Source organism: Magnetospirillum sp. UT-4, from assembly GCF_902729435.1.
Taxonomy (GTDB): domain Bacteria; phylum Pseudomonadota; class Alphaproteobacteria; order Rhodospirillales; family Magnetospirillaceae; genus Magnetospirillum.
Map to the genome: position 1 here is coordinate 55,262 of NZ_CACVCG010000024.1, position 56,380 is coordinate 111,641.

The 56,380-nt window shown below is 69.6% G+C and carries 50 protein-coding genes and 1 tRNA gene (2 of these 51 cut by a window edge); 31 read left to right on the forward strand and 20 right to left on the reverse strand.

Features of this window, described 5'->3' with window-relative positions; all coding sequences use genetic code 11:
* The 3 genes from MTBUT4_RS01570 to MTBUT4_RS01580 all read right to left on the reverse strand — a co-directional run.
* A protein-coding gene (locus tag MTBUT4_RS01570; protein WP_173977907.1) for a hypothetical protein crosses the window boundary here: on the reverse strand, positions 1-326 show its 5' portion. It extends 265 nt beyond the left edge of the window; 326 of the gene's 591 nt are visible here — the first part of the coding sequence; its start codon is at positions 324-326; the stop codon falls past the left edge of the window.
* Between the two features lie 86 nt (positions 327-412).
* Positions 413-1,249 carry a CDP-diacylglycerol--serine O-phosphatidyltransferase gene (gene pssA, locus MTBUT4_RS01575; protein ID WP_173977908.1) on the reverse strand — a complete coding sequence of 279 codons (837 nt, stop codon included), beginning with the start codon at positions 1,247-1,249 and terminating at the stop codon, positions 413-415.
* Positions 1,249-1,956: a phosphatidylserine decarboxylase gene (locus MTBUT4_RS01580; RefSeq protein WP_254434694.1), complete on the reverse strand. Its 708-nt coding sequence runs from the start codon at positions 1,954-1,956 to the stop codon at positions 1,249-1,251. Before MTBUT4_RS01580 ends, pssA begins: the two co-directional genes overlap by 1 nt.
* Before the next feature lie 143 nt (positions 1,957-2,099).
* Here MTBUT4_RS01580 and MTBUT4_RS01585 point away from each other — a divergent pair, with 143 nt between their 5' ends.
* Entirely contained in the window at positions 2,100-2,594 is a 495-nt protein-coding gene (locus MTBUT4_RS01585; protein WP_173977910.1) for a hypothetical protein, read from the forward strand.
* Positions 2,595-2,641: 47 nt separating this feature from the next.
* Here MTBUT4_RS01585 and MTBUT4_RS01590 read toward each other — a convergent pair whose 3' ends face one another.
* Entirely contained in the window at positions 2,642-3,574 is a 933-nt protein-coding gene (locus MTBUT4_RS01590) for a hypothetical protein (protein ID WP_173977911.1), read from the reverse strand.
* 139 nt (positions 3,575-3,713) lie between these two features.
* On the opposite strand from MTBUT4_RS01590, the gene MTBUT4_RS01595 reads away from it, so the two are divergent.
* On the forward strand, positions 3,714-4,391 hold the full coding sequence (locus tag MTBUT4_RS01595) for a cytochrome b/b6 domain-containing protein (RefSeq protein WP_173977912.1): 678 nt from the start codon (positions 3,714-3,716) through the stop codon (positions 4,389-4,391).
* 262 nt (positions 4,392-4,653) lie between these two features.
* On the opposite strand, the gene MTBUT4_RS01600 is transcribed toward MTBUT4_RS01595, so the two are convergent.
* Positions 4,654-5,112 carry a cytochrome c gene (locus tag MTBUT4_RS01600; RefSeq protein WP_173977913.1) on the reverse strand — a complete coding sequence of 153 codons (459 nt, stop codon included), beginning with the start codon at positions 5,110-5,112 and terminating at the stop codon, positions 4,654-4,656.
* Between the two features lie 164 nt (positions 5,113-5,276).
* On the opposite strand from MTBUT4_RS01600, the gene MTBUT4_RS01605 reads away from it, so the two are divergent.
* The 3 genes from MTBUT4_RS01605 to MTBUT4_RS01615 all read left to right on the forward strand — a co-directional run bounded on the left by MTBUT4_RS01605 (position 5,277) and on the right by MTBUT4_RS01615 (position 9,613).
* Complete coding sequence (locus tag MTBUT4_RS01605; protein ID WP_254434695.1) at positions 5,277-5,873, forward strand: TIGR00730 family Rossman fold protein; 597 nt, start codon at positions 5,277-5,279, stop codon at positions 5,871-5,873.
* A 188-nt stretch (positions 5,874-6,061) separates the two neighbouring features.
* Positions 6,062-8,287 carry an NADP-dependent isocitrate dehydrogenase gene (locus MTBUT4_RS01610; RefSeq protein ID WP_173977914.1) on the forward strand — a complete coding sequence of 742 codons (2,226 nt, stop codon included), beginning with the start codon at positions 6,062-6,064 and terminating at the stop codon, positions 8,285-8,287.
* A 108-nt stretch (positions 8,288-8,395) separates the two neighbouring features.
* Entirely contained in the window at positions 8,396-9,613 is a 1,218-nt protein-coding gene (locus MTBUT4_RS01615; protein WP_173977915.1) for an NADP-dependent isocitrate dehydrogenase, read from the forward strand.
* Between the two features lie 110 nt (positions 9,614-9,723).
* Here MTBUT4_RS01615 and MTBUT4_RS01620 read toward each other — a convergent pair whose 3' ends face one another.
* Positions 9,724-13,026: a hypothetical protein gene (locus MTBUT4_RS01620; RefSeq protein ID WP_173977916.1), complete on the reverse strand. Its 3,303-nt coding sequence runs from the start codon at positions 13,024-13,026 to the stop codon at positions 9,724-9,726.
* Positions 13,027-13,160: 134 nt separating this feature from the next.
* On the opposite strand from MTBUT4_RS01620, the gene MTBUT4_RS01625 reads away from it, so the two are divergent.
* The gene (locus MTBUT4_RS01625; RefSeq protein ID WP_173977917.1) at positions 13,161-14,375 is read left to right on the forward strand and encodes an argininosuccinate synthase; all 1,215 of its coding nucleotides are present in this window, start codon (positions 13,161-13,163) and stop codon (positions 14,373-14,375) included.
* 180 nt (positions 14,376-14,555) lie between these two features.
* Complete coding sequence (locus MTBUT4_RS01630) at positions 14,556-14,909, forward strand: phasin family protein (protein ID WP_173977918.1); 354 nt, start codon at positions 14,556-14,558, stop codon at positions 14,907-14,909.
* A 425-nt stretch (positions 14,910-15,334) separates the two neighbouring features.
* On the opposite strand, the gene MTBUT4_RS01635 is transcribed toward MTBUT4_RS01630, so the two are convergent.
* A complete protein-coding gene (locus tag MTBUT4_RS01635) occupies positions 15,335-16,144 on the reverse strand; it encodes a M48 family metallopeptidase (RefSeq protein ID WP_254434696.1) in 810 nt (269 codons plus the stop codon).
* A gap of 529 nt (positions 16,145-16,673) precedes the next feature.
* Here MTBUT4_RS01635 and MTBUT4_RS01640 point away from each other — a divergent pair.
* A complete protein-coding gene (locus MTBUT4_RS01640) occupies positions 16,674-17,696 on the forward strand; it encodes a Ppx/GppA phosphatase family protein (RefSeq protein WP_254434697.1) in 1,023 nt (340 codons plus the stop codon).
* On the forward strand, positions 17,693-18,406 hold the full coding sequence (locus MTBUT4_RS01645; RefSeq protein ID WP_173977919.1) for an RlmE family RNA methyltransferase: 714 nt from the start codon (positions 17,693-17,695) through the stop codon (positions 18,404-18,406). Before MTBUT4_RS01640 ends, MTBUT4_RS01645 begins: the two co-directional genes overlap by 4 nt.
* 221 nt (positions 18,407-18,627) lie before the next feature.
* Here the strand turns inward: MTBUT4_RS01645 and MTBUT4_RS01650 are convergent, their stop codons facing one another.
* Positions 18,628-18,972 (reverse strand): host attachment protein, encoded by a 345-nt coding sequence (locus tag MTBUT4_RS01650; RefSeq protein ID WP_173977920.1) that lies wholly within the window; start codon positions 18,970-18,972, stop codon positions 18,628-18,630.
* A 186-nt stretch (positions 18,973-19,158) separates the two neighbouring features.
* Between MTBUT4_RS01650 and guaB the strand changes: the two genes are divergently transcribed.
* The 8 genes from guaB (at position 19,159) to MTBUT4_RS01690 (ending at position 26,987) form a co-directional block, all read left to right on the forward strand.
* Entirely contained in the window at positions 19,159-20,619 is a 1,461-nt protein-coding gene (gene guaB, locus MTBUT4_RS01655; protein ID WP_173977921.1) for an IMP dehydrogenase, read from the forward strand.
* Between the two features lie 72 nt (positions 20,620-20,691).
* A complete protein-coding gene (locus tag MTBUT4_RS01660; protein ID WP_173977922.1) occupies positions 20,692-21,315 on the forward strand; it encodes a cytochrome c oxidase assembly protein in 624 nt (207 codons plus the stop codon).
* Entirely contained in the window at positions 21,312-22,406 is a 1,095-nt protein-coding gene (locus MTBUT4_RS01665; protein WP_173977923.1) for a c-type cytochrome, read from the forward strand. The genes MTBUT4_RS01660 and MTBUT4_RS01665 overlap by 4 nt, the downstream gene beginning before the upstream one ends.
* A gap of 173 nt (positions 22,407-22,579) precedes the next feature.
* Complete coding sequence (locus tag MTBUT4_RS01670; protein WP_173977924.1) at positions 22,580-22,870, forward strand: cytochrome c family protein; 291 nt, start codon at positions 22,580-22,582, stop codon at positions 22,868-22,870.
* The gene (locus tag MTBUT4_RS01675; protein WP_173977925.1) at positions 22,839-23,837 is read left to right on the forward strand and encodes a c-type cytochrome; all 999 of its coding nucleotides are present in this window, start codon (positions 22,839-22,841) and stop codon (positions 23,835-23,837) included. The genes MTBUT4_RS01670 and MTBUT4_RS01675 overlap by 32 nt, the downstream gene beginning before the upstream one ends.
* The gene (locus MTBUT4_RS01680) at positions 23,834-26,347 is read left to right on the forward strand and encodes a cbb3-type cytochrome c oxidase subunit I (RefSeq protein WP_173977926.1); all 2,514 of its coding nucleotides are present in this window, start codon (positions 23,834-23,836) and stop codon (positions 26,345-26,347) included. The genes MTBUT4_RS01675 and MTBUT4_RS01680 overlap by 4 nt, the downstream gene beginning before the upstream one ends.
* A gap of 10 nt (positions 26,348-26,357) precedes the next feature.
* Positions 26,358-26,687 carry a hypothetical protein gene (locus tag MTBUT4_RS01685; RefSeq protein ID WP_173977927.1) on the forward strand — a complete coding sequence of 110 codons (330 nt, stop codon included), beginning with the start codon at positions 26,358-26,360 and terminating at the stop codon, positions 26,685-26,687.
* Between the two features lie 12 nt (positions 26,688-26,699).
* On the forward strand, positions 26,700-26,987 hold the full coding sequence (locus MTBUT4_RS01690; RefSeq protein WP_173977928.1) for a hypothetical protein: 288 nt from the start codon (positions 26,700-26,702) through the stop codon (positions 26,985-26,987).
* Here MTBUT4_RS01690 and MTBUT4_RS01695 read toward each other — a convergent pair.
* Positions 26,942-27,982 carry an SDR family oxidoreductase gene (locus tag MTBUT4_RS01695; RefSeq protein ID WP_173977929.1) on the reverse strand — a complete coding sequence of 347 codons (1,041 nt, stop codon included), beginning with the start codon at positions 27,980-27,982 and terminating at the stop codon, positions 26,942-26,944. The genes MTBUT4_RS01690 and MTBUT4_RS01695 overlap by 46 nt on opposite strands.
* Positions 27,983-28,115: 133 nt before the next feature.
* Here MTBUT4_RS01695 and MTBUT4_RS01700 point away from each other — a divergent pair, with 133 nt between their 5' ends.
* Positions 28,116-29,408, forward strand: coding sequence for an RsmB/NOP family class I SAM-dependent RNA methyltransferase (locus tag MTBUT4_RS01700; protein WP_173977930.1), 1,293 nt, complete (start codon positions 28,116-28,118; stop codon positions 29,406-29,408).
* A 26-nt stretch (positions 29,409-29,434) separates the two neighbouring features.
* Here MTBUT4_RS01700 and MTBUT4_RS01705 read toward each other — a convergent pair whose 3' ends face one another.
* The 3 genes from MTBUT4_RS01705 to MTBUT4_RS01715 form a co-directional block, all read right to left on the reverse strand.
* Positions 29,435-29,611 (reverse strand): DUF1328 domain-containing protein, encoded by a 177-nt coding sequence (locus MTBUT4_RS01705; RefSeq protein ID WP_173977931.1) that lies wholly within the window; start codon positions 29,609-29,611, stop codon positions 29,435-29,437.
* 163 nt (positions 29,612-29,774) lie between these two features.
* Complete coding sequence (locus tag MTBUT4_RS01710) at positions 29,775-30,224, reverse strand: hypothetical protein (RefSeq protein WP_173977932.1); 450 nt, start codon at positions 30,222-30,224, stop codon at positions 29,775-29,777.
* A gap of 214 nt (positions 30,225-30,438) precedes the next feature.
* Positions 30,439-32,235, reverse strand: coding sequence for an alpha/beta hydrolase (locus MTBUT4_RS01715; RefSeq protein WP_173977933.1), 1,797 nt, complete (start codon positions 32,233-32,235; stop codon positions 30,439-30,441).
* Between the two features lie 266 nt (positions 32,236-32,501).
* Between MTBUT4_RS01715 and MTBUT4_RS01720 the strand changes: the two genes are divergently transcribed.
* The 11 genes from MTBUT4_RS01720 (at position 32,502) to MTBUT4_RS01770 (ending at position 46,645) form a co-directional block, all read left to right on the forward strand.
* The gene (locus MTBUT4_RS01720; RefSeq protein ID WP_173977934.1) at positions 32,502-33,641 is read left to right on the forward strand and encodes an OmpA family protein; all 1,140 of its coding nucleotides are present in this window, start codon (positions 32,502-32,504) and stop codon (positions 33,639-33,641) included.
* Positions 33,638-33,931: a DUF2293 domain-containing protein gene (locus tag MTBUT4_RS01725; protein ID WP_173977935.1), complete on the forward strand. Its 294-nt coding sequence runs from the start codon at positions 33,638-33,640 to the stop codon at positions 33,929-33,931. Before MTBUT4_RS01720 ends, MTBUT4_RS01725 begins: the two co-directional genes overlap by 4 nt.
* Before the next feature lie 219 nt (positions 33,932-34,150).
* The gene (locus MTBUT4_RS01730) at positions 34,151-35,380 is read left to right on the forward strand and encodes an LL-diaminopimelate aminotransferase (RefSeq protein WP_173977936.1); all 1,230 of its coding nucleotides are present in this window, start codon (positions 34,151-34,153) and stop codon (positions 35,378-35,380) included.
* On the forward strand, positions 35,377-36,666 hold the full coding sequence (locus MTBUT4_RS01735) for a homoserine dehydrogenase (protein ID WP_173977937.1): 1,290 nt from the start codon (positions 35,377-35,379) through the stop codon (positions 36,664-36,666). The genes MTBUT4_RS01730 and MTBUT4_RS01735 overlap by 4 nt, the downstream gene beginning before the upstream one ends.
* Positions 36,667-36,679: 13 nt before the next feature.
* Entirely contained in the window at positions 36,680-37,684 is a 1,005-nt protein-coding gene (gene glpX, locus MTBUT4_RS01740) for a class II fructose-bisphosphatase (protein ID WP_173977938.1), read from the forward strand.
* Positions 37,681-39,474, forward strand: a complete 1,794-nt coding sequence (gene recJ / locus MTBUT4_RS01745; RefSeq protein ID WP_173977939.1) for a single-stranded-DNA-specific exonuclease RecJ — start codon at positions 37,681-37,683, stop codon at positions 39,472-39,474. Before glpX ends, recJ begins: the two co-directional genes overlap by 4 nt.
* A gap of 61 nt (positions 39,475-39,535) precedes the next feature.
* A tRNA-Glu gene (locus tag MTBUT4_RS01750) sits at positions 39,536-39,611 on the forward strand.
* A gap of 449 nt (positions 39,612-40,060) precedes the next feature.
* Positions 40,061-41,497, forward strand: coding sequence for a DUF3375 domain-containing protein (locus tag MTBUT4_RS01755; protein WP_173977940.1), 1,437 nt, complete (start codon positions 40,061-40,063; stop codon positions 41,495-41,497).
* Entirely contained in the window at positions 41,494-42,087 is a 594-nt protein-coding gene (locus MTBUT4_RS01760; protein WP_173977941.1) for a DUF4194 domain-containing protein, read from the forward strand. Before MTBUT4_RS01755 ends, MTBUT4_RS01760 begins: the two co-directional genes overlap by 4 nt.
* Positions 42,084-45,473 carry an ATP-binding protein gene (locus MTBUT4_RS01765; protein ID WP_173977942.1) on the forward strand — a complete coding sequence of 1,130 codons (3,390 nt, stop codon included), beginning with the start codon at positions 42,084-42,086 and terminating at the stop codon, positions 45,471-45,473. Before MTBUT4_RS01760 ends, MTBUT4_RS01765 begins: the two co-directional genes overlap by 4 nt.
* A gap of 26 nt (positions 45,474-45,499) precedes the next feature.
* On the forward strand, positions 45,500-46,645 hold the full coding sequence (locus MTBUT4_RS01770; protein ID WP_217424091.1) for a DUF3322 domain-containing protein: 1,146 nt from the start codon (positions 45,500-45,502) through the stop codon (positions 46,643-46,645).
* Here the strand turns inward: MTBUT4_RS01770 and MTBUT4_RS01775 are convergent.
* Positions 46,615-47,265, reverse strand: a complete 651-nt coding sequence (locus MTBUT4_RS01775) for a hypothetical protein (protein WP_173977944.1) — start codon at positions 47,263-47,265, stop codon at positions 46,615-46,617. The genes MTBUT4_RS01770 and MTBUT4_RS01775 overlap by 31 nt on opposite strands.
* 133 nt (positions 47,266-47,398) lie before the next feature.
* Between MTBUT4_RS01775 and MTBUT4_RS01780 the strand changes: the two genes are divergently transcribed.
* Positions 47,399-47,698: a hypothetical protein gene (locus tag MTBUT4_RS01780; RefSeq protein ID WP_173977945.1), complete on the forward strand. Its 300-nt coding sequence runs from the start codon at positions 47,399-47,401 to the stop codon at positions 47,696-47,698.
* Positions 47,699-47,749: 51 nt separating this feature from the next.
* Here MTBUT4_RS01780 and MTBUT4_RS01785 read toward each other — a convergent pair whose 3' ends face one another.
* The 7 genes from MTBUT4_RS01785 to MTBUT4_RS01815 form a co-directional block, all read right to left on the reverse strand.
* Positions 47,750-48,808, reverse strand: a complete 1,059-nt coding sequence (locus MTBUT4_RS01785) for a GSU2403 family nucleotidyltransferase fold protein (RefSeq protein ID WP_173977946.1) — start codon at positions 48,806-48,808, stop codon at positions 47,750-47,752.
* 532 nt (positions 48,809-49,340) lie between these two features.
* Positions 49,341-50,171 (reverse strand): carbohydrate deacetylase, encoded by an 831-nt coding sequence (locus MTBUT4_RS01790; RefSeq protein WP_173977947.1) that lies wholly within the window; start codon positions 50,169-50,171, stop codon positions 49,341-49,343.
* Between the two features lie 9 nt (positions 50,172-50,180).
* A complete protein-coding gene (locus MTBUT4_RS01795) occupies positions 50,181-50,840 on the reverse strand; it encodes a hypothetical protein (protein WP_173977948.1) in 660 nt (219 codons plus the stop codon).
* A gap of 10 nt (positions 50,841-50,850) precedes the next feature.
* Positions 50,851-51,663 (reverse strand): hypothetical protein, encoded by an 813-nt coding sequence (locus MTBUT4_RS01800; RefSeq protein ID WP_173977949.1) that lies wholly within the window; start codon positions 51,661-51,663, stop codon positions 50,851-50,853.
* Positions 51,664-51,671: 8 nt separating this feature from the next.
* Positions 51,672-52,037: a hypothetical protein gene (locus MTBUT4_RS01805; RefSeq protein ID WP_173977950.1), complete on the reverse strand. Its 366-nt coding sequence runs from the start codon at positions 52,035-52,037 to the stop codon at positions 51,672-51,674.
* Positions 52,024-53,502 carry an efflux transporter outer membrane subunit gene (locus tag MTBUT4_RS01810; RefSeq protein WP_173977951.1) on the reverse strand — a complete coding sequence of 493 codons (1,479 nt, stop codon included), beginning with the start codon at positions 53,500-53,502 and terminating at the stop codon, positions 52,024-52,026. The genes MTBUT4_RS01805 and MTBUT4_RS01810 overlap by 14 nt, the downstream gene beginning before the upstream one ends.
* 25 nt (positions 53,503-53,527) lie before the next feature.
* Entirely contained in the window at positions 53,528-55,270 is a 1,743-nt protein-coding gene (locus tag MTBUT4_RS01815; protein WP_173977952.1) for a LuxR C-terminal-related transcriptional regulator, read from the reverse strand.
* A 360-nt stretch (positions 55,271-55,630) separates the two neighbouring features.
* Between MTBUT4_RS01815 and MTBUT4_RS01820 the strand changes: the two genes are divergently transcribed.
* Positions 55,631-56,380, forward strand: the 5' end (the start) of a protein-coding gene (locus tag MTBUT4_RS01820) for a peptidase domain-containing ABC transporter (RefSeq protein WP_173977953.1). Its footprint extends 3,135 nt past the window's final position; the window shows 750 of its 3,885 coding nt (coding positions 1-750); the start codon lies at positions 55,631-55,633; its stop codon lies beyond the right edge, outside the window.

Genomic DNA, 56,380 nt, shown 5'->3' on the forward strand with positions numbered 1-56,380 from the left:
CCCAGCAGGCCGCCGCTGTAGGCGGCGACAATGTCCGCCGAAGCGGTATAGGCCTGGCCCGACGGCGCCGACATCAGCGACGACGACAGCGACAGGGTGTCCTGGACCGCATAGGCGACGAAGCCGCCCAAGGCCATGTGCCCCGCGGTCGCATCGGACTGGGCGCCGAAACTGAACGGCCCGGCGGTCAGCAGCTCGGCGCGCGTCCCGCCGGCGGTATCCAGCGGATCGATGCCGCCGGCCACCAGACGCGACCGCCCGGGCTCGCCGGCAAAGGCGGGCGCGGCGGCGGCAAGCAGGAGGGCGACGGCGACCAGGGTTCTCATGGGCCGAAATATAGTGCCGCCGCCGCGAAAGCGGAAGGCAGCCGGCCATCGGGCGGGGTAGTATGTTTCACGCTGTGGCGGCGGCGCTACACCACCCCGGGATCGGCCCCACCCTCCGGCGGCGGTTCGGCGGCGCTTTCGGCCTGGCCGCGCAGGCGCCGGAAGGCGCGCACCGCCACCGGAATCAGCGCGATATAGGCGACGCCGACCACCGCCAGGGTCAGCCACGGTTCGGTGACCAGGAAGGCGGCCGTCAGGCCGACCACCAGCAGCATGGGCAGTACCCAGGTATTGGGCACCCGCACCTTCTTGAACGAGAAGGTGGGGATGGTGCTGACCATCAGCAGCGAGACGCCGGTGAGGACCACCGCCACCACCGCCGGCCGGTCGAAGAAGCCGGTGCCGAACTCGAAGCTGGCGACCATGGGCAGCAGCGTCAGGCCGGCCGCCGCCGGGGCCGGCACGCCGGTGAAGAAATTGTAGGCATAGGGCGGCAGGTCGGGCTGGCCCAGCATGGTGTTGAAGCGGGCGAGCCTGAGGGCGCAGCACACCGTGTACAGCAGCACCAGGGCCCAGCCCAGCCCGCCGGCCCCCTGCATGGTCCACAGGTAGAGCAGAACCGCCGGGGCGACCCCGAAGCAGACGAAGTCGGACAGCGAATCCAGCTCGGCGCCGAATTTCGAGGTGCCCTGCAGCAGCCGCGCCACCCGGCCGTCCAGTCCGTCCAGCACCGCCGCCAGGATGATCGCCAGCACCGCGTGCTCCCACTTCTCGTGCAGGCCGAAGCGGATGGAGGTGAGCCCGGCGCACAGGGCCAGCAGGGTCAGGATGTTGGGGATCAGGCGATTGATGGACAGCCCCGGAATCCGCGGCGGGCGGATGATGCGGCGGCGGCGGGGGCGGCCGGGCCTGGGCTTGAACATCAGCGCACGTCCCCGGAGCGGGCGGGCTCGGCCGAGGCGATGTCGGCCAGCACGGTCTCGCCGGCGATGCAGCGCTGGCCGCAGACCACCTGCGACGCCACGCCGTCGGGCAGGTAGACATCGACGCGGCTGCCGAAACGGATCAGCCCGAAGCGCTCGCCGGCCCGCACCTCCTGGTTCTCGCTCAGGTCGCACTTGATGCGCCGCGCCACCAGCCCGGCGATCTGGACGAAGGCGACCTGGCGGCCATCGGCCAGGTCGAGGCGCACCGCCATCCGCTCGTTGTCGTCGCTGGCCTTGTCCAGCGCCGCGTTGAGGAACTTGCCGGGGCGATAGGCCAGGCGGGCGACGCGGCCGTCGATGGGGACGCGGTTGACGTGCACGTCGAACACGCTCATGAACACCGAGATGCGCAGGCGCGGCTCGGTGCCCATGTCCAGCTCGGCCGGCGGCACCGCCTGGCCCAGCATGCACACCACGCCGTCTGCGGGGCTGATGACCAGCCCGTCGCGGGTCGCGGTGACGCGGTCGGGATTGCGGAAGAAATAAAGGCACCACAGCGTCGCCAGCAGGCCCAGCCAGCCCAGCGGCTCCCAGACCAGGCCGAGCAGCAGGGCGCCGAGGGCGAACAAAGCGACGAACGGCCAACCCTCGCGGTGGATGGGCGTCCAGATGTAACGGGCGATGGAGATTTCCTGAACCTGCACGGGGTGGCCTCGTTCTGGCGAAAGCGGCGCATCATAGCGGGCGCCGACCGCTACGTTAATACCTCGGTTTCGTTCCGGCGTTCGCGGTTTTATCGCCGCCCGCGGCATGGTAGTGTCACACTTGGTTTGCTGATGGTTCCCGGATGTCTGTTCCCAAGCACGTCGTCATCGGCGGCATCTGCCTGCCCATGGACCTGGAAAGCATGGAAACGCTGCCGCTCGATGCCGGCGGCGTCTCCAAGTTCGACTTCGTCTATCGCGGCATCCACGTCGCCGTGCGCTACCAGGAAGAGGGCGAGGCCAGCCATGCGAAGCTGGTCGCCGATGTCGGGCCGATGCCCTTCACCGCCGAATCGCCGGCCGCCCGCTCGGGCCTGGGCCAGATCATGGTGTCGGCCAACGACGCGTTGGGAGCGTGCTTCCGCCTTACCCCGGCCGGTCGCATCCTGCTGGGCGGCGACATCACGGTGGTCCGCCCGGTGACCGCCACCCACCTGTTCTCGGCGGTCGCCACCTTCCTGGCGCGTGCCACGCCCTATCTCGACCTCATCGCCGTGTTCGTCAGCCCGCCGCTGGCCGGCGAGGCCGAGGGCGGCGCCCTGCGCCCGGAATGGCATCGCCGCTCGGTGGGCGCCTGAACCATCCCCTCCCCATCAGGGGCCCCTCCTGATCACGGAAAGGGCCGTCACTTCGCTGCGGGTTGGGTGACCTGACCGGGCAGCACCGGGGCGGGATCGCGCTTCTGGCCGCCGGCCTTGTAGATGACGGTGGTGCCGGAGTCACCGTCTCCCAGCTTGCGTCCGATGCGCAGCACCACGTTGCCGCCGGTGACGGCCATCGGGGCGGTGCCGGCGGCGGTTTCCACCTCGGCCTCGTAGGGGGCTTCGACGCGGGCCTTGACGCGGCCGCGCTCGTCCACCAGGTCGGCGCGCAGGGCGCGGGTCGCCGGCGCCACCGCCTTGGGACGGACCCGCCAGGTGCCCTCCTCGTCGGCGACGGCGCGCCCGAGGAAGCGATTGTCGCCGTAGACCTGAACGGCGCCGCCGGCCGGGGCACGGCCGCCGATGAAGATGCGGCCCTTGGTCTCGCGATCGAGGATGTCGATGGACAGCCCGCCCTCGCCGACGCTGGCCCCCGACAGCAGGCGGGCACCGCCCTCGGCCAGCGGCTTGACGGCATAGGCGGGTTCCGAGCCCGCCTCGGGGACCACCAGGATCACCGGATTGGCGGCGGCGACGGTGGCGCCGGTGGGATTGATGGCGACCAGCCCGAGATGGTGCGGTCCGGGAGCCATCGGCAGTTCGGGGACGAACACCCATTCGCCGCGGCCGTCGGCGACGGTGCGGCCCAGCAAGCGCTCGCCGTCGCGGATCACCATTTCGGCCTTGGGCATGGCGTGGCCGGCGATGACCGCATCGCCCTTCTCGCCGATGCGGACCACGTCGAAGCCCGGCGCCGGGCCGGTGCTCCCCGGATTCGCCGGCTGGGCGGCCGGCGGCAGCGACGCCGGCGGCGGGGGATAGCTGCGGGTGTCGTCGCGCTCCAGCGACAGCGCCAGCACCACGGCAACGGCCGCGGCCACGAAACCGACCATGGAGACGAGGAACGGACGGGTCAAGGGACAGCCCAAGCGGCGCTGACAACGGAAGCCTACCCTAACGACTCGCGGGCGACCGGGCAACCCCATGCGGCATTGCCTTGACCAACCGCCCCGGCGCTATGAGAATCGGCGCAGGACGTCACGGCAGGAGGCCCCCATGCGCCAACCCGACACCACCCTGGTCAAGGTCTGGGATATCCCCACCCGGGTGTTCCACTGGCTGCTGGTGGCGCTGGTGGTGGCGCTGGCGGTGACCGGCCAGACCGGGGCGCTGGGCTGGCATCTGGTGCTGGGGCCGGCGGTGCTGGTGCTGGTGCTGTTCCGCCTGGCATGGGGCCTGATGGGCAGCGAGACCAGCCGTTTCCCCCACTTCCTGCGCCGGCCGGCCGACATTCTGGCCTATGTCCGGGCGGCACGGACCGGGGCGGTGCGTTCGGTCGGCCACAATCCCCTGGGCGGGCTCAACGTGGTGGCCATGCTGCTGCTGCTGCTGGCCCAGGCGGCGACCGGCCTGTTCGCCAGCGACGACATCCTGACCGAGGGGCCGCTCGCCCACCTGGTCACGGCGGCGACGGTGAAGGCCATGACCGGCCTTCACCACCTCGGCTTCAAGCTGCTGCTGGTGCTTGTCGGGCTGCATCTGGCGGCGGTGGCCTTCTACCGCTTCGCCAAGAAGGACGACATGGTCTCGGCCATGGTGACCGGGCGCAAGCGGGTGCCCAGCGGCATCGCCGGCATCCGCTTCGTCAATCCGCTGTGGGCGCTGGCCATCCTGGCCGCCTTCGCCGCCCTGGTGTGGGGCGGGCTGGCGGCCTTCCCGCCGCCGGCGTATTAGAGCCGGATGCTATCAGGTTGAATCGCGAGGCGATCCAACCTGATAGCTGAATCCGCCTCTAAATCAATAAATTAGAGTGCGATTCAGACATTAGGTCGGCGCACCCCGTGCGCCGACCTAATGTCATCGCGCTCTAGGTTCGCCCTCAGGCGGCGGGCGGGGCGCCTCCGCGCCCCTGGCCTTCCGCGGCAGGGGCCGCGCGGCCGCACTTGCGGCCGTGGCCTTCCGGGACTGTGTCCCGGAAGGCGCCTGGGCGTCGCCGCTATTCCTTGCGGAAGTTGTCGTGGCAGCCCTTGCAGGTCTTGCCCACCTCGCCGGCGGCCGCCTTGATGGCGTCGGCGTTGCCGGACTTGGCGGCGGCGGCCAGGGCGGTGGCGCGGGTGCCCAGCATCTCGACGCCCTTGGCGAAGTCGGGCGAGGTGAAGGCCTCGGGCTTGGTGTTGGAGCCGGGCAGTGCCTCGGAGCCCTTGCCGAAGGCCGACGGCAGGATGCGGGCCAGGGCGGCCAGGTTCTCGGCGCGCATGGCGGCATCGGCGGGCAGGTCGCCCTTGCCCTGGGCGAAGGCGCCGACCGGGCCGAACTGGGTCTTCACCGCCTGGAACAGGCCCTGGCGCATCTTCAGGGTTTCCTCGGGCTTCTGCTGGGCGGCCGCGTCGGCGGCGGCGAAGGCGGTGCTGCAGGCCAGGGCGCAGGCCAGGGCAAGGGTAGTCCAGGAACGCATGGAATGTCCTCCGGTAGGGATCAAAGGGAATTGGTTGATCGGCATTAAGCTAGCTACGCATCGCCGGTTGCGCAACCGGGCGCCTCGGATGGGTGTACGCCGATGGAGCGGAGCGGGTCAGTGACCATATCACGCTGGCGTCCGACCGCCAGGAGCCAGATGCCATGTCCAGGACCCGCCTGCCTGCCCTGCAGTCCCTGTGCGTCTTCTGCGGTTCGTCGGCGGGGGCCGATCCCCGGTTCGGCGAAGCCGCCGGGCGCCTGGGCCGCCAATTGGCCGCCGAGGGGGTGCAACTGGTCTATGGCGGCGGCCATCTCGGCCTGATGGGGGCGCTGGCCGAGGCGGTGATGGGGGCCGGCGGCCGCGTCGTCGGCATCATCCCCGAGCACCTGACCCGGATCGAACGCGCCTATGTGGACGTCACCGAACTCCACGTGGTCGATTCCATGCACACCCGCAAGCGCCGCATGTTCGACCTGGCCGACGCCTTCGCGGTGCTGCCCGGCGGCATGGGAACCATGGACGAGACCTTCGAGATCCTGACCTGGAAGCAGCTGCGCCTGCACGCCAAGCCGATCGTGGTGGTCAACCAGCTCGGCTATTGGCAGCCCTGGCTGGATCTGGCCGCCCATGTGGTGGGAAGCGGCTTCGCCCATCCCGGCACCGCTGCGCTCTACCAGGTGGTGGACGACGTCGACGAGGTGCTGGCGGTGGCGCGGGGTGGGCTGAATGCCGCCCAGGGACGCCCGGGCCTGTTCTGAAGCGGCCTCCGCCCCACTCTTTTCCCACCCCTTTCCCATCCCAAGGTGTGGCATTCGCGACTTGCGTTCGGCGGTCGCTTTGCTATCGTTGCCGGCTGTCCGGGCATTGTCGGCCGAACCTCGGCGCGGAATGGTCGCGGGGCGCACCCCGGCGGACACAAACCCACTGGTTTCAGGGGAACAGGACCATGACCACCGCGAAGATCATCTGGACCAAGGTCGACGAAGCGCCGGCGCTGGCCACCTATTCGCTGCTGCCCATCGTGCAGGCCTTCACCGGCGCCGCCGGGATCGCCGTCGAGACCCGCGACATCTCGCTGGCCGGGCGCATCATCGCCAACTTCCCCGAGGCCCTGACGCCCGAGCAGCGCATCAATGACGAGCTGGCCGAGCTGGGCGAGCTGACCCTGAAGCCCGAGGCCAACATCATCAAGCTGCCCAACGTCTCGGCCTCGGTGCCGCAGCTCAAGGCGGCGATCACGGAGTTGCAGGGCAAGGGCTACACTCTTCCGGACTTCCCCGAGGACGCCAAGACCGACGCCGAAAAGGAACTCCGGGCCCGCTACGGCAAGGTGCTGGGCTCGGCGGTCAATCCGGTGCTGCGCGAGGGCAATTCCGACCGCCGCGCCGCCGCCTCGGTCAAGCAGTATGCCCGCAACAATCCCCACAAGATGGGGGCCTGGACCGCCGCGTCGCAGGCCCATGTCGCCCACATGCAGCACGGCGATTTCTATGGTACCGAGACCTCGGTGACGGTGCCGGCCGCCACCTCGGTGCGCATCGAGCACGTGGCCAAGGACGGCACCGTCACCGTGCTGAAGGCGAAGACCGCGCTGAAGGCCGGCGAGGTGATCGATTCCGCGGTGATGAGCGTCAAGGCCCTGCGCGCCTTTTTCGCCGAGCAGATCGCCGACGCCAAGTCGCAGCCCGGCCTGCTGCTGTCGCTGCACCTGAAGGCGACCATGATGAAGGTCTCGGACCCCATCATGTTCGGCCACGCCGTCACCGTCTTCTTCAAGGACGTGTTCGACAAGCACGCCGACGCCATCAAGGCGCTGGGCGTCAACGTCAACAACGGCTTCGGCGACCTGCTGGCCAAGCTGGACAAGCTGCCCGCCGACCGGAAGGCGGCCATCGAGGCCGACATCGCCAAGGCCTACGAGGCCGGCCCGCCGCTGGCCATGGTGAACTCGGACAAGGGCATCACCAACCTGCACGTGCCGTCCGACGTCATCGTCGATGCCTCGATGCCGGCGATGATCCGCGATTCGGGCAAGATGTGGGGCAAGGACGGCAAGCTCCACGACGCCAAGGCGATGATCCCCGACCGCTGCTATGCCGGCATCTACCAGGCGGTGATCGACGACTGCAAGGCGCACGGCGCCTTCGACCCCAAGACCATGGGCAGCGTCCCCAATGTCGGCCTGATGGCCCAGAAGGCCGAGGAATACGGCAGCCACGACAAGACCTTCGAGGCCGCCGCCGACGGCGTGGTGCGCATCGTCGATGAGGCCGGCGGCGTGCTGCTGGAACAGAAGGTCGAGGCCGGCGACATCTTCCGCGCCTGCCAGACCAAGGACGCCCCCATCCAGGACTGGGTCAAGCTGGCGGTCACCCGCGCCCGGCTGTCCAACACGCCGGTGATCTTCTGGCTGGATCGGCACCGCGCCCACGATTGCCAGATCATCGCCAAGGTCGAGACCTACCTGAAGGACCACGACACCTCCGGTCTGGACATCCGGGTCATGGCCCCGGTGGAGGCCTGCAAGGCGTCGCTGCAGCGCATCCGCCAGGGCCTGGACACCATCTCGGCCACCGGCAACGTGCTGCGCGACTACCTGACCGACCTGTTCCCGATCCTGGAACTGGGGACCTCGGCCAAGATGCTGTCCATCGTGCCGCTGATGGCCGGCGGCGGCCTGTTCGAGACCGGGGCCGGCGGCTCGGCGCCCAAGCACGTGCAGCAGTTCCAGGAGGAAGGCTATCTGCGCTGGGATTCCCTGGGCGAGTACCTGGCCCTGGCGGTGTCGCTGGAGCACCTGGCCCAGACCTTCAAGAACCCCAAGGCCCAGGTCCTGGCCGACACCCTGGACGCCGCCAACGGCCTGATCCTGGAGAACGACCGCTCGCCGGCGCGCAAGGTCGGGCAGTTGGACAACCGCGGCAGCCACTTCTACCTCGCCCTCTACTGGGCGCAGGCGCTGGCCGCCCAGGACAAGGATCCCGAGCTGAAGACCCGCTTCACCCCCGTCGCCACGGCCCTGGCCGGAAACGAGGCGGCCATCACCGCCGAGTTGATCGCCGCCCAGGGCAAGCCGGTGGACATGGGCGGCTATTACGCCCCGGACTTCGCCAAGACCTCGGCCGCCATGCGCCCGAGCGAGACGCTGAACCGCATCGTCGCCGCCATTTAATCGCTCACTCCGTCATGCCCGGGCTTGACCCGGGCATCCACCAGCCATGGACCCCCGGGTCAAGCCCGGGGGTGACGAAAAGGAGCCGGAAGGAACAAGGATACAAAGATGAAGAAGATCAAGGTCGCCAACCCGGTGGTGGAACTCGACGGCGACGAGATGACGCGCATCATCTGGCGCTTCATCAAGGACAGGCTGATTCTGCCCTATCTCGACATCGACCTGAAATACTACGACCTCGGCATCGAGAACCGCGACGCCACCGAGGACAAGGTCACCGTCGATTCGGCCGAAGCCATCAAGCGATACGGCGTCGGCGTCAAATGCGCCACCATCACCCCCGACGAGGCGCGGGTGAAGGAGTTCAACCTCAAGAAGATGTGGAAGTCGCCCAACGGCACCGTGCGCAACATCCTGGACGGCACCGTCTTCCGCGAACCCATCATCTGCAAGAACGTGCCGCGCCTGGTGCCGGGCTGGACCCAGCCCATCGTCATCGGCCGCCACGCCTTCGGCGACCAGTACAAGGCCACCGATTTCACGGTGCCGGGCGCCGGCAAGCTGACCATCAAGTTCGCGGGCGCCGACGGCACGGTGATCGAGCACGAGGTGTTCGACTTCCCCGGCGCCGGCGTCGCCATGGGCATGTACAACCTGGACGAATCCATCCGGGGCTTCGCCCGCGCCTGCCTCAATTACGGCCTGCTGAAGAACTGGCCGGTGTACCTGTCGACCAAGAACACCATCCTCAAGGCCTATGACGGCCGCTTCAAGGACATCTTCCAGGAGGTCTACGAGGCCGAGTTCAAGGCCGAGATGGACAAGCGGGGGACCACCTACGAGCATCGCCTGATCGACGACATGGTGGCCTCGGCGCTGAAGTGGTCGGGCGCCTTCGTGTGGGCGTGCAAGAACTACGACGGCGACGTCCAGTCCGACACGGTGGCCCAGGGTTTCGGTTCGCTGGGGCTGATGACCAGCGTGCTGATGAGCCCCGACGGCAAGGTGGTCGAGGCCGAGGCCGCCCACGGCACCGTGACCCGCCACTACCGCGAGCACCAGAAGGGCAAGGAGACCTCGACCAACCCCATCGCGTCGATCTTCGCCTGGACCCGCGGCCTGTTCTACCGCGCCCAGTTCGACGGCACCCCCGAGGTGGCCGAGTTCGCGCTGGCGCTGGAGCAGGTCTGCGTCGAGACGGTGGAAGCCGGCTTCATGACCAAGGATCTGGCCATCCTGATCGGCCCCGGCCAGTCCTGGCTGACCACCCAGCAGTTCCTGGCCAAGCTGGACGAGAACCTGAAGGTCCGGATGGGCCTGGGCTGATTACCCCCCTTCGCTCCCTTTTTCGCCCCTCCCCCTGATGGGGAGGGGTTGGGGGCGGGGGTGAAGCCGCCGACGCCGACGCGATTCCCCCACAAGGGGGAAGGGAGCACTCACTGCCCCCCGCCCTCGCGGTCGATGCGTTCCAGCATCGGCCAGAACTCCAGGAACAGGCGTTCCTTCTCGGAATCGCCGCGGCCGCCCTGGTCGGGATGGAAGGCGCGGGCGAAGGCGCGCTTGGCGTCGCGGAAGCGGGTATCGGTGGGTCCCGGCCCGGGCAGGGCGCGGGCCTTGGCGCTTTCCAGGGCGTCCTTCAGGATGTCGATCTTGTTGTTGGCGACGCGCAGGCCCTGTTCGGCCTCGCTGGCGCGCGCCATGGCATCGCTCAGGCGCGCCTCCAGTTCGGCGGAACCGCCGGGGCGCCGGCCGGCGGCCTTGGGCGCCGCCTCCATCTCGGCGACACGGACGCGCGCCGTCGCCAGGTCGTGGCGCAGCGCCGAAATCTCCGCCTGCAGGGCGCCGCGTTCGCGCACCTGGCGGGCCTGGATTTCCACCAGCTCGGTCTCCAGCGCGGCGATTCGCGCGCCCGCATCCAGCCCGGCGCGGCGCAAGGCCTCGCGGTGACCGTCTTCCCGCCGGGCCAGTTCGGCGGCATGGTCCGCCGTGCCGGCGGCCAGTGCCCGCTCCGCCTGGTCGGCCCGCTCGTTGGCTCGCCGGGCGGCGCCGTCGCCCACCGCCAGTCCCTCGGCGCGGACGCGGGCGAGCTGCGCGGAATGCTCCTCGCGCAACTCCTCCAGGGTCCGCCGATGCGCATCCTCGGTTTTGGCCAGGCGCTTCTCCAGCTCGGCGACGCGCGGCGGGGCGCGGCCGGCGGCCGCCACCTTGTGGCCGTCCTGCGGGCGCATCGGCTCGGCGGCGTGGGCGGCGTGCAGCGCCTCCATCTCGGCCGCGTGGGCCTCGGCCTGGGCCTTGAGGCGGGCATCGGCATCGGCGTCCTTGCCCGCCTGAGCCGCCGCCAGCGCCTCGGCCTGGGCCGTGCGCAAGGTCTCGAGTTCGGCCGTCTGCACCGCCTGGGCTTCCGCCAGGGTGCTCTCGCGGGCGGCGGCGGCGGTCTCGGCGCGGGTCGCCTCCTGCGCGGCCACATGGCTTTCACGCAGTGCCTCCAATTCGGCGCCATGGGCCGCCCGGGCATCGGCCAATGCCTTTTCCAACGCCGCGGCGTGGCCTTCGGCGCGGGCGGCATCCACTTCGCCGCGATGGGCCTCGCGCAGGGCCCTCAGGTCGGCGGCATGGGCGGCGGACGCCTCGGCCTGCGCCGCCGCCAGGGCCGCGGCATGGGCGGCGAGGCGGCTCTCGGCCTCGGCCTCCAGCTCCCGGCGCAGGGTCGCGAGATCATGCTGGTGGGCATCGTGCAGCTTGGCCAGGTCTTCGCCGTCGGCGCTGCCCGCCTCCGCCAGCTGTTCCTCCAGCATGGCCAGGCGGTAGCGCGCCTCGGTCTGGGCGGCTCCCAGCTCGGCGGCGTGGGCGGCCTGCAGGTCGGCAAGCCGGCGCTCGGCGTCGTCCAGCGCGCAGCGATGGGCCTCGCGCTGGGCCGCCAGCCCGGTGGCGTGCTCGGCCTCGATTTCGGCCAGGCGCTTGTCCAGGGCGGCGGCGCGGGCGGCGGCCTCGCTGCCGTTGCGGGCGGCGCTGCGCAATTCGGCCTGATGCTCGGCCCGCAACGCCGCCATGGCGGCGTCGTGGCTGGTCTTGGTCTCGGCCAGGCGGGCGGCCAGGCGGACCGATTCGTCCTCGGCGGCGGCCAGGGCCTGGCGGTGTTCGTCGGCCAGACGGGCCAGTTCGGCCACATGGGCGGCCTCGGCGGCGATCAGGCGCTGCTGGTGGGCGGCGGCCAGTTCCGCCCCGGCCACGGTGCCGCGCCGCTCGCTCTCGGCCAGTTCGGCGAGATGGGCCTGGCGCAGGGTGTCCAGCGCGGCGGCGTGGTCGGCCTCGGCCCGCGCCACGCTCTGCGCCGCCTCGGTCCGCGCGGCCTCGGCGGCCTCGCGCGAGGCGGCCGCCTCGCGGGCATGGCGGTCGCGCAGGTCGGCCAGCTCGGCGGCATGGGCGGTGACGGCGGCGGTGAGGCGGCGGTCGAGATCGGCGGCCCTGGCCTCGGCGGCGGCGGTCTTCGCCTCGGCGGAATCGAGGGCGCCGTCGTGGCGCTCGATGGCGGCGGCCAGGGCGCGCTCGGCGGCGGCGATGCGGGCGCTGGCGTTCTCCAGGTCGACGCGGTGCACCTCGCGCGCCAGCGCCAGTTCGGCGGCATGGGACTGGGCCTGGGCGTCGCGGGCGCGGTCGAAATCGGTGCCGGCCTCTTCCAGGGCGTCTTCCCGCCGGCGGGCATGGGCCGCCTCGAGCTCCACCACCCGCCGGGCGGCGGCCACCTCCGCCGCCTCGGTCTCGGCCTGGGCGAAGACGATGGCTTCGGCCGCCTCGGTGCGCAGGCGGTCCAGCTCGGCGGCATGGGCGGCGGATTGGGCCTCCAGCCGGCGCTCGGCCGCGGCGGTGCGGTCGCGTTCGTCGTCCAGGCGGCGATTGAGCTCGTTACGCAGGGCGTCGCGGGCGGCCTCGGCCGCCATGGCCGCCACCTCGAGGGCCTCGGCATGGGCGGATTCGCGGGCGGCCAGGATTTCGGCATGGGCGGCTTCCAGCGCCGCGATGCGGGATTCGGCCTCGCGCGTCCGTTCGCGCTCCGCCTCCAGCACCGTCTCGGCCCCGGCGCGGGCGGCCTCGGCCGCTTCCTCGGCGGCCCGGTAGGCCTTGGCCAGTTCCTCGCCGTGCCCGGCCGCCAGGGCGTCCAGTTCGGCGGCGTGGTCGGCGCGGACCGCCTCGGTGGCGGCCTCCACCTCGGCGCGGGCCAGCTCGACCTCGCGCTGGTGGACGCGCTGCAATTCGCCGATCAGGCGCTCCAGCTCGCCGGTGCGCTCGCGCATCTTGGCCATGTCGCGGCGCAGGTCCTGGCCGGTCTGCTCCGCCTCCTCGGCCAGGCGGGCGCGCAGGGCCTCCATCTCGCCGGCCTTGGCCGCCTCGATGCCGGCGATGTCGGCGGCGTGGGCCTTCTCGATGCGCTGGATTTCGGCGGCCTGCTGCGCCCTCACCTTGTCCAGCTCGGCGGCGTGGACCTGCAGGGTGCGCTGGTATTCGCGCTCGTAATTGTCCAGAAGCTTGGCGACCCGCGCGGGGTCGCTGACGTTGGGGCGCTTGCGCCCGCCCGCCTTCCACAGCCAGTAGCGCACGTTCTTGCCCATCGTCTCGGTGATGGGGGGCGAGGGCGGCGGCGGCGCGTCCTTCTCCGACTGGGTCATCAGGCGCTCGGTCAGCGCCAGTGCCGTCGACAGATCGGCTTCGCGGTCGGCCTTTTGGCGTGGGGCTTTGGTCATGGCCATCACAGAATGACAGCAGCCCGGCCCGGCGAAAAGAGGGAGCCTGCCGCACGGCAGCAAATGGTTGCCCGGCGCGTTCCAGCGCCTATACTTCCGCCTTCCCGTTTTCCCATAGCCGAGGGCGAATCCCCATGAAGGGCGAAGTCAAGAAGGTGGTGCTGGCCTATTCGGGCGGCCTCGATACCTCGATCATCCTGCGTTGGCTGCAGGACCAGTACCAGTGCGAGGTGGTGACCTTCACCGCCGATCTGGGCCAGGGCGAAGAGCTCGAGCCGGCGCGCAAGAAGGCCCAGATGATGGGCATCAAGGACGAGAACATCTTCATCGACGACCTGCGCGAGGAATTCGTCCGCGACTTCGTCTTCCCCATGTTCCGCGCCAACGCGCTGTACGAGGGGGTCTACCTGCTCGGCACCTCCATCGCCCGGCCGCTGATTTCCAAGCGCCAGATCGAGATCGCCAACCAGGTCGGCGCCGACGCGGTGTCCCACGGCGCCACCGGCAAGGGCAACGACCAGGTCCGCTTCGAGATGGGCTATTACGCGCTGAAGCCCGACATCAAGGTGATCGCGCCGTGGCGCATCTGGGACCTCAACAGCCGCACCAAGCTGCTGGACTTCGCCGAGAAGCACCAGATTCCCATCGCCAAGGACAAGCGCGGCGAGGCCCCCTATTCCACCGACGCCAACCTGCTGCACATCAGCTACGAGGGCAAGGCGCTGGAGGACCCGTGGGTGGAGCCGTTCGAGGACATGTTCACCCGCTCGGTGGCGCCTGAGAAGGCCCCCGACACGCCGACCTATGTGGAGATCGAGTTCGAGAAGGGCGACGCGGTGGCCATCGACGGCGTGCGCCTGACCCCGGCCGCGCTGCTGACCCGGCTGAACGAGCTGGGCGGGGCCAACGGCATCGGCCGCCTCGACCTGGTGGAGAACCGCTTCGTCGGCATGAAGAGCCGCGGCGTCTACGAGACCCCCGGCGGCTCGATCCTGATCGTCGCCCACCGCGCCATGGAAAGCCTGACCCTGGACCGCGGCGAGGCCCACCTGAAGGACGAGATGATGCCGCGCTACGCCGAGCTCATCTACAACGGCTTCTGGTTCAGCCCGGAGCGCATCGCCCTGCAGCAGATGGTCGACCACATCAGCCAGAACGTCTCGGGCGTGGTCCGCCTCAAGCTCTACAAGGGCAACGTCACCGTGGTCGGGCGCAAGTCCGCCAAGTCGCTCTACCGCCTCGACTACGTCACCTTCGAGGAGGACAGCGTCTACGACCAGCGCGACGCCCAGGGCTTCATCAAGCTCAACGCGCTGCGCATGCGCCTGGCCAAGATGGCGCGCGGATAGACTTCGTTTCCCGGCCGCCGAAGCGCACCCTCCCCCCGCCCGGGGGGAGGGTGACATTTTTTGTGCAGTGCACAAAATCCGCTTGCGTTCTCCGATGGGGGCGCTATCTTATGGCCATGTTGCACTGCACAACGACGCCAGCACAGGCGCAGTTGGCTAACGAATGAAGAGGATAGCACCATGAAGATCGAAGGCTTCGACAAGTACATCGCCCTGGGCAAGGACAACGCCGAGGCGATGGTCAAGAGCAGCACCCTGGCCGTCAAGGGCTTCGAGGAGCTCGCCAAGGCCACCCAGACCTATGCCGCCTCCTCGGCCGAGAAGGCCGACGCCGCCATGAAGGCGCTGTTCGCCTGCAAGACCCCGGCCGAGCTGGCCGACCTGCAGACCAAGCTGGCCCGCGAGTCGGTGGAAGCCGCCATCGCCGAGGGCCGCAAGTTCGCCGAGCTGTCCCAGTCGGTGGTCACCGCCGCACTCGAGCCCCTGAACGCCCGTATGGCGGCGTTCCAGGCGTTGGCCAAGTCCGCCGCTTGAGCCGACGGTAAGCTGCGCCGAGTGCGTTGGGGACCGGACACCTCCTCCCGTCCGGTCCCCATCTCTCGATGCCCGGCCCTTGCAAAGGGGCCGGGCATTTTTTCTGTTCAGGACGGATTGGGGGGGCGCGCCGACCATACTCTCCGTCGTCCCCGCGCAGGCGGGGACCCAGGGGGTGCACCGACACCCTGTCCGCGATTCGCGGGTTCCCGCCTGCGCGGGAACGACGGATGAAGATGGTTCTGGGGGGTGATGGTTGATTCACCACAGAGACACAGAGACACAGAGAAGGCACAGAGAAAAAACATCCTTCTCTGTGACTCCTCTGTGTCTCTGTGTCTCTGTGGTTATCCCCCCGTCGGTGCACCGACACCGTGTCCGCGACTCCTGGGTTCCCGCCTGCGCGGGAACGACGGAATCGGTCCTCACCCCGCCTTGCGCCAGACCGGCATCACCTCGGGCAGCATGGCCTCGATGCGGGTTATGCGCTCGTCGGGGGCGGGGTGGGTGGACAGGAAGGTGGGCGGGCGGTCGCCGCCGGCCTCGTTCATCTTCCGCCACAGCGCCACCGCTTGCCTGGGGTCGTAGCCGGCCCGCGCCATCAGCTCCAGCCCGACGCGGTCGGCCTCCAGTTCCTGGTTGCGCGAATAGGGCAGCATGATGCCGTATTCGGCCCCCAGCCCCAGCACCTGGGCGATGGTTCCCGAGCCGCCCACGCCGGCGGCGCCCAGGGCCGCCCCGGCGATCCCCACCCCGGCCTCGGTGGCCATGGCGGTGCTGATGCGCTCGGCCGCATGGCCTTCCAGCACATGGCCGACCTCGTGGCCGATCACCGCCGCCAGCTCGGCATCGGTCGCGGCCAGCCGCATCATGCCTTCGTGGATGCCGATCTTGCGGGCGGGCAGGGCGAAGGCGTTGGCGTCGTCCTTGCGGAAGACCGCCACCTCCCAGGCCGAGGGCTGCTGGCCGGCGGCGCGCAGCACCCGGTCGGCGACGGCGCGGGCGCGCTCGCGCCAGGCGGCATTGGCGGTCAGCGGCGTTTCCGCCCGCATCTCCCGCCAGGCCTGCTCGCCCATCTGCTCGGCCTGCCGCGCCGAGACCAGGTCGAGGCCGAGGCCGGTGCTGTTGGGCTGGCAGGCCGATAGGGCCAGGCTGACGGCGAGAACCAGGGGAATGCGCATGCCGGAGCAACAGCCGAAGCCGGGCCGGCGTTCCCGCGCCTCAACCGTCGGCATCGGTGCGGGCTCTCCATCAGGGCCCATCGGATGAAGGGCGATGGGGCCTCCAAGAGATCGCCCCCCGCGAAGGAGCCTGTGAAGCAATTGCCATTGGTGCCGGGCCCGTGATTGCCCATGGGAGGCAGGAGGTTGACGCTGTCGCAGCGGCGGTATCGTCAAGGTGATCGCTCTCAGCTTCGCTGGGACATGGTTGATCTGAACAGCCAGATCCCCGGAGATCATCGGACTCGAATGGTTTGGGCGTTCGTGGAGGCGCTGGCCATCGCCCACAACCTACGGCGCGCTTGGCTGGAGTGACGACTGACCATGGTAGTGGCTTAGAGCCGGATGCTATCAGGTTGAATCCGCCTCTAAATCAATAAATTANACCCTAAGTCTCGATTCGGTCACAGGCGCCTTCGCGTGAATGGCAACCTCATTTGCGGGACTATTCTCCTTCATCCGATGGCCCTGTTGGGGTGTTTTTGCTTGGGGGCGCGGGGCCGGGGCGGGTACAGTCGGCAGGATTGCCGCCACAGGTCCGCCCTTGAGTTTCGTCGCCCCCTCCCCCGCCCCTGCAGCCGCCGACGGCGTCTACGCAGCCATCGATCTCGGCACCAACAATTGCCGCATGTTGGTGGCGCGTCCGCACGGCCATGCCTTCCGCGTGGTCGATTGCTATTCGCGCATCACCCGCCTGGGCGAGGGGCTGGCGGTCAGCGGGCGCCTGTCCGAGGCGGCCATGGAGCGCACCCTGGCGGCGCTGTCCACCTGCGCCGAGCGCATGGCGCGCTGCCGGGTGTCGCGCGCCCGCCTGGTCGCCACCGAGGCCTGCCGCCGCGCCGCCAACGGCGCCGACTTCGCCGCCCGGGTGGCCGAGCGCACCGGGCTGGCGCTGGACATCATCGACGCCGAGCAGGAGGCGGCGCTGGCCCTGGCCGGTTGCGCCTCGCTGGTCGAGCCGGGGGCGGAATGGGTGCTGGTGTTCGACATCGGCGGCGGCTCGACCGAGCTGGTGTGGGTGCGCAACCATGCCGAGGGCCACCGGGTCGAGGGCGTGCAGTCGCTGCCCCTGGGCGTCGTCACCCTGGCCGAGGCGGTGGGCCAGGCGCTGTACCGGCCCGACAGCTATCTCGCCATCGTCGCCGACATCGCCGGCCGGCTGTGGGAGTTCGAGCGCCGCCACGGCATCGCCCGGCGCCTGGCCGGCGGCCGGGTGCAGATGCTGGGCACCTCGGGCACCGTCACCACCCTGGCGGCGCTGCACCTGGACCTGGAGCGCTATGACCGCAGCCGCATCGACGGGCTCGATCTGGGCTTCCACCACATCGCCGCGGTGACCACCCGGCTGGCCGCCATGAGCGCCGCCGAGCGCGCCCTGCATCCCTGCATCGGCCCCGAGCGCGCCGATCTGGTGCTGGCCGGCTGCGCCATCCTGCAGGCCATGTGCGGGCTGTGGCCGCTGACCACCCTGCGGGTCGCCGATCGCGGCGTGCGCGAGGGCATCCTGCTCGGCCTGATGCGCCAGGACGGCGCGCTGGCCCGGCCGCAAGCGGAGCCGGCGTCATGAGCAAGGCCCCGTCCGGCGGACCGAAATCCGGTTCCGGCAGCCGCAAGCTGTTCGAGAAGGTGAAGACCGCCAAGAAGCGGACGCCGTCCTCGACCCGCTGGCTGCAGCGCCAGCTCAACGACCCCTATGTGCACGAGGCCAAGCGCCAGGGCTGGCGCTCGCGCGCCGCCTTCAAGCTGATCGAGCTGGACGACCGCTTCCACTTCCTGAAGACCGGCCTGCGGGTGGTGGATCTGGGCGCCGCGCCCGGCGGCTGGACCCAGGTGGCGGTGAAGCGGGTGGGGCCGAAGGGCGCCGTGGTCGGCATGGACATCCTGGACTACGACCCGGTGCCCGGCGCGGTCTGCCTGCAGGGCGACTTCCTCGCCGACGACGCCCCCGACCGGCTGAAGGCTGAACTGGGCGGGCCGGCCGACGTGGTGGTCTCGGACATGGCCGCCCCCACCACCGGCCACCCCCCCACCGACCACCTGCGCATCATCGGTCTGGTCGAGGTGGCGCTGGACTTCGCCCTCGAGGTGCTGGCCCCCGGCGGCACCTTCGTCGCCAAGGTGTTCCAGGGCGGCACCGAGAAGACCCTGCTGGACACCCTGAAGACCAACTTCGCCACCGTCCGCCACGCCAAGCCCCCGGCCAGCCGCAAGGAATCGGCCGAGACCTATGTGGTGGCCATGGGGTTCAAGGGACGGCAACACCTCCCCTCCCCTTGATGGGGAGGGGTTGGGGGCGGGGTGAGATCCGCGACTCCGCCGACGCGGTTCACCCCCCACCCCAACCCTCCCCCGCAAGGGGGGAGGGGGCTTTTTTCATTCCTATTTACTCCCCTCCCCTTGATGGGGAGGGGTTGGGGGTGGGGTGAGTTTCCGCGACTCCGCCGACGCGGTTCCCTCCCACCCTGCCCTCCCCCGCAAGGGGGGAGGGTGATTCACCTTCAATGCGGCAGCACGTCGCGCAGATGGGCGGTCAGCTCCTGCGGGGTGCGCCAGGTCAGGTCCTCGCGGTCGATTTCGGCCACCAGCAGATTGCGGGTGCCCTGGTCCAGGCTGCCGTCGAGGTCGCGCATCACCGCCAACGGGCCGACCAGCACCAGATGCTCGAACAAATGCGCGCGGGCGGCGCGGTCCAGCTGCCCGGCCAGACGGCCGACGAAGGGCCGGGTGCCGCCGGGCAGCCCGAAATCCATCACCGGTTCGAGATCGCGGTCGGGGCCGTCGCAATGAAAGAACTGGGCGCGGGTGCCGTCGGCGACGCACACCCAGGTGTCGGAACATCGCATGGACGTCTCCTCTCCTCCCGCCGGCGGAAACCGCAGGACGCACCTTCGGCGCGCCCCATTCGGCTGAATCCTCCAGCCCGCACAGCATAGCACGAACGGCGACGAAATGCGGCATGCCATGCTTGAGCCGGGACCCATATTGTGTATGATGGCGCGCCACACCCGCCCGCACCCTCCGGAGGTGGCATGCAAATCAAGGAAGCGCTGACGTTCGACGATGTTCTGCTGGTCCCGGCGGAATCGGACGTGCTGCCCACTCAGGTCGACACCCGCACCCGCCTCACCCGCTCCATCGAGCTGGGTATTCCGCTCGCCTCGGCGGCCATGGACACGGTGACCGAATCGCGCCTGGCCATCGCCCTGGCCCAGGCCGGCGGCATCGGCGTCATCCACAAGAACCTGGAGATCCCGGCCCAGGCGGCCGAGGTGCGCACGGTCAAGAAATTCGAGTCGGGCATGGTGGTCAATCCGGTCACCATCCACCCCGACCAGCCGCTGGCCGACGCCCTGCGGCTGATGGCCGACCTCAAGATCTCGGGCATTCCGGTGGTCGAGCGCGGCACCCGCAAGCTGGTGGGCATCCTCACCAATCGCGACGTCCGCTTCGCGTCGGACGTGCAGCAGCCGGTGGCCGAGCTGATGACCCGCGAGAAGCTGATCACCGTGCACGAGGGCGTCGCCAAGGAAGAGGCCAAGCGCCTGCTGCACCAGCACCGCATCGAGAAGCTGCTGGTGGTGGATGCCGACTACCGCTGCACCGGCCTGATCACGGTGAAGGACATCGAGAAGGCCCAGGCCCATCCCAATGCCTGCAAGGACGAGCAGGGCCGCCTGCGCGCGGCGGCCGCCACCGGCGTCGGCCCCGACGGCCTGAAGCGGGCCGAGGCGCTGCTGGAGGCCGAGGTCGATGTCATCGTGGTCGATACCGCCCACGGCCATTCCAAGGGCGTCATCGAGGCGGTGCGCGCCATCAAGCGCATGAGCGGCCGCGCCCAGGTGATCGGCGGCAACATCGCCACCCCCGACGCCGCCAGGGCCCTGGCCGATGCCGGGGCCGACGCGGTCAAGGTCGGCATCGGGCCGGGCACCATCTGCACCACCCGCATGGTCGCCGGCGTCGGCGTGCCGCAGCTGTCGGCGGTGATGGAGGTGGCCGAGGTCACCCGCAAGGCCGGCATCTGCCTGATCGCCGATGGCGGCATCAAGTATTCCGGCGACATCGCCAAGGCCATCGCGGCCGGGGCGGATTGCGTCATGATCGGCTCGCTGTTCGCCGGCACCGAGGAAAGCCCAGGCGAAGTGTTCCTGTTCCAGGGCCGCTCGTACAAGTCCTATCGCGGCATGGGCTCCATCGCCGCCATGGCGCGCGGCTCGGCCGACCGATACTTCCAGGCCGATGTCGGCGATTCGCTGAAGCTGGTGCCGGAAGGCGTCGAGGGCCGGGTGCCCTACAAGGGTCCGGTCAACGCGGTGATCCACCAGCTGGTGGGCGGCCTGCGCTCGGGCATGGGCTATACCGGCAACGCCACCATCCCCGACATGCAGACCCGCTGCACCTTCCGCCGCATCACCAGCGCCGGCCTGCGCGAGAGCCACGTCCACGACGTGTCGATCACCAAGGAAGCGCCCAACTACAAGAGCGAGTAGCGCCCACCCTCCCCCTCCCGCGCGGGTGAACACACGGCGGCGGCCGCCGTTCACCCCCCGGGAGGGGCGCCGATGCCGGCTTTGGTGGGTGCCGTGCTGGGCCTGGCGGCGGCCCTGGTCTGGCCGCTGCCGCAGGCGGCGGCGGTCAGCGTCGCCGCCCACATGCTGCAGGCGCTGATCCTGCTCGACGGGGTGCCGCCCCTGCTGGCGGTAGCCCTGAATCGGCGCCCGGTGCCGTGGCCGTGCGGCGCCGCCGCGCTGGCCTACGCCCTGGCGCTGTGGGGGTGGCACGCCCCCGCCGCCTTCCGCGCCGCAGCCTTCGATCCCGTCCTGCGCGCGCTGATGCTGGCCAGCCTGCTGGCGGCCGGCACGGCGTTCTGGCTGGCGGTTCCGCGCCCCGGGCGCGAGGCATCCGGGCTGGCCTGGGTTTTCGTCACCATGCTTCATGGCGGCCTGCTGGGGGCGCTGATCACCTTCGCGCCGGCCGACCTTTACGGCGCGGTCTGCTCGGCCAACGCCTGGCTCGACCCGGCCGAGGACCAGCAGGCGGCCGGCCTGATCATGTGGATCGGCGGCGGCACGGTGACCATGGCGGCCGGCCTCGGCCTGGTGGCGCGCCTGCTGGTCCCCGGACGGGCAGGCCCGGCTGGCGAGGTGGCAGGCGCATCCGCTCCCCCCACCTCAGCGGGGCAATGAGGCGCACGCTCGTCATCCTCGGCCTGTTGGTGGCGCTTGGCGCGGTCGGGGCGCTGCTGTTCGCCTGGTCGGGCCTGTACAACGTGGCCGCCAGCGTTCCCCATTGGCCGCCGACCCGGTGGCTGATCGAATTCGGCCTGGAGAATTCCGTCGAGACCCATGCCCGCGGCATCGAGGTGCCGCCGCTGGACGACCCCGCCCTGGTCCATGCCGGCCTGGGCCATTACGAAGGCGCCTGCCAGCCCTGCCACGGCGCCCCCGGACAACCGCCCAACCCGCTGGTCCGGCGGATGCTGCCCGAGCCGCCCTACCTGCCCGGCCAGGAGTTGCGGTGGAGCCCGGCGCAGCTGTTCTGGATCGTCCGCCACGGCCTGAAATATACCGGCATGCCGGCCTGGGTGGCCGAACACCGCGACGACGAGATCTGGGCCATGGTGGCGGCGCTGCTGCGCCTGCCCGAGCTCGACGACGCCGGCTATCGCCGCCTGCTGGCGTCGGGCGCCCGCATGCCGGCCGGGGAATCGGCCCGGCTGCTGGCCGCCGTCGGGCCGGCCGGCGAGGCGCTGGTGGCCTGCGCCCGCTGCCACGGCCTGACCGGGGCCGGCGGCGGGGCGGGCGCCTTTCCCGCCCTGGCCGGGCAAAGCCGCGAGTACCTGATGGCGTCGCTCAAGGCCTATGCCCTCGGCACCCGGGCCAGCGGCTTCATGCAGCCGGTGGCCGGCGCCCTCGACGACGAGCAGATGGGCCGGCTGGCCGACCATTACGCCGCCATGCCCACGCCGCCCGTCCGCCCGGCACCGAATGCGGCGACGGAGCGCGGCCGGGCCATCGCGGAACGGGGCCTGCCCGAGCGGGGCATCCCCGCCTGCGTCACCTGCCACGGCGGCAACGCGCTGGCCCGCAATCGCCTGTTCCCTCGCCTGGACGGCCAGCATGCCTTCTACCTGGCGCAGCAGTTGCGCCTGTTCGCCGTCGGCACGCGCGGCGGCACCGCCTTCGCCGAGCTCATGCAGGCCACCACCCACGGCCTGGACGAAGCGGAAATCCGGGCGGTGGCGGCGTACTACGCGGCCCGGGGGCGGCCGCGGTGAGGGGGGCGACAATCCCCCCTCCCCTTGATGGGGAGGGGTCGGGGGTGGGGTGCGCCGGTTCCGTGACGGCGCCCATCACCCCTACCCAAACCCTCCCCCATCAAGGGGGAGGGCTTAAGAGACTGGCCCTCGCCCTGGTCCTGCTGGTGGCGGGGTGCGGCGACGATCCCCCGGTGCCCGATTTCGGCGACCCAGAACGGGGACGGGCGGTCATCGCCCGCTATGAATGCGGCGCCTGCCACCGCATCCCCGGCATCACCGGGGCGCGCGGCAAGGTCGGGCCGCCGCTGGCCGGCTTCGCGCGGCGGGCGATGATCGCCGGGACGCTGCCCAACCGGCCGGAGGCGCTGCTGGCGTGGCTGCGCGATCCGCCGGCGCAGGTGAAGGGCACCGCCATGCCCGCCTTGGGCCTGAGCGAACAGGAGGCCGGCGATGCGGCGGCATACCTTTACACGCTTCGCTGAAGCGCTTCCGGCGGCGGTGCTGGCGGCCTGCTCGGGGCCGCAATCGCCGCTGGATGCCGGCAGCGACGAGGCCGCCGGCATCGCCATCCTGAGCTGGGTGATGTTCGCCGCGGCGGGCCTGATCCTGGTGGCCGTGCTGGCGCTGGCCGCCGCCGCCGCCCGGGCGCCGGCCGAGCAGCCGCGCTGGGCGACGCGCGAGGGATGGGTGGTGGCGGCCGGACTGGTGTTCCCGATCGTCATGCTGTCGGCGCTGCTGGCCTGGGGCCTGTCCATCACCGGCGGCGGCGGCGGGGCGTCGTCGCCGCCGGCCGCCTTCCGCATCGCGGTGGCGGGGGAGCAATGGTGGTGGCGGGTGACCTATCTCGGACCCGACGGGAGCGCCCTGTTCAGCACCGCCAACGAGCTGCGCCTGCCCATCGGGCAGCGGGTCGAGGTGGACCTGACCTCGGCCGACGTCATCCACAGCTTCTGGGTCCCCGGCCTGGCCGGCAAGCTCGACATGATCCCCGGCCACGTCAACACCCTGCCCCTGGTCGCCGGGCGGGCGGGAACCTGGCGCGGCCAGTGCGCCGAGTATTGCGGCGGCGCCCATGCGCTGATGGCCTTCACGGTGACCGCCCTGCCCGCCCCCGATTTCGAGCGCTGGATGGCGGCCCAGGCGGCGCCGGCGGCCGAGCCGGACAATGCCGAGGGGCGGCGCGGGCGGGCGCTGTTCCTCGCCTCGGGCTGCGGCGCCTGCCATGCGGTGCGCGGCACCCCGGCCTCCGGCACCATCGGGCCCGACCTCACCCATGTGGGCGGACGCCCGACCATCGGCGCCGGGCTGCTGCCGACCCAGCGGGGGACGCTGGCCGCCTGGATCGTCGATCCCGGGCACCTCAAGCCCGAGGTCAGGATGCCCCCCTTCCCGGTGTTTCGCGGCGAGGACCTGCGCGCCCTCGCCGCCTGGCTGGAGAGCCTGCGATGAGCCGCCTGCCCGACCCCCGCCCGCGCCCGCCCGAGGAGCTGGAGCAGTTGCAGGAGGTGTGGCGCCAGCCCGGCGGCTGGCGGCTGGCCTCGGCGGTCAACAACACCTATGTCGGCGTGTTCTACATCGGCACGGCGCTGCTGTTCTTCGTGCTGGCCGGCATCCTGGCCCTGCTGCTCCGCATCCAGCTGGCGGTGCCCGAGAACGACTTCCTGTCCCAGGCGACCTACAATCAGGTCTTCACCATGCACGGCACCATGATGATGTTCCTGTTCGCCGTGCCGGCGGTCGAGGCCATGGGCGTCTACCTGCTGCCCAACATGCAGGCGGCCCGCGATCTTCCCTTCCCGCGCCTGTCGGCCTACGCCTTCTGGGCCTATGCGGTGGGCGGGCTGGCGTTCTTCTGCTCGCTGTTCTTCGGGCTCGCCCCCGATGGCGGCTGGTTCATGTATCCGCCGCTGACAAGTTCCGAGCATTCGCCCGGCCACAACACCGATTTCTGGCTGCTGGGCATCGGCTTCATCGAGATCTCGGCCATCGCCGGCGCCATCGAGATCCTGGTCGGGGTGCTGCGGACGCGGGCGCCGGGAATGACGCTGGACAAGCTGCCGATCTATTCCTGGGCCATGCTGGTGTTCGCGGTGATGATCGTGTTCGGCTTCCCGGCGGTGATCCTGGGCACCGCCCTGCTGGAGATCGAGCGCAGCTTCCACTGGCCGTTCTTCATCGCCGAAAAGGGCGGCGACCCGCTGCTGTGGCAGCACCTGTTCTGGTTCTTCGGCCATCCCGAGGTCTACATCATCTTCCTGCCGGCCGCCGGCTTCGTCTCGATGATCCTGCCGACCATGTGCGGCACCCGGCTGGTGGCCCATCGCTGGGTGGTGCTGGCCCTGGTGGCCACCGGCTTCATCGCCTTCGGCGTGTGGGTCCACCACATGTTCACCACCGGCCTGCCGAAATTGTCGCTGTCCTTCTTCTCGGCCGCCAGCATGGCGGTGGCGGTGCCCAGCGGCATCCAGGTCTTCGCCTGGATCGCCACCATCGCCAAGGGCCGGCTGCGGCTCACCGTGCCGTCGCTGTTCGTGCTGGGCTTCCTCGCCATCTTCACCCTGGGCGGGCTGACCGGGGTGATGGTGGCGATGGTGCCGTTCGACGGCCAGACCCACGACACCTTCTTCGTGGTCGCCCATTTCCACTACGTGCTGATCGGCGGCATGGTCTTCCCGCTGTTCGCCGCCTTCTATTACTGGGCGCCCACCGCCAGCCGCCGCGCCTTGTCCGAGCGCCTGGGGAAATGGTGCTTCGGGCTGATGTTCGTGGGCTTCAACATCGCCTTCTTCCCCCAGCACGTGGCCGGGCTGATGGGCATGCCGCGGCGGGTGTGGACCTATCCGGCCGAGCTGGGCTGGGGCTGGATCAACATGACCTCGACCGTCGGCGCCTTCATCCTCGGGCTGGGGGCGCTGGTGTTCCTGATCGATCTGGCCCGCAACTTCCGCCCCTTCACCGGCGGCAATGCCGGCAACGTGTGGAACGCCGGCACCCTGGAATGGCTGCCCGGCGGCAATTACGCCACCCGCTCGATCCCCATCGTCACCAGCCTCGAGCCGCTGTGGGACCAGCCGGACTTGGCCCGCGAGGTTGACGAGGGGCGCTATTACCTGCCCGGCGCCCCCACCGGCCGGCGCGAGACCATCGTCACCAGCGCCATCGCGGCCGAGCCGCAATACCTGATGCAGATGCCGGGGCCGGGCTGGCCGGCGGTGCTGGCGGCGTGGTTCACCGCCGCCTTCTTCCTGCTGCTCACCGTCAAGCTGGTGACGCCCGCGATGGTCTGCGGAGTGATCGCCCTGGCGTTGGTGCTGCGGTGGATGTGGGACACCGATCTCGGCCCCGCCCATCCGCCGGTGGATATCGGCGGCGGCATCGTCCTGCCGGTCAACTGCTCGGGACCCATGTCCCATTCGTGGTGGGCGGTGGTGGTGCTGATCCTGGTGGCCGGCGCCGTCTTCGCCTCGCTGCTGTTCTCGTATTTCTTCCTGTGGACGGTGTCGCCCGACGTGTGGCCGGCGGCCACCGGGCAGGCGCTGCCCGGGGCGGAGTGGCCGCTGGCCGCGGCGGCGCTGCTGGTGCTGTCCAGCGCCCTGGTGTGGTGGGCGGGGCGAAGGCTGGAGGCCGATGGCCACTGGTCGGTGCGCCTGGGGCTGGCGGCGGCGGCGGTGGCGCTGGCGGCGGCGCTGGCGGCCGAGCTGGCCGGCCAGCGCGCCACCGGCCTCTCGCCCACCGACAGCGGCTACGGCGCCGTGGTCTACATGATGGCGGCGCTGCAGGGGCTGTTCGTGGCGACCCTGGGGATCATGGCGCTCTACACCCTGGCGCGCTCGCTGGCCGGCCTGCTCCACCGCCACCGCCGGGCCACCTTCGACAACACCATGCTGCTGTGGCACTACGCGGTCGGCCAGGGCCTGATCGCCCTGGCGGTGGTCCATTTCGGCCCGCGCGTGCTGTGAGGAGGCCAGGATGGCAGAGACCGACCGCCGCTTCTTCTCCGGCCTTCTCCGTATCGGCGCCGGGCCGGCGCTGTGGGCGGCCCATCTCGGCCTGGTCTACGGCGTGACGGCGGTGGCCTGCGCGCGCGGGGCCGGCGGGGTCGCCGCCCCGACCGTCGTCGGCCTCACATTGGCCGCGGCGCTGGGCGCCGGCTGGATTGTGGGGCGCGAGCTGCGACGCGCCCGCGCCGGACCGGCCGGGACCCGGACGTCGTTCTTCGCCGCCGCCCTGGCCGGGCTGTCGCTGGTGGCGATCCTGTGGGCCGGCCTGCCGGTGGTGTTCGTCTCCGCCTGTCCGTGAAAGGGGAACCGGATGCCCGATTTCCAGGCCTTGCCGCCCTGGGTCAACGGCGCCGTGTTCCTGGCCTGCGCCGGACTGGTGTGGGTGGCCGGGGCGCGGCTGGTGGCGGCGCTCGACCGCATCGCGACGATTACCGGCATCGGCCAGGCCTTCATCGGCATGGTGGTGACCGCCATCTACCTGGCCGGCCTGATCGAGCGCTCGGACCGCAGCCTTTTGCGCCTGGGCTACGATTCCTGGGCGGTGCTGGCAACCTATTGCGGCGGGGTGGTGGCGCTGTATTTCCTGCGCGGCGCCTGAGCCGGCCCGCCCAGCGCTCCGGCGACCAGGAAAGCCGCCCCCAGCGCCACCACCCCCGCCGCCAGCCAGAAGCGATGGCGGGACAGCGTCCATTGCAGACTGTGGCGCTGCGCCTCGCCGTCGAACGCGCCGTGGGTGCGGTGCAGGGCGGGGACGGTGTGGAACAGGTTGGCCGGCGCGCCGGGCGGCACTTGCTGCGGCCGCTGCTGGGCCTGGTAGTTGGTGCGCGCCAGGTAGCGGTCGAGCAGGCCGGGGACGAACTTCTCGGCCCAGATGGCGGCCACCGTCGCCGGTCCCAGCAGCACCTCGCGCCGCCCGGATTGCGCCGCCCAGACGATGGCCTCGGCCGCCAGTTCGGGCTGGTAGACCGGGGCCACCGGGCGCGGCCGGCCGGGCATGCGGGCCAGCGCCCAGTCGAATTGCGGGGTGTTGACCGCCGGCAGGTGGACCGCCGTCAGGCGCACCCGGCTGTGGTCGTGCAGCAGCTCGCAGCGCAGCGAATCGGTGAAGGCGCGGATGGCCGCCTTGGCGCCGCAATAGGGCGCCTGCAGCGGGATCGAGCGGTAGGCCAGGGCCGAGCCGACCTGGACGATGGCGCCCCGGTCGCGCCGCTTCATGCGCTTCAGCGCGGCCATGGTGCCGTGGACATAGCCGAGATAGGTGACCTCGGTGGCGCGGCGGTACTCGGCCGGGGTGATGGCGTCGAACGGGGCGAACACCGTCACCATGGCGGCGTTGACCCAGACGTCGATGGGGCCGAATTCGGCCTCGACTCGGCCGGCGGCATCCTCGACCCGGTCGGCATCGGCGACGTCGGCGGCCAGGACCAGCGCCCGCCCGCCCAGGCGCTCGACCTCCCGGCGCACGTCGTCGAGGGCGCCGCCGTCGCGGGCGATCAGGCCGATGGCGGCGCCTTGGCGGGCGAAGGCATGGGCGACGGCGCGGCCGACCCCCGCCGACGCCCCGGTGATCACGACGACCCGCTGTTCGGTCATTCCGGTCTCCTGCCTCTTGCGCATCGGGTGAAGGATGAAACACCGGGTTCGGTGGCCGGGTTCTCCCCGCCTGTTGCCATGCCCGCCGGAACCGCCTAGGGTCGTCGGCCCGCTCCTCTGCCCGGATTCCGCCATGACCCCCGCTGCCCGCCTGTCCGCCGCCATCGATCTGCTGGACGAGATCGAGGGCAACGCGCGGCCGGCCGACCAGGTGGCGTCGTTCTACTTCAAGGGCCGGCGCTACATCGGCGCCAAGGATCGCCGCGCCGTCGCCGACATCGTGTGGCGGGTGCTGCGGCGCAAGGCGCGCATCGGCTGGTGGCTGGAGCACCTGGATTTCCCCGTCGAGTCCCGCGCCCGGGTGCTGGCCGACCTCGCCCTGTCGGGCCAGGCGGCGGAGCCCGAGCTGTTCCAGGGCCCCCATTCCGCCGCCCCGCCCGGCCGCGAGGAAAAGCGCATGATGGAGGCGCTGCGGGGCAAGGACCTGTTCCACCGCGACATGCCCGCCTGGGTGCGGGGCGAGTTCCCCGAATGGCTGACGCCGCGCCTCGAGGCGCTGTGGGGCGAGGCCATGGTGCGCGAGGTCGGCGCCATGCGCGACGAGGCGCCGCTGGATCTGCGCGTCAACACCCTGAAGGCGACCCGCGACGAGGCGGTGGCCGCCCTGCGCGCCGACAAGCTGGATCCGCGCCCGACGCGATGGTCGCCGCTGGGCCTGCGCCTGGCCGAGCGCGCCCCCATGGTGCAGATGCAGGCCTGGCGGAACGGGCTGGTGGAGATCCAGGACGAGGGGTCGCAGCTGGTGGCGCTGCTGGCCGAGGCCCGCCCCGGCATGGCGGTGTGCGACTATTGCGCCGGGGCCGGCGGCAAGACCCTGGCCCTGGCCGCCACCATGGAGAACAAGGGCCGGCTGGTCGCCTGCGACGTCGCCGAGTGGCGGGTCGACAAGGCCGGCGAGCGCTTCCGCCGCGCCGGCGTGCACAACGTCAGCCGCCGCGTCATCGAAGGCGCCGCCGACAAGTGGATCAAGCGCTCGGCCGCCTCGTTCGACCGGGTGCTGGTGGACGCCCCCTGCACCGGCACCGGCACCTGGCGGCGCAACCCGGATGCCAAGTGGCAGCTGACCGAACAGACGCTGGCCGAACTGATGGAAAGCCAGCGGGTGATCCTGGCCAGCGCGGCGCGGCTGGTGAAGCCGGGCGGACGGCTGATCTACGCCACCTGCTCGGTGCTGGCCGAGGAGAACGAGACCCAGATGCAAGGGTTCCTGGCCGCCCACCCCGAATACACGGTGCGGCCGGTGCCGGATCTGTGGCCGGCATTGGTCGGCACCGAATGCCCGGTCACCGGCCCCTACCTGCGCCTGTCACCGCTGGCCCACGGCACCGACGGCTTCTTCGCCGCGGTGCTGGAACGGGCGGCGTAACCCGCCGCCCGTTCCGGACGCCACGGTCAAAGCGGCGGTCGGCGGCCGCGGAACAGGCCGACCACGATGGACACCACGAACAGCACCAGGAAGATGAAGAACAGCACCTGGGCGATGCCGCCGGCGGTGCTGGCGACGCCGCCGAAGCCGAACACGGCGGCAACAACGGCGATGATCAGGAAGACGGCGGCCCAGTACAGCATGCTACCCTCCGTCGGTGATCCCATCCCCGGCCATATGGCAAGCAGGGGTACCGATTGGCAGGGGCGACGGACGGCGCGGAGGAGGTAGGGCCAAGGGCGCGGAACGTGCCCGCCCGGCGAGGGCTAAACAATCAGACCACGTTCCGTTTGAACGGAACATGGTCTACTTGCCGCCGCGCAGCGACTGGAACAGCTCGAACCCCTGCTGGGCCATGCCCAGCCCCTGCTGCAATCCGGCCAGGCCGCCGCCGCCGCCGCTGTCCTGGGCGGGGAACATGGATTGATAGCGCAGGCGGGTGGTGGCGGCGCTGTCGGCCAGGTCGCTGGCGGTCTGACGGGTCAGCCCTTCCAGCAGCGCCCCGCCCGAGCCGCCGGCGAAACCGATGCCGCCGGCCGACAGGGAGGCCCGCGCCGTCGCCATCTGGCGCTTCAGCAGGTCGCGCTGCTGGCGCGCCTGCTGCTCGTGCTGCTGCATCAGCATCTGGTTCTGCAGATCCATCTGCTGCTGCTGCGCCTGGGCCGACGCCTTGGCCTGCTGCTGCTGCGCCATGCCGCCGGCGACGCTGCTCGCCGCCTGCAGGGCCATCGGAATGTATTGGGTGAAGCTGCCCATGACTGGCCTCCGGTAAGTTCGTTGTTTGTTCTTATAGCACCGGAACGCAGGGGGCTGCAAGGAAAATATGCCGATAAAGGGGAAAACCCCCCTCTCCTTTCATGGGGAGGGGTCGGGGGCGGGGTTGGCGGCCGCTTGTGCAGACGGCGGCATCCCCCCACCCCGGCCCTCCCCACGAGGGGGAAGGAGAAAGGGAGGGGGGAGGGAGAACTTACTACACCACGCGGTGCTTCACATAGGCGCCGGGGGCGTCCTCGATGGCCTTCAGCTTGCCGCTGCCGGGCTGGCGCGCCGGCACCTGCTTGACCCCCTTGGAGGACCAGGCCTGCCAGTCCGGCCACCACGAGCCTTCCTCCTGCTTGGCGCCGTTCAGCCAGGTGTCGGGGTTCTTCACCTTGCGGCTGTTGGTCCAGAAGCAGTACTTGCCCGCCGCCGGCGGATTGACCACGCCGGCGATGTGGCCCGAGGCGGCGAGCACGAACTTGACCGGCCCCGAGACGTTCTGGGTCAGGGCATAGGTGCTCTTCCACGGCGCGATGTGGTCCTCGCGGGTGGACAGCATGTAGATGGGCGTCTTGATGGTGGCGAGGTCGATGTCCACGCCGTCCAGGACGATGCCGCCGGGAACCACCAGCTGGTTCTCCTGGTACATCTTGCGCAGGTAGAAGCTGTGCATGGCCGCCGGCATGCGGGTCGAATCCGAGTTCCAGTACAGCAGGTCGAACGGGAACGGGTCCTTGCCCAGCAGGTAGTTGTTGACCACGAACGACCAGATCAGGTCGTTGGCGCGCAGCATGTTGAAGGTCATCGCCATGTCGCGGCCGTCGAGGAAGCCGGCCCCGCTCATCTTCTCCTCGAGGGCGGAGAGCTGCTCCTCGTCGATGAAGACGCCCAGCTCGCCCGGCTCGTTGAAGTCGGTCATGGTGGTGAACAGGGTGGCCGAGGCGATGCGGTCGGCCTTGCCCTTGGCGGTCAGGTAGGCCAGGGTGCACACCGTCAGGGTGCCGCCCAGGCAATAGCCGACGGCGTTGACGCTGCTCTGGCCGGTGGCCTTCTCGATGGCGTCCAGCGCCGCCAGCGGGCCTTCCTTCATGTAGTCGGCGAAGGACTTGGCGGCCAGCGTCTCGTCGGGATTGACCCATGAGATGACGAACACCGTGTGGCCCTGGTCCACCGCCCACTTGATGAAGCTGTTCTTCGGGCGCAGATCCAGGATGTAGTACTTGTTGATCCACGGCGGCACGATCATCAGCGGCCGCTCCAGCACCGTCTCGGTGGTCGGCGTGTACTGCACCAGCTGCATCAGGTCGTTCTGGAAGACCACCTTGCCGGGGGTGACGGCGATGTTCTCGCCGACCTTGAAGGCGTCGTAATCGGTCATGCGGATGGACAGCTGGCCCTTGCCGCGCTCGAGGTCGTCGAGCAGGTTGTTCAGCCCCTTGATCAGGTTCTCGCCGCCCGATTCGACGGTGGCGCGCAGCACCTCGGGATTGGTCATCACGAAGTTGGAGGGCGCCATGGCATCGACGAACTGGCGGGTGTAGAAATCGACCTTCTGGGCCGAATGGCCGTCCAAACCCTCGACGTCGTTGACGACGCCCTGCACCCAGCGGGCCGAAAGCAGGTAGGACTGCTTGATGTAGTCGAAGATCTCGTTCTCCTCCCACATCTCGTCCTTGAACCGGCGGTCGCCGGCCTCGGGCTTGGCCACCGGCTCGGTGGTCTCGCCCATCAGGCGGCGGGCGGTGTTCTGCCACAGCGACATGTAGTCGTTCCACAGCGACAGGTTGGCTTCCATCAGCTTGGCCGGGTCGCTCATCATGCGCGCCGTCATCTCGATGAAGGCGTTGCCGATGTTCAACGGATCGAACGAATGCGGGGTCGGATCGGCGGCCTGGCGGGCCAGGAACTCGGTGACGATCCGCTGGCTGCGCTCGGCGATTCCGGTCATCGCCTTGGACAGCTCGGCGGGGTCGATCAGCTTGATGTCAGCACCCATCTCTTCGGCCATGTCCATTCCTCGTTGCGGTGCGCTGTTACCCCGAGCGCACTTCTTTCGACAATAACAGTCCCGATCTGTGCCGAAGGGTCAGGGGGGGTATTCCCCTCCATCGTCCCGGCCTCGACAACCTATATACTTTCGATCGGCGGCCTGATAAACGTGAACTTGGCACGAAATCCGGTCGTGCAACAGGGGTCTTCATCAGGGGTGGTGTCGGAACCATGGTGCGTCGCTTCGGACTGCGGTGTCGTTTCAGTGTCGCTAACGTCCTGGCCGTGGCGAAGGCGCTTGCCCTGGCCGCCACGCTGTCGGCCTGTTCGTCGGTGCCCGACGCCATCAATCCCATCGAGTGGTACAAGGGCGCCAGCGACATGGTGACCGGGCGCGAGCGCCCCGAGGTCGCCAGCCCGGTGCCGGTCAAGACCGCCGACCGTCCCGACGTCAACACGGTTCCCGCCCGCACCGCCACGGCCCGCGCCGAGCTGCCCAAGGCGCTGGTCGCCGACCGCGGCGGCCAGTACGCCGAGCCGGTGCGCCGCGAGGTGACGCCGACCCGGCCGCTGGCCCGCCGCACGCCGGCTGCCGCCGATACCCAGATGGCGGCCGCCGCGCCGGGACCGGGGGCCACCCAGCCGGTCACCGTGCCGCAGGCGGCGGTGCCGCCCAAGCCGGCGGTCCAGGCCGCCGAACTGCCGCCGGCGGGATCGCCCGCACCGGGGGCGCAGGCCCCGCGCACATCGGCACCCGGCCAGGCGCAGCCCGCCGCCCGCACCGCCGGCCTGCCCGAATCTCCGGCCCAGCTGTCGATGACGCCGCCGCCGCGCGCCGACATCCCCGAGACGGTGCCGATGCCGAACCGCGCCGGCCGGCCCAAGCAACTGCAGGCCCAGTACGAACGGCGGCTGGCGGAATCCGGCCAGCAGACCTTGAGCGCCGCCGGCATGGTCGACATGCCGCAGCCGGTCGCCGCCGCGCGCGGCTACGACGACGCCCCCATCCATCTGGTGCCCCCCACCACCGCCCGCCAGCGTGGCGGCGGCGGCAAGGGCATGGCGGCGCCCCTGCCGGTGCAGAGCGGCCCGGCCGCCAGCTTCCAGGTGGCGGCGCTGGACTTCAACGGCGGCACCGCGCGCCTGACCCGCGCCGACATGGACTCCATCGCCGAGGTGGCGCGGCTCTATCGCCAGACCGGCGGAGTCATCCGCGTCCTCGGCCATGCGCCGACACCCAGCTTCTCGAACGACGCGGTGACCCAGCTGATGGGCGGCCTCGACGCCTCCATGGACCGTGCCAACGCGGTGGCGCGCGAGCTCAACAAGCGCGGCGTGCCGGCGGCCAAGATCATGGTCGGCGCCGATCCCTCGGTGGCCGCCATGGGCGGAGCGGGCGCGCAGGTCTTCCTCGACGTGATGTGACCACCCGGCGCGGCCTGATCGCCGAGGCCTTGCGCCGCATCGCGCCGCTGGTGCCCGACTTCGAGCGCGGAGCCATCCTCGACCATGCCGTCGATTCGCCCGGCCTCGCCAAGGCCTCGCCGGAGGCCGCCGCCTGGCTGTCGCTGACCGCCCATGTGCGCCACCTGCACACCGAGTACGACCAGCTGCTGGCCGAGGGCTACGACGCCGATTCGGCCCGCCACTTCGTGCTGGAGGCCACCAATGCGGTGCTGGCCGACTGGGGGTGCCGCAAGCGGGTGGGAGATTAAGTCCTCCCGCCTTCCCGCGCGCTTGCCCGGCCGCCCTGCTTCGTCCAGCCTCGGGCGCGGCCCAGGGGTTGCCCTGGCGGCGCCCGGTCTACCTAAAAAGATATCGATTCTTAACCCCCGGCGCGCTAGATATGGCCCTTTCCGGGCCTGCCGCCGGGCCGTGTCCGGCCCATCTTCCCGCGGCGCTGCGCCCCGAAGGCGAGTGAAGAGATCGGCGTCATGAGCAGCGACAACGAATTCCACCGCATCAAGCGGCTTCCGCCCTACGTCTTCGCCGAGGTCAACGCCATGAAGGCGCGCGCCCGCGCCGCCGGCGAGGACATCATCGATTTCGGCATGGGCAATCCCGACCAGCCCACCCCCGCCCACATCGTCGAGAAGCTGGTGGAAGCCGCCCGCAACCCGCGTGCCCACCGCTATTCCATGAGCCGCGGCATCCCCGGCCTGAGGAAGGCGCTGTCGGGCTATTACCAGCGCCGCTTCGCCGTCGACATCGACCCCGAATCGGAATGCATCGTCACCCTCGGCTCCAAGGAGGGGCTGGCCAACCTGGCCAACGCCATCACCAGCCCCGGCGACATCGTGCTGGTGCCCAATCCCAGCTATCCCATCCATCCCTACGGCTTCATCATCGCCGGCGGCTCGTGCCGCTACGTGCCGGTGACCCCCGATGCCGAGTTCCTGCGGGCGCTGGACCGCGCCGTCCGCCATTCGGTGCCCAAGCCCATCGCCCTGGTGCTGAACTATCCCAGCAATCCGACGGCGTTGCTGGCCGATCTCGACTTCTACGGCCAGGTGGTGGAGTTCTGCCGCCACCACGGCATCTGGATCCTGTCCGACCTGGCCTATTCCGAGATCTACTTCGACGTGGCACCGCCGCCCTCGATCCTGCAGGTGCCGGGGGCCAAGGACATCGCGGTGGAATTCACCTCCATGTCCAAGACCTACAACATGCCGGGCTGGCGCATCGGCTTCGCCGCCGGCAACAAGAAGCTGATCGGCGCGCTGTCGCGCATCAAGAGCTACCTGGATTACGGCGCCTTCACCCCCATCCAGGTGGCCGCCGCCGCCGCGCTGAACGGGCCGCAGGATTGCGTCGACGAGATCCGCGCCATGTACAAGGAGCGGCGCGACGTCCTCATCGAGGGCCTGCACGCCGCCGGCTGGGAGGTCCCCAGCCCGCCCGCCACCATGTTCGCCTGGGCCCCCATTCCGCCGGCCTTCGCCCATCTCGGCTCGCTGGAATTCTCCAAGCTGCTGATGCGCGAGGCGCAGGTGGCGGTGGCCCCGGGCATCGGCTTCGGCGAGTACGGCGATGCCTTCGTCCGCATCGGCCTGGTCGAGAACCGGCATCGCACCCGCCAGGCGGTGCGCAGCATCAAGTCGTTCCTGGGCAATTACGACAAGGTCCTGGAAGAGTCCGAGAAGAAAAGGGCGGTGGCATCATGAGCAAGGGTTTGAGGATCGCGATCGCCGGCCTGGGCACCGTCGGCGGCGGCACCGTGCAACTGCTGCACGACCACGCCGCGCTGCTGGAGGCCCGCGCCGGCCGCAAGCTCGAGCTGGTCGCCTGCGCCGCCCTGGCCAAGCCGGACGATCTGCCGCTGGACGGCGTGCCGTTCTTCGCCGACGCCCGCGCCATGGCCGCCGAGGCCGATTACGACGTGCTGGTGGAACTGATCGGCGGCGCCGGCGGCATCGCCCTGGAGGTGGTGAAGACCGCCCTGGGCCGCGGCCGCTCGGTGGTCACAGCCAACAAGGCGATGATCGCCCATCACGGCGTCGAGCTGGCCCGCCTGGCCGAGGACAAGGGCGCCGCCATCGGCTTCGAGGCCTCGGTGGGCGGCGGCATCCCCATCATCAAGTCCCTGCGCGAGGGCCTGGCCGGCAACCGGGTGACCAAGGTGATGGGCATCCTCAACGGCACCTGCAACTACATCCTCACCACCATGCGGGATCAGGGCCGCGACTTCGCCGACGTGCTGGCCGAGGCGCAGCGGCTGGGCTATGCCGAGGCCGATCCCGGCTTCGACATCGACGGCATCGACACCGCCCACAAGCTGGCCATCCTGGCCAGCCTGGCCTTCGCCATGCCGGTGGACATCGACCGGGTGTCGTGCGAGGGCATCCGCCACGTCTCGGCGCTGGACATCCGCTATGCCGACGAGCTGGGCTACCGCATCAAGCTGCTGGGCGTCGCCCAGATGGGCGAGGACGGCGCGGTGGAGACCCGGGTCTATCCCGCCATGGTGCCGCTGTCGTTCCCGCTGGCCCATGTGAACGGCGTCTTCAACGCGGTGGTCACCGAGGGCGACTTCGTCGGCCGCACCGTGCTGGAAGGCCGCGGCGCCGGCGCCCGCCCGACCGCCTCGGCGGTGGTCTCCGATCTGATGGACATCGCCCGCGGCCGCACCACGCCGACCTTCGGCGTATTGGTGGCGGCCCTGGCCGAGCGCCCCAAGGCGTCGTCCGGGTCCCACCATTCCGCCTTCTACATCCGGCTGATGGTGCGCGACGAGCCCGGCGTCTTCGCCGACATCGCCGCCGCGCTCCGGGACGAGAAGGTCTCCATGGAACAGATCATCCAGCGCGGCCGCGCCCCGGACGAGGTGGTGCCGGTGGTGATGACCATGCACGAGACCGACGAGGCCGCCATGATGCGCGCCATCGACCGCATCGCCGCCCTGCCGGCGGTGGCCGAGCCGCCGCGCCTGATCCGCATCGAAGCGCTTTAGGGGACGAGACCGCATGCCCAACCGCATCTTCGTGCCGCCGCCCTGGGCCCTGGACCGCAATCTCGCCCTCGAGGTGGTGCGCGTCACCGAGGCCAGCGCCCTGGCCGCCTCGCGCTGGATGGGCCGCGGCGACGAGCGCGCCGCCGATCAGGCCGCCGCCCAGGCCATGCGCGAGGCGTTGAACTCCCTGGCCATGGACGCCCGCATCGTCAACGGCGCCGGCTCCGAGACCGACCGCCCGCTGCACGCCGGCGAGACGGTGGGCGACGGCAACGGGCCGCACCTGGACGTGGTGCTGATCCCGCTGGAGGGCAGCACCATCTGCGCCAAGGGCAGCCACAACGCCCTGTCGGTGGTGGCCGCCTCGGAACGCGGCGCCTTCCTGCAGGTGCCCGCCGACATCCACATGGAGAAGCTCGCCGCCGGCCCCGGCCTGCCCGACGGCATCCTCGACCTCGACGACGCGCCCGAGACCACCCTGGCCCGGGTCGCCGAGGCCAAGGGCGTCGGCATCGCCGATCTGGTGGTGTGCATGCTCGACCGGCCGCGCCACGGCGACCTGCTGGGCCGCGTCCACGAGGCCGGAGCGCGGGTGGTGCTGATCGATGACGGCGACGTCTCGGGCGCCATCGCCGCCGCCCTGCCCGACAGCGGCATCGACCTCTACATGGGTTCGGGCGGCGCGCCCGAGGGCGTGCTCGCCGCCGCCGGGCTGAAATGCCTGGGCGGCCAGATGCAGTGCCGCCTGGTGGTGCGCAGCGAAGACCAGCGCTCGCGCGCCCGCGCCGCCGGCATCGCCGATCCCAGCGCCAAGTGGGGCATCGACGCCATGGTCCGCGGCGACGTCATGTTCGCCGCCACCGGCATCACCGACGGCCACATCCTCGAGGGGGTGCGCCTGTTCCCCGGCGGCGCCTTCAGCCATTCGCTGGTGATGCGCTCCAGCACCGGCACCGTCCGCCATCTCTCCTCGCGCCACGATTTCGAGCGCAGCGCGAGGCTGCACCAGCAGGCATGACCGCCCTGCCCCCCGCCCCTGCCCCCGTTCAGCCCTTCCTGGGGGTCGAGCGGTCGCTGACCGGGCGGCGCTGGCAGGCGGCGGCCGGCGACGAGCGGCTGGCCCTGACCCTGTCGCAGCGCCTGGGCCTGCCCGAGGTCATCGGCCGGGTGCTGGCGGCGCGCGGCGTCGGGCTGGACGACGCCGCCGACTTCCTGTCCCCCACCCTGCGCGCCTTCCTGCCCGATCCCGGCCACCTCAAGGACATGGACAAGGCGGCGCGGCGCATCGCCGCTTCCGTCCAGTCCGGCGAGACCATCGGCGTGTTCGGCGATTACGACGTCGATGGCGCCACCTCGTCGGCGCTGCTGAAGCTGTTCCTGGAAGCCGCCGGCGCCACCGTTCGGGTCCACATCCCCGACCGCATCGCCGAGGGCTACGGCCCCAACCTGCCCGCCCTGCTGCGCCTGAAGGACGAGGGAATCGGGCTGGTGGTGACGGTGGATTGCGGCACCACCGCCTACGCCCCGCTGGCCGGCGCCGCCGCGGCCGGCCTGGAGATCATCGTCGTCGATCACCACGAGGCCGAGCCCGCGCTGCCCGAATGCTACGCCCTGGTCAACCCCAACCGCCTGGACGAGGACAGCCCGCACGGCCACCTGGCGGCGGTGGGGGTGGCCTTCCTGCTGGCGGTGGCGGTCAACCGCGACCTCAAGACTGCCGGCTGGTACCGGAACCGCCCCGCCCCCGATCTGCTGCAATGGCTGGACGTGGTGGCGCTGGGCACCGTCTGCGACGTGGTGCCGCTGACCGGCGTGAACCGCGCTTTGGTGGCGCAGGGCCTGAAGGTGATGGCCAGGCGCGGCAATGCCGGGCTGGCCGCCCTGGCCGACGTCGCCGGTATCAAGGAACGCCCCGACGCCTATCACCTGGGCTACGTGCTGGGTCCCCGGGTCAATGCCGGCGGACGGGTGGGCGAGGCGGCGTTGGGCACCCGGCTGCTGTCCAGCGACGACCCGGGCGAGGCGGCCGACATCGCCCGGCAGCTGGACGGCTTCAACCGCGACCGCCAGGAGATCGAGGCGGCGGTGCTGCTGGAGGCCATCGAGCAGGTGGAGGGCAGCCCCGACGACGGCCTGCCGCTGCTGCTGGCGGCCGGGGAGAACTGGCATCCCGGGGTGATCGGCATCGTCGCCGGGCGGCTGAAGGAACGCTACAACCGCCCCGCCTGCGTGGTGGCGCTGGAAGGCGCCGAGGGCAAGGGCTCGGGCCGATCGGTGGCCGGGCTCGACCTGGGGGCGGCGGTGATCGCGGCGCGCCAGGCCGGCATCCTCAAGGCCGGCGGCGGCCACGCCATGGCCGCCGGCTTCACCGTGGCGCGCGACCGCCTGCCCGACTTCCGCGCCTTCGTCGCCGAGCGCCTGAGCGCCCAGATCGCCGGCGAGCTTGTGCCGGTGCTGGAACTGGACGGCGCGCTGGACGTGGCCGGCTGCACCCCGGCCCTGGTCGAAACCCTGAAACAGGTCGGCCCCTTCGGCGCCGCCAACCCCGAACCCCGCTTCGCCGTGGTCGCCGCCCGCATCGTCAAGGCGGACGTGGTCGGATCGGGCCATGTCCGCCTGATCCTGGCCGGGTCCGGCGGCCAGCGCTGCAAGGCCATCGCCTTCCGCTCGGCCGATTCGGAACTGGGCCATTTCCTGCTGCGCGCGCAAGGTTCGGCCGTCCACCTGGCCGGCACGCTACGGGTCGATACCTGGCAGGGCAACACCAACGTTCAACTGGTGGTCGACGACGCCGCCCCGGCACGATGACGGACTCGCTGAAGCAGCTTGATTTTCCCCCCCAACCCCGATATCAAGACGCCCTCGCCTCGTCCCCTTCGTCTAGAGGCCTAGGACACCGCCCTTTCACGGCGGCGACACGGGTTCGAATCCCGTAGGGGACGCCAAGCGCATCAGTGGGTTAGTGTTCCGCTGCTGGAACTTACCCAATTATTACCCAAAATCGATGATGGTGGAGGCTGGTCGGTGAGACCGGCTGAGATGATGGCTGGCGCCCTGGGGGGCCTGACGCCCGTCCTGGGGTCGGCCGCTGCCCCGTGGCTTCGTGCGTTGCCAGACCCCTGGGGACTCGCAGGATTTCCTCGGCATGAGCCGGGCTGAGGTCGGTGTATCGGCTCGACGAACTTTCAACGCAGGAGCTGGAACGTGGTCGGGGCCACTCCTGTGGCAGAGATGTAAGATGTCAGGGGGCCCGTCCCCCCGGGTGGTGTAGCAGCATCATCCCCAGGCGGGCGCAAGAAACCGCAGGCTTGTGCAAGTCAGCAGACCCTTTACGGTTGCGTCTCCCGGTGCCCACTCCTAACATTCCAAGGATATCTGATGAGCTGGTGACGCCATGGATTTCGGCACGCTTACCACTCTGCGCAAGACGCATCCGGGTTGGCGATTGTTGGCCGCCGGCAATGTGGTGATGGTGGCGAGTTTCCTTCATCGGGCCTTCATCGCCCCGAACCAGCGATCCATGTCTCAGCCCGACCTGGCCGCAAGGCTCGATGACTTCTTGTTTGATGTGGGGCGCGAGGGGTTTCCCCGCCCGGCAGCCGAATACCTCGACGAATGGGCGTCGGATCGCAATGGGTGGCTGCGGAAATATTATCCACCCGACAGCGACCAGGCCCATTTCGACCTGACTCCGGCGACGGAAAAGGCCATCGAGTGGCTGTCGAGCCTGCAACAGCGCCCGTTCATCGGCACCGAGTCGCGGCTTATGACGGTATTCGAGTTGCTGCGCCAACTGATCGAAGGCTCCCAGCTCGACCCCGCCCAGCGCATTGCCGAGTTGGAGAAACGTAAGGCGCGGATCGAAGCGGATATCGCCCGCATTCGCCGCGACGGCGTGACGCCGATGGATGACGTGCAAATCAAGGACCGCTTTCTGCAGATGGCCGGTACCGCCCGCGGGCTGCTGTCGGACTTCCGCGAAGTCGAGCAGAATTTCCGCGATCTCGACCGGACCGTGCGCGAAAAAGTCGCCACCTGGGATGGGGCGAAGAGCGTGTTGCTGGAGGAGGTCTTCGGTCGCCACGATGTGATCGCAGACTCCGACCAGGGGCGCAGCTTCCGGGCTTTTTGGGATTTCCTGATGTCGTCCGATCGCCAGGAGGAACTGGGGCGGCTGCTGGATGCGGTGCTGAAGCTGGAGCCGGTGAAGGCCCTGGAGCCCGACCGGCGGATACGGCGCGTTCATCATGACTGGCTGGAGGCGGGCGAGGGCGCCCAGGCGACGGTGCGCCGCCTGTCGGAGCAGTTGCGCCGCTATCTTGACGACCGGGCCTGGGCCGAGAATCGCCGCATTCTCGACCTGATTCGAAATATCCGCCAGGGAGCTCTGGCCGTTCGCGACAGTCCCCCCGCCGGCGACTTCATCGCGTTGGAGAAGCCGGCACCTGAAATCGATCTGCCCTTCGAGCGCCCCTTGTTCACACCGCCGCTGAAGGCGCGCATCACATCGGGCGAACTTCAGGAGGGCAAGGAAGAAGTGGCCACCGAATCCCTCTACGACCAGACCATGGTCGATCGGGACCGCTTGGCTGCCGCCATTCGTCGGGCTCTTCAATCCAGGCCGCAGGTGTCCCTTGGGGAAGTGGCGATGACGCAACCGCTGGAACAGGGATTGGCGGAACTGATGACCTATCTCGGCCTAGCCGCCGAGGATGCCGCGGCCTTGATCGATGATCGCCTGAAGGACTCGGTGTTCTGGGATGGCGAGGACGGCGTCACGCGAAGGGCGACGCTGCCCATGGTGGTGTATTGCCGCGAGGCCGCATCATGACCCAAGCCCCGCACCATTTGTCCCGCGTCATCATCAGCCTGATGAAGGGGGTGATCTACGAGGAGGAGGATCGGCCCCTGTGGCAGGCCATGCTGGGCCAGCAGGCCCATGTCCGTGACCATGTGGGCGTGCTGGGCCTGGACCTGGTGCTGGACGAGGCCGAGGGCTACGCCTTCCTGCGCCAAAGACAAACGGATGAAGCCGATGAGGAACAACCGCTTCCCCGTCTGGTGGCCAGGAGGCCGCTGGGATTCCCGGTCAGCCTTCTGTTGGTGCTGCTGCGCGAGAAGCTCATGGAGCTGGACACCAAGGGCGGCGATACCCGCCTGATCCTGGATCGGGACCAGGTGGTGGAGATGATGCAGCTGTTCCTGCCCGACAGCAGCAACCAGGCCAAGATAACCGACAAGATCGACAGCCATATCGACAAGGTGGTCGACCTGGGGTTCCTGCGCCGGCTGCCCGGCCAGTCGGGCCTGTTCGAGGTCCGCAGGATCCTCAAGGCGTTCGTCGATGCCCAGTGGCTGGGCGAGTTCGACCGGCGGCTGGGTGAATACCGGACCCGCCTCGCCGGCGGAGAGGTGGAATGAACGAACTCGCACCGGCAATCCAGCCCGACGACGACACGCCGCCGCCGCGAACCGGATTCCGCCTGGCGCGGCTGGAGGTTTTCAACTGGGGGACCTTCGACGCCAAGGTGTGGGCGCTGGACTTGGGTGGCGAGAACACCTTGCTCACCGGTGACATCGGTTCCGGCAAGTCCACCCTGGTGGACGCGGTGACCACGCTGCTGATCCCGAGCCACCGGATCAACTACAATAAGGCGGCGGGGGCCGATCAGCGCGAGCGCGACCTGCGCTCCTACGTTCTGGGCTATTACAAATCGGAAAAGGGAGAGAGCGGCGCCTCGGCGAAGCCTGTAGCCTTGCGTGACCACAACACCTATTCGGTCATCCTCGGGCATTTCCGCAATGACGAACTGGGCCAGGACGTGACCTTGGCCCAGGTCTTCTGGATCAAGGACCATGTGAACCAGCCCGACCGCTTCTTTGTCGTGGCCGGCCGCAGGCTCTCCATCGCCGGTGATTTCGGCGGCATCACCGGCGAAATCGGCGTTTTGAAGAAACGGCTGCGGGCACAGGACGATATCATCCTGACGGAAAGCTATCCGCCCTATTGCGCGGAATTCAGCCGCCGGTTCGGGATCGGCAGCGATCAGGCGCTGGAGCTGTTCCACCAGACCGTGTCCATGAAATCGGTGGGCAACCTCACGGACTTCGTGCGCAGCCATATGCTTGAAGCGTTCGAGGTCGATAAGCGGATCAACGCGCTGGTCCTGCATTTCGATGATCTCACCCGCGCCCACGATGCGGTGGTCAGGGCCAAGCGGCAGATTTCGCTGCTCACGCCGCTGGTCGCCGATTGCGACCGCCATGCCGCCCATGTCGCCGAGGTGACGGGCTTGCGCGAATGCCGCGACCTTGCGCTGCGTCCATGGTTCGCCGGGTACAAGGCGGACCTCCTCGGGTCCCGGTTGGCCGGCCTCGATCAGGCCTTCAGGCGGCAGGAGGCCAAGGTCGCGGATCTCTCGTCCGCCCAGGCCGGGCATGTGAAGCGAAGGGGCGAACTCGAGCAGGCGATACGTGACCATGGCGGTGACCGCCTGCAAACACTGCGAAACGACATCGCCACACAGGAAAAGGAGCGGGATTCCCGTCGCAATCGGGCCGATGCATATGACCGGGTTGTCCAGGATTTGGGATTCCCGGCTGTCATCGACCAGGAAACCTTTCTTGCCAACAAGGACAGGCTGACGCGAGAGCGCGAGGATGCTCAGGCCCGCCAGGCCGAGGCCCAGAATGCCCTGGTCGAAGCCGAAGTCGGGCTGCGCGATCTGAAGCGGAAGCATGACGCCGTCGATGCGGAGCTAAAGTCGCTGCGCCAACGGCCGTCCAACATCCCCAAGCAGATGCTCGATCTGCGGAACGCGCTGTGCCACGCCACAGGTATCGCCGCCGAGGATCTGCCCTTCGCCGGTGAGCATCTGCGGGTGCGGCCCGAGGACCGCGTCTGGGAAGGCGCCGCCGAACGCCTGTTGCACAGTTTCGCCCTATCCCTGCTGGTTCCCGATGCGCATTACGCCAAGGTCGCCGAGTGGGTAGACCGCACCCATCTGGGCGGCCGTCTGGTCTATTACCGGGTCCGCGACCGCGGATATTCGGTCAGCGCATCCCCTGGCCCGACCTCCCTGGCGCGCAAGCTAGAGATCAAGGCCGACTCGTCCTTCTATGCCTGGCTGGACGGGGAAATCGGGCGTCGCTTCGATTATGCCTGCTGCGACACCCTCGACCAGTTCCGTCTGGAACGTCAGGCAATCACCCGCCAGGGCCAGGTCAAGGGCAACCACGACCGCCACGAAAAGGATGATCGCCGGGCCATCGATGATCGCACATCCTATGTTCTCGGCTGGTCGAACACCGACAAGATTGCGGCTTTGGAAGCGCAGGCCCGGGGCCTGGAGCGGCAGATTCAGGCCGCGGCCGACAATCACCGCATTCTTCATGAAAATGCGCGCAAGCCGGGCGAGCAGTTGCAGCGCCTGAGCAAGCTGGAAGCCTGGGCCGAGTTCCGCGACATCGATTGGCGCGGCCCGGCCTCTCTGATCCAGCGGCTGGAATTGGAAAAGCGGGAAATCGAAGCATCCTCCGATGTTCTGCGGACGCTGGAGGGGCAACTGGCCGGGGTCAATGACGCCGTGGCGCAGGTGGAGGGCGAACTCGAAGCGGCCAAAAGGGAAAAGAACTTTGCCGAGGAGAAAATCCGGGCCGCGCGGGAGGTCTTGGAGGCGGCCGTCAAGGAACGCGACGGCGTTCCCGCCGACGTCGCCGAGCGCTGTTTCCCGGAATTGGAGGCGATGCGGGCGGAAGCCCTGGGCGACCGCAAGCTGACGGTGGAGTCCTGCGACAACGCCGCCCAGGACATGCGTGAATGGCTTCAGAAGAAGAAGATCGACGTGATCGATCTGCGCGTGACCGCTACCCGAGACCGCATCATTTCGGCCATGACCGCCTACCGCAAGGAATATCCCCAGGAAACCCTCGAAGTAGACTCCACCCTGGAGTATGCGCCCGACTATTGCCGGATGCTGGATGATCTGGTTCGTGACGGACTGCCCCGCTTCGAAGCCGACTTCAAGAAGCAGCTCAACGAGAACGCCATCCGCGAGATCGCCAACTTCCAGTCCCAGCTGAACCGCGAAGTGGGCGAGATCGAGGAGCGCATAGAGCGGATCAACCTCTCTCTGGTCACCATCAATTACAATCCCGGACGCTACATCCTGCTGGAGGCCGAGCGCACCCAGGACGCCGACATCCGCGCCTTCCAGCAGGACTTGCGCGCCTGTACGGAATCGGCTCTGACGGGATCGGACGAGGACGGCTATTCCGAGGCCAAGTTCCTCCAGGTCAAGGCCATCGTCGAGCGTTTTCGCGGCCGGGCCGACACGGCAGAGGCGGACAAGAGGTGGCGGAACCGGGTCACCGACGTGCGCAACTGGTTCGTCTTCGCCGCGTCGGAACGCTGGCGCGAAACCGATGAGCCTTACGAGCACTATTCGGATTCGGCCGGCAAGTCGGGCGGCCAGAAGGAAAAGCTGGCGTACACCGTCCTTGCCGCCAGTCTGGCTTACCAGTTCGGCCTGGACTGGGGCAGCGGGCGGGCGCGCACATTCCGTTTCGTGGTGATCGACGAGGCCTTTGGGCGCGGCTCGGACGAATCGACCCGCTACGGCCTCCAGCTCTTCGGCAGCATGGGGCTTCAATTGCTGATCGTCACCCCCTTGCAGAAGATTCCGGTGATCGAGCCCTTCGTGGCGGCGGTCGGTTTCGTCGACAACCCCAAGGGCGACCGGTCCCGCCTGACCAACCTCAGCATCGAGGAATACCGGGCGGGCCGAGAGGCCCGGCGCGGCGCATGACGACGGGGTGGACAACCGCCGCCGATATGGAGGCCCAGATCCGCCGCCTGTGGGACCAGGGGAGGATTCTGTCCGCCCGCCTTGGTTCCGAGCCTCTCTTTCCCTTGAAGCTCCGCTTCCGGGCACCGGAGTCCAAGGATTTGGGCGAGCAGTTCGCCGCCGTGCGCGACTGGATTGCCGCTCTGGAACTGAGCAGCCAGCGGGGCTTCAATATTTCCTGGCGCGAGGTGAACCACCGGCAGCTCGGGCGCAACCGGGTGCCCGATGGGATCGAAATTCCGGACGAGACCACGGCGCTGCGCCTGATCGGGAAATCCCGCGAGGCGGCGGCCTTCACCCGCCTGGCCGATGCCACGCTGAGTGCCTTTCCGCAGCTTGCCGACTGGCTGGCGCGGCGGCCGCTGACCATCCTCGAGCATGCCGATGACTGGCCGCGTGTCCTGGCCGTGCTGGCATGGTTCCGCAGTCACCCCCGTCCCGGGCTTTATCTGCGCCAGCTCGACATTCCCGGGGTGGATACCAAGTTCATCGAAGGGCACAAAGGGCTGCTGTCCGACCTGCTTTCGCTGACGTTGCCGCCTGAGGCCATGGATGCCACCGCGGTGGGCGCAAAGGGGTTCGAACAGCGGTTCGGCCTGCTGTCCAAGCCGCCCATGGTGCGCTTCCGTATCCTGGACCCGGCCCTGGCCCTGGGCGGCCTGACCGACCTCACCGTCCCGGCTGCGGAATTGGCCGCCACGGCACCACCTGGGCGGCGGGTCTTCATCACCGAGAACGAGGTCAACGGCTTATCGTTTCCGTCGATGCCGGATGCCATCGTCATCTTCGGCCTGGGGCACGGTATCGGCATGCTGGACGAGTTCGCATGGCTGCATGCCCGGCAAATCCACTATTGGAGCGACATCGATACCCACGGATTCGCCATGCTCAGTCGCTTGCGGGCATCGTTTCCCCACGCGCAATCCTTCCTGATGGACCGACGCACCTTGCTTGCGCATCGTCCGCTCTGGGGCCGCGAAGAGGTTCAGCACGCCGGGCGGATGGACCACCTGACCGATGATGAGCGGGCGCTTCTGGACGACCTCAGGGCGGACCGCCTCGGCGAGCGCGTGCGGCTGGAGCAGGAGCGGATCGGCTTTCGCTACCTGACCGAATGGCTGAACGGCGGGTGACGATGACACCCTATCGCCACGCCGCGTCGATCACCACCGCCCGGACCTGGCGGCCGGCGTCCGAAAGGCCGGCCGCCTGGGCGGCAAACACCTGGCGCGCCGGTTCGAGACCGGTGCCGACGTTCGTTTTGGCCGTTCATTGCCGACCGCACATAAGCCAACCCATCGGGATGATCTTGGTGGACCAGAAGACGGATGATTTCCGCCACTGTTTCTTCCTGCAAATCGGGTTGGTTCAGGGTCTCCACCAGGGTGCGGCCGAGCTCCACGTCCCATACCCCTTTCAGGCAGTAGGAGGGCGAATTCGTGCCACAACGCTTGAACGCATCGCGAAAGGCCGCCGCCGCCGGCGCATGACAGCGCTTTCCCAGGCGCGGCCCCAAGGTCTCGTCGTTGTTGAGGGAATGAGTGACGATGGCGGGCGCCCATCGTTCCCACGCCTCCCGTGGCAGGCGGTCCAGCCGCGATGGATCAAATTCCTCCAGGTGCTCCAACGCCCGGTACCCGGGGAGCATTGAACCGCCGTCGGGGTGTCCGACAGCAAGACTGGCCTCCGCCGCAGGAACGGCCATTGCACGGCTGTCGTCATTCAGGTGTTGCCAACCCCACAATGCGGTCACGCCGCCGCTCTTACACCAATCCCTGGGACACGATCCGAATGCTTCCGCCGGACTCAGCTCGAATCCATCCGTGCGTTCATCTCCCGCCGGGCCGGTGCCGTCGGCAAAACCCTGTCCGAAATCAAGGATACCCGTGTCCCGGCCGCCTCGGTTCTCTGATATCCAGAAGATCGCCTACGATATCGCGACCAGGACGTTGGAGCGGCCGGGAACGGCGGGTCTCGCCGCCGCCTTGGTCACCGAGGCCGCCGATGCCTTCTTCGCCCATGTGTGCGACAGCGTTGGCAACCTGCGCCAAAAGGCCGCCGCCGTCGCCTGCGGGCCGGGCTGCGCCTCGTGCTGCCATCAGGTGGTTGGTCTGACGGTGGCGGAGGGGACGCGGTTGACCACGTTGGTCGAGTGGCTGGCGATGTCGCCGGAATTGCAGGCTTAGCGCGGCGGACGACAGAGAGGTGAACGCGCGCGGCTGAACCTTAAGGGGTGTTCAGGTCCACCCCAGATCAGCGGCAAGTGCGCGCAAGGGCTGCGCCGTGCCCGGTTCCAGGCCTTCGAGCCCGCTCAAGGCTGTGTGGCGCCATTTTGGTCCGCGCTTCAACAATTCCTCCCAGACGTCCTCCAACTCACCGCGCCGGTCGGTCAGCAGGACCGGCAGCATCGCCTGGGCCTGGGCAAGGTCCTTGCGTGCCTTCGAGCCCTCGCCCCGGGCGGCGCGACGCTGGGAGACGATCAGCTTGTGGCAGGCAAAGCGGGCGGGAGTGGGAATGCGCACCAGGACGCCGGCATCCCACAGCAGGGCGGCGGTTTCGGTCTCGTAGATCAGGTAGTCGAGGAAACGGAGCGGCTTCGCCCGGCCGCAAAGGGCGGGCAGTTCCTGCAGGGCGTCGTCGTCCGGGCCGACCAGGGGACTGAGAAGCTCCACCCGCATCTCGTCGCCGGGCAGTCGCCACTCGGCATGCCCCTGGCGCGGATCCAGCCGCCCGACCGGTTCGAAGCGCTGATCGATTTCGCCCAGCAACTCGTCGATCGGCCGCTCAAGGCGATCGTCCACGGCCAGGGAAACGGTGGAGAACTGGGCGATGTCGATGTCGCCGGTGACACCGGCCTGCTCGGCCAGCCTCACCCCCAGCAAGGCGTCGTAGCATCGGAACGCGTGCGTGCCGACAAGGACGGCGCGGAGTCGGAAGGCGCCCGCGTTGGCAAGGCGCTCGAGGAGCCGTCCGGTCAGGGCGTCAGGCCGGTTGTAACCAGCCTCGCCGAGCATGCGGACCAGTTCGCGGTTGCGCCGACGGCCGCTGCGGTAATCTTCCTGCTGCCGTTTCGCGGCATCGACCTGGCCGCGCACCTCGTCACTGTCGGGGCCCAGGTAGCGGTGCCGTGATCGGCCGCCCTCCTTGACCGCGTGGTACCAGTAGCGGCGCCCCTTCACCTCCTTCGTGATGAAAGAGCCGCCCTCGGCAATGAATGGGGCAAAGGCGCCAGCGCGCAACCGGTCGAGCAGTTGCGAATAGACCGCCTGGGTGGGAACATCGAAGCGCACGGGCATGGCAATCGCGAGGGATGGCGGCAACCAGGAACCAGAATGCCGGTTAGTAACCCGAAATGCAAGCCGGGTTACTAACTGCCAGGGGCGCGATCTTGGCCGGGGCCAATAGGAAATACCGGCTTCTTCAGCCGCCGGTGCCATCCTCCGCCGTCCGCCCCAGCAAGCGATCCGCTTCCTCGCAGGTCAGGTCCGTCACCTGCCCGGAGCATCCGGGGAGAGATATCCGGGGAAATTTCAAGGTGACCGCGACCTCCGGTCCATCCAAGGCGAAGGAAGGCGCCTGCCACCCGCGTGCCGCAGTCAGCGTTCGAGGGGCCACTACCTCAGGAAGCCCACACCCCGGAAAGCCTGCACGACAGTCAGACCGACTTCGCCCGGTGCAGTGGTCACGATCTCGCCGGCGCCGTGCATGCCCAGGGGCAGAAGCAGCCGGTACCCTCCAACGCTGCGTCCTGGAAGGGCGTCCTTCCCGTGATGTGCTTTTTGCTCCGGCGACGTCGGTGGCGCAATCGCCGCGATGCCGGCGCCCGGATCAGCCGGAGAGCGCGGCGAAGGTGGCGAGTTGGATGCCGCGCGCCGCCAGGGTGGCGGCCAGTCCGGGTCTGGTCAGGTCGTCCAGTTCGGCGGCGCGGGCGTCGCAATAGCTGCTGACGGCGCGCAGCGCGTCGTCGCACCGGCCGGGATGGCACATGGCCTCGACCACCGCGCCCTCGGGCAGCAGGCGGACCAGCGCGTCGCCCACCGTGCGGCCGCTGCCCAGGCGGTTGGAGACCAGGCCGGCGGGATGGGGGATGGCGGCCCATGACTCGGCCAGGGCATTGATGGCCGCCGCCGAGGCCGGGTCGCCCAGCCCCAACTGCGCCTCGCCGCCCTTCAGGCCGCGCGGATCGCGCACCGGCACTCCCAGCTCGGCGGCCAGGTCCAGCATCACAGCCAGCGGCTTGGGATGGCCGTAGGACAGGTGGTGGTGGCTGTCCAGGTGGTCGGGGGCCTGACCGGCGGCGGCCATGAACTCGTCGGCCTGGGCCCGCCATTCGTCGCGCAACTGGTCGATGTCGATGGCGTCCCAGCGCGCCCCGCTCCAGTCGTTCAGGCGGGCGAAGCTTCCGTCGGGGCGCAGCAGCGAGGCCACCCGCGCCGCCGGGCGTACCGGTCCACCGGCGCTGGCCACCAGGTGCAGCCCCAGCCCCAGCGACGGACTCTCCTGCCGGGCGCGCGCCAGCTCGGCCCGGGCGGGCGGGAAATTGATCATCGCCGTGGTCGAGGTGACGTGTCCGGCGGCGTGCGCCTGGCGGATGCCGGCCGACACCCCGGCGGTCAGTCCGTAATCGTCGGCGTTGACGATCAGGAAGCGGGAGGCCATCAACGCCCGCTAGTTCCTCGGCGGCTGCGGGCGCCAGCCATCGATGGTCACCAGTTGCGCCTTGACGTGGGTGAGCGGCATGCGGGCGACGTAGTCGCGTCCGTGTTGCATGCGGAAGCGCACCCGCAACCCCTCCTCCGGCGCGGTGCGCAGCATGTCCTCGGTGACCTGGGCGCTGATCTCGTCGTCGTGGTCGCAGCCGATCCAGATGAAGGGGGAGCAGACCCCCACGTCCATCTGGGCGACGCCCAGCGGCACCGGAATTATCCGCTCCTGGCGCTCGGCGCCGGACTCGTTCGTGACGGTCCGTTCCTCCTGGGCGGCGACCCAGTAGTCGATGCCCGAACCGGTCCAGTGCCAGCGCAGGTCGACCCAGTGGGTGACGGCGCCGCTGGCCTTGTCCATCTCCGACCGCAGGCGGTAGCCGCCGCGCGCCACCTCGGGGAAATCGGGGCGCAGCAGGGCCGGGCCGTAGAACACCAGCTTGCCGCGCACCAGGTCGTCGCGGACCATCACAATGTCCTGCCGCGGCAGCACCTTGCCGGACTCCTCGAACACCTCGGTGCGGGGGCGGCGTTCGTCATGGGTGCACCCGGCCACCGAAACCGCCGCCACGACGGTAGCGGCGACGGCCAGCAGGGGGCGGAAGCGGAAGGGGGTGCGTGACATGGCGTGCTCCTTACTCGGCCGGCGCGCTGCCGCCGATGGCCATTTTCACCTGACCGTCCGGGGCGGTGGTGACCCGGCCGAGCGACTTGACGCGGCGGGGCGAATGGACCGATCCGGCGATCGGGGTGATGGCCCCGTTGACGCGCGGCGGCGTGAACGTGACATCGAAGGTCGGCAGCATCACGTAACCCGGCCGGTCGGGCGGGCGCGGCAGGGTGGCGTAGAACTCGACGAAGCTGGCGGGATCGCCAGCCAGCCGCGCCGGCGGCGGCGCCGGGAAGCGCAGCGAGCCGATCTCGACGCGGCGGCCGCTCTGGTGGTCGTGCATGGACAGGTCCAGCCATTGGCCCGGCAGCGGGCTGGCGATGCGGGATTCCATGCGGAAGGTGTAGCGCCCCGAGGTCCAGGCATAGGGCAGGCGAACTCCGGTGAAATCGCCCTCGCGGCTTTCGGCGTGGGTCTGGGCCTCGGACCAGCCGCCCGCCACCGGGCGGGCGTCGTCGGCGGTCACCGCGCCCCAGCGCGAGAAGACGATGCCCTTGCCCACGGTCCGGCCGGTGGCCGACTGGTGCAGGTCGGTCTGCAGCCCGAAATAGAAGATGCTGTCGCCGAGGGTGCCGCGGAACGGGGCGATGTAGACCGAATCGCCCTGCTTCAACCCGGGCGAGATGGTGACGTCCACCGCCAGCGTGCGGAAATCGGCGACGGGCGGATAGCTGTAGATGTAGTTCCAGGCGGTCGATGCCGCGGGGCCGGCCGCCGCCAGCCACGCCAGCACGGCGCAGGCAGCGGGAAGAATGGGGCGGAGGAAGCGGTGCCGCATGGTCGGCCCTAGGGCAGGCATCGGTAGCGGAAGGCGTGCGCGCCCTCCGGCCAGACGCCCGGATGGACGCCGGGCACCGGCTCGAATTTGTCGGAGCAGCGCCCCTCCACCACCACCTCGGCCGCCCGCCGGGCCAGCGCGCGCTCCAGCCTGGGGGTGCCCGGCGCCGGCACGCCGCTCCACAGCGGCGCCTCGGTCACCGTCAGCTCGATCTCGTCGGGCTGCAGGCGGATCCACGACACCGTGGTCTCGCGGCCGTCGATGATGACCTGGCGATAGGTGCTGTGGCGCCAGTGGGTCTCGGTGCACGAAGCGGTGGCAAGGGTGGCGAGGGCCGCCAGGACCATGGCCCGGAAGGAATCAGCCCTTGGCATCGGAATTCTCCTTGGCGCCGTCGCTGGCCGGTGCCGGCTGGGCCGCGGCACGCGGCGGAATGTCCTCGTCCTCGAGCCCGCCGCCCAGCGCCTTGTACAGCGACACCGCCGCGGTCAGGCGCGACAGCCGGGCCTGGACCTCCAGATCCTCGGCGTCGTAGAGGGTTCGTTCGGTGTCGAGCACCGTCAGATAGTCGATGACGCCGATGGTGAACGAGCGCTCGCTGAGGCGGCGCGCCTCGCGCGCGAACTTGACCCGCTCGGTCGAGGAGACGTTGCGGTCGTGGGCGTAATGGACCGTCGCCAGGGCATCCTCTACATCGCGCAGCGACGAGAAGATGGTCTTGCGGTAGGTCTCCACCAGTTCGGCGAAGCGCGCCTCGTAATAGGCGATCTCGGCATCGGTCTTGCCGTTGTCGAACAGCGTCTGGGCCAGGCTGGCGCCGATGCTCCAGTACAGGCTGGCCGGCGAGAGCACGTTGAGCAGGGCGCTGCTGCCGTAGCCGCGTTCGCCGGTCAGCTCCAGCGAGGGAAACAGCTTGGCGCGGGCCATGTTGATGTTGGCGTTGGCCGAGACCAGATCCGATTCCGCCTTGCGCACGTCGGGACGGCGCAACAGCAGCTCGGACGGGATGCCGGGGCGGATATCGGGGATGGCCAGGCCCGCCAGCGGCTTGCACGACAGCGCGAACTCGCCCGGGGCGCGGCCCAGCAGCACGGCCAGGCGGTTGAACTGCTGCTCGCGCCCCAATTGCAGGATGGCGCGGGTGGCCTCGGCCTGGGCCATGATCGCCGCCTGCTGCGCCACCTCGAGGTCGCTGCCCTCGCCCAGGTCGCGGCGACGCTTCACCTTGTCCATCACCCGCGACATGTTCTGGACGTTGTTGTTGTAGACCACGACCCGGTCGCAGAACTGCAGGAAGGTGAAGTAGGTGGTGGCGACGTCGGCGACCAGGGTCATGGCCACCGTCTCGCGGTCGAACGCGCTGGCCTGGGCGGTGGCCAGGGCGGCCTCCATGGCCGACTTGTTCTTGCCCCACAGGTCGATCTCGTAGCTGGCCTGGAGCCCGACCTGGAAGGTCCGGCCCGAGCGCTCGGAGGTCGTGGTGGTGCTGCCGATGCCGCCCTTGGGGGCGCTGGCGTCGGCCTGGGCGCTGGCCTTCAGTTGCGGCAGCAGGGTGCCGGCCTCGATGCCGGCACGGGCCTCGGCCTGGGCGATGCGATGGATGGCGGCGCGGACGTCCTGGTTGTTGGTCAGGGCGTCCTCGATCAGGGCGTCCAGTTCGGGCGACTGGAACTGCGTCCACCACCGGGTCGGCGGCGAGTGCAGCGCCATGTCGTTGGCGCCGGCGCGGTAGGTTCCGGGCAGCGGCGTCTGCGGCCGCACATAGTCGGGTCCGACCGTGCATGACGCCGCGAAGGTACACAGCAGCGCCGCGTGGGCCCCTCGGGCAAGGACAGGCATGGAAAGGCGCACCCCTCGTTCTCCCTCAAATGGCCAGGGCCGCCGCCTTCCAGGCATCGGAGCCCGGGCGGTCGGCCAGCATGACGCAACGCAGGACCTCGCGCACCAGGGGATGGGCGAAGCGGATGATGCCATCGCCGTCGCGCGACAGCACCCCCGCCTCCATCACCTTGGCGAGCTCCTGTTCAAAAGTCGATGGTTCCCGGTAGGTCCGGACCCGCAGCATGCCCTCGGAAATGGCGTCGCAGCGGGCGGCCTGGCGCAGCAGGGTCCGGTCGAGGCCGCGCCCGTCGAGGCGGGACAGCACCAGGGCGATCAGGCTGAGCGGCGGCAGCCGCGCCATGTCCGCGCGGTGCGGCAGGGTGGCGGCCGAGCGCAGCAGTTCCACCGCGAACAGGGGCACGCCCTGGGCCAGGTCGGCGATGGCGGCCCGGTCGTCGGGGTCCATGGCCGCGCCCCCGCGCGCGTCGATCAGGGCGGCCATGTCGGCGGGAGACAGGCGGCCAAGGCGCAGCCGGGGCTGCCAGGTCAGCCCGGCAAGGGCCGGGTGGCGCAGACGGCGCCCGGCGGCCACCAGCAGCACCGGCGCCGAATCGGCCAGGGCCGCCGCCTCGGCCAGGATGGCGGCGTCGCCGTCGCCGGCGTCGTGGACATCGTCGATGAACAGGGCCAACGGCCCCTTCTCCAAGCCGCGCCGCACCCCGGCCAGAGCCTCGCGCGGACCCGGATTGGCGAGCGGCCGGCCCTTGCGGCGGCCGATGGCGGCCAGGGTGGCGGCGATGCCGCCGCCGCCGCACCGCGCCGTGGCCCAGCCCACATGGCCGGGCAAGGCCTGCTGGGCCAGGGCGGCCCCCAAGGTGGTCTTCCCCATCCCCGCCTCGGCCTCGACCAGGGCGCGCATGCCGATTGCGGCGCCGGCAGCGGCGGCCATGGCCCGGCGCAAGGTCTCCATCTCCGCGGCGCGGCCGACCATGGGCCTGGGCCGCGCGGCGGCGGCCGGACGCCAGGGCGGCGCGCCGGTCAGCGGCACCGCTCCGTCATCGTCGGCGGGATCGTCCACCCGGCCGGCGAAGGCGGCCAGCCGCCGATAGGCGACGTCGCTCAGCAGCGTGCCGGGGGCGGCCGCGTCGCGCAGGCCGCGGGCACGGGCGATGGTGCGGCCGGCCACGCTTTCGCCGGTCCAGCCGCCGTGAACGTGCATGCTCGCGACCAGGAAGCCGGCTGCCAGTCCGGCCTGGACCGCCATCCCGGCCGCGTCCATGGCGGCGGCGATGTCGCGGGCGGCGGCCAGGGCATGCAGGCTGTCGGCCTCGCCGACGCGGTGCAGGCCGAAGATGATGTCGATACCGCTGCCCGGCAGCGCGACGGTGGTCCAGTCATGGTCGGCGACGACGGCGGTGACATGCCGGTTCAGCATCCGCCATCCATCCGGGCCGCCGGTGGCGGCGATGCTGAGGACACAGGCCGGGCGCAGTTCGACGAGGCTGTCCTCGGCCGGGGCGCTGAGGAGCGAGGCGGTGGACGGATAGGGATGCCAGTCGACATCATACCCATGCGAGATGGCGGCGGCCCGCGAGGTGACGTTCAGCTTTCGGAACAGGGCGACCACATGCTGCTTCACCGTGCCGAGGCCGATGCCCAGTTCGGTGGCAATGGCCTTGTTGCCCTTGCCCGCCTGCAGAAGGGCGAGAATCTCGTGCTGGCGGCCGGTAAGCCCGGCGGCCGCCGGATCGGCATTGGTGGTGTGTTTCTTGGGCCTGGGGGGCATTGGCCGAATTCCGAGTCGTCAGCGGGCCGAGACGGGGAACGGCGCCCCCGACCGGCGGGCCACCGCCAACGCCGTCATCACCGTCGCGACTCTCGATTCAGTAGCAAAAAACTCATTGACAACTATAATAAAGGTCATGGCGCCATCCAAACCCCAGTCCGCCGGAAAACTATGACCAAGCGGTCAATGGGTTACAAGTCTTCCTGCAAGTGCAACTGTGCCAAAATGTGACACCCGATTGGCCCTGCTTGCAAATTCCTGCCACTTGACCTTACCGTCCGACGGGATAGGGTGAATGCCTGATGCGGCCGGATCGGCCGTCGCCATGTGGCAAATCCCAGGGTATGGGCGGGGTTTTGAATGTCTGCTGCCAAGGACGAGGCCGCCCAGTACAAGGCGGCGATCGACTTCTTCAAGCTTTCGGACATCGGCAAGTTGTTTCCGGAGCTGGGGCTTGCCTCGACCGTCATCAACGTGCTGATGCTGGCGGTTCCGGTGATGATCCTGCAGGTCTACGACCGCATCATTCCCCACCAGTCGCAAGCCACGCTCGGCCTTCTGGTCGTCGGCGTCGTCATCGCCCTGGCCATCGAGACGGCGGTGCGGCTGGGCCGCAACTACGTCACCGGCTGGCTCGGCTCGGCCTTCGACCACCGGCTGTCCTGCGAGGCGTTCAAGCGCCTGCTGCGGTCGCCGCTGCCGGCGTTCGAGCGCGAGGGGCCGACCGTCCTGATGGAGCGCCTGCGCGCCAGCGCCATGGTGCGCGAGTTCTATTCCGGCCAGGCGCTGCTCTCGTTGTTCGACCTGCCCTTCGTCATCGTCTACGTCTTCCTGATCTTCCTGCTCGGCGGCTGGCTGGTAATGGTTCCACTGGTGATGATCGCGCTGTTCAGCGTCGTCGCCTTCTACAATGGCCGCCAGGTTCGCAAGGACATCCTGCGCCGGTCCGACTTCGACGAGCGCCGCTTCAGCTTCCTGGCCGAGGCGCTGACCGGCATCCATTCGGTCAAGAGCATGTCGATGGAAGAGATGATGCAGCGCCGCTACGAGATGCTGCAGGATGTCAACGTCGATCGCAGCCAGGAAAGCACCAAGCATTCCGTGCTGGCA

Bases quoted from the DNA above. Each gene is read 5' to 3' on its own strand.
- MTBUT4_RS01600 (WP_173977913.1), bottom strand. From the start codon at position 5,112: ATGCGTTCCTGGACTACCCTTGCCCTGGCCTGCGCCCTGGCCTGCAGC.
- MTBUT4_RS01705 (WP_173977931.1), bottom strand. From the start codon at position 29,611: ATGCTGTACTGGGCCGCCGTCTTCCTGATCATCGCCGTTGTTGCCGCC.
- MTBUT4_RS01665 (WP_173977923.1), top strand. From the start codon at position 21,312: ATGAGGCGCACGCTCGTCATCCTCGGCCTGTTGGTGGCGCTTGGCGCG.
- MTBUT4_RS01795 (WP_173977948.1), bottom strand. From the start codon at position 50,840: ATGTCACGCACCCCCTTCCGCTTCCGCCCCCTGCTGGCCGTCGCCGCT.
- MTBUT4_RS01650 (WP_173977920.1), bottom strand. From the start codon at position 18,972: ATGCGATGTTCCGACACCTGGGTGTGCGTCGCCGACGGCACCCGCGCC.
- MTBUT4_RS01755 (WP_173977940.1), top strand. From the start codon at position 40,061: ATGGATTTCGGCACGCTTACCACTCTGCGCAAGACGCATCCGGGTTGG.
- MTBUT4_RS01715 (WP_173977933.1), bottom strand. From the start codon at position 32,235: ATGGCCGAAGAGATGGGTGCTGACATCAAGCTGATCGACCCCGCCGAG.
- MTBUT4_RS01810 (WP_173977951.1), bottom strand. From the start codon at position 53,502: ATGCCTGTCCTTGCCCGAGGGGCCCACGCGGCGCTGCTGTGTACCTTC.
- recJ (WP_173977939.1), top strand. From the start codon at position 37,681: ATGACCGCCCTGCCCCCCGCCCCTGCCCCCGTTCAGCCCTTCCTGGGG.
- MTBUT4_RS01675 (WP_173977925.1), top strand. From the start codon at position 22,839: ATGCGGCGGCATACCTTTACACGCTTCGCTGAAGCGCTTCCGGCGGCG.
- MTBUT4_RS01790 (WP_173977947.1), bottom strand. From the start codon at position 50,171: ATGGCCTCCCGCTTCCTGATCGTCAACGCCGACGATTACGGACTGACC.
- MTBUT4_RS01770 (WP_217424091.1), top strand. From the start codon at position 45,500: ATGGAGGCCCAGATCCGCCGCCTGTGGGACCAGGGGAGGATTCTGTCC.
- MTBUT4_RS01760 (WP_173977941.1), top strand. From the start codon at position 41,494: ATGACCCAAGCCCCGCACCATTTGTCCCGCGTCATCATCAGCCTGATG.
- MTBUT4_RS01730 (WP_173977936.1), top strand. From the start codon at position 34,151: ATGAGCAGCGACAACGAATTCCACCGCATCAAGCGGCTTCCGCCCTAC.
- MTBUT4_RS01645 (WP_173977919.1), top strand. From the start codon at position 17,693: ATGAGCAAGGCCCCGTCCGGCGGACCGAAATCCGGTTCCGGCAGCCGC.
- MTBUT4_RS01610 (WP_173977914.1), top strand. From the start codon at position 6,062: ATGACCACCGCGAAGATCATCTGGACCAAGGTCGACGAAGCGCCGGCG.
- MTBUT4_RS01630 (WP_173977918.1), top strand. From the start codon at position 14,556: ATGAAGATCGAAGGCTTCGACAAGTACATCGCCCTGGGCAAGGACAAC.
- guaB (WP_173977921.1), top strand. From the start codon at position 19,159: ATGCAAATCAAGGAAGCGCTGACGTTCGACGATGTTCTGCTGGTCCCG.
- pssA (WP_173977908.1), bottom strand. From the start codon at position 1,249: ATGTTCAAGCCCAGGCCCGGCCGCCCCCGCCGCCGCCGCATCATCCGC.
- glpX (WP_173977938.1), top strand. From the start codon at position 36,680: ATGCCCAACCGCATCTTCGTGCCGCCGCCCTGGGCCCTGGACCGCAAT.
- MTBUT4_RS01695 (WP_173977929.1), bottom strand. From the start codon at position 27,982: ATGACCGAACAGCGGGTCGTCGTGATCACCGGGGCGTCGGCGGGGGTC.
- MTBUT4_RS01595 (WP_173977912.1), top strand. From the start codon at position 3,714: ATGCGCCAACCCGACACCACCCTGGTCAAGGTCTGGGATATCCCCACC.
- MTBUT4_RS01680 (WP_173977926.1), top strand. From the start codon at position 23,834: ATGAGCCGCCTGCCCGACCCCCGCCCGCGCCCGCCCGAGGAGCTGGAG.
- MTBUT4_RS01660 (WP_173977922.1), top strand. From the start codon at position 20,692: ATGCCGGCTTTGGTGGGTGCCGTGCTGGGCCTGGCGGCGGCCCTGGTC.
- MTBUT4_RS01815 (WP_173977952.1), bottom strand. From the start codon at position 55,270: ATGCCCCCCAGGCCCAAGAAACACACCACCAATGCCGATCCGGCGGCC.
- MTBUT4_RS01685 (WP_173977927.1), top strand. From the start codon at position 26,358: ATGGCAGAGACCGACCGCCGCTTCTTCTCCGGCCTTCTCCGTATCGGC.
- MTBUT4_RS01805 (WP_173977950.1), bottom strand. From the start codon at position 52,037: ATGCCAAGGGCTGATTCCTTCCGGGCCATGGTCCTGGCGGCCCTCGCC.
- MTBUT4_RS01710 (WP_173977932.1), bottom strand. From the start codon at position 30,224: ATGGGCAGCTTCACCCAATACATTCCGATGGCCCTGCAGGCGGCGAGC.
- MTBUT4_RS01625 (WP_173977917.1), top strand. From the start codon at position 13,161: ATGAAGGGCGAAGTCAAGAAGGTGGTGCTGGCCTATTCGGGCGGCCTC.
- MTBUT4_RS01765 (WP_173977942.1), top strand. From the start codon at position 42,084: ATGAACGAACTCGCACCGGCAATCCAGCCCGACGACGACACGCCGCCG.
- MTBUT4_RS01735 (WP_173977937.1), top strand. From the start codon at position 35,377: ATGAGCAAGGGTTTGAGGATCGCGATCGCCGGCCTGGGCACCGTCGGC.
- MTBUT4_RS01615 (WP_173977915.1), top strand. From the start codon at position 8,396: ATGAAGAAGATCAAGGTCGCCAACCCGGTGGTGGAACTCGACGGCGAC.
- MTBUT4_RS01785 (WP_173977946.1), bottom strand. From the start codon at position 48,808: ATGCCCGTGCGCTTCGATGTTCCCACCCAGGCGGTCTATTCGCAACTG.
- MTBUT4_RS01635 (WP_254434696.1), bottom strand. From the start codon at position 16,144: ATGCCGACGGTTGAGGCGCGGGAACGCCGGCCCGGCTTCGGCTGTTGC.
- MTBUT4_RS01585 (WP_173977910.1), top strand. From the start codon at position 2,100: ATGTCTGTTCCCAAGCACGTCGTCATCGGCGGCATCTGCCTGCCCATG.
- MTBUT4_RS01690 (WP_173977928.1), top strand. From the start codon at position 26,700: ATGCCCGATTTCCAGGCCTTGCCGCCCTGGGTCAACGGCGCCGTGTTC.
- MTBUT4_RS01700 (WP_173977930.1), top strand. From the start codon at position 28,116: ATGACCCCCGCTGCCCGCCTGTCCGCCGCCATCGATCTGCTGGACGAG.
- MTBUT4_RS01605 (WP_254434695.1), top strand. From the start codon at position 5,277: ATGTCCAGGACCCGCCTGCCTGCCCTGCAGTCCCTGTGCGTCTTCTGC.
- MTBUT4_RS01620 (WP_173977916.1), bottom strand. From the start codon at position 13,026: ATGACCAAAGCCCCACGCCAAAAGGCCGACCGCGAAGCCGATCTGTCG.
- MTBUT4_RS01800 (WP_173977949.1), bottom strand. From the start codon at position 51,663: ATGCGGCACCGCTTCCTCCGCCCCATTCTTCCCGCTGCCTGCGCCGTG.